Consider the following 55,155-nt stretch of genomic DNA (forward strand, 5'->3'; position numbering starts at 1 on the left):
CCGTGCTGCGCGAGGATGGCGGCATGGACCGCGGACCGGACGCATGGGTGACCCTCTTCGGCTACGAGAACCTGCCGGGCTGCCCCCGGCCCACCGACCTGACGGCGCGTTGACTGCGGGACCGGGGGATCGACTGGTGGCCGTTCGCCGGCCACGAGCTGCTGGTCGACCTCGCCTGCGGGATCGGGGAGGACGGGCACTGGCACGGCATCTACGGCGTACGAGTCGACGCGGGCGCCCTGCGCCGGCTCGGACTCCACCCGGACCAGCCGACGTCCGCCCCCGCTGATCCGCCGATCCCGGCGTGGTGGGGTCCGTGGGCGTACGGCCACGGGCGGCGGGGGTGACGGAGCGCCGTGGTCGCGGCCGGAGAACCGGCCGGGACCACGGCGCTCGCGTGTCCCTCCCCGCTACGGGTTGGTGTTGATGGTGAAGGTGGACGTGGTGTTCTTGATGTTCTGGTAGTTGTCGCTCATCGTGAGGTTGTTGAAGGTGACGGAGCCGACCGCCGGGCCCTGTCCCGCCTCCGGCATCTCGTTGGCCCACAGGCCGAATCCCGACTTGGCGTCGTAGGCGTCACCGCTGCGGTGGGCGCCGGTGATGGACACATCGGTGAAGACCGTGTCCTTGATCGGATTCTGCGGCTGACCGCCCACGTAGTTCGTCTGGAACATGATCCCGCTGTAGGTCGGGTCCACGATGTCCACGTCGCTGACGCGGATGCCCTGGAAGACCTTCGAGGCGGAGAAGAGCCAGATGCCCGGGAAGGTCTGGCTGCCCCAGAAGTGGCCGCCGCAGCGGACGACGGAGATGTTCTGGATGTTGGTCGGGTCGGTCCCGAAGCCGTTCATCGGGTAGCCGAAGTCCAGGGAACTGATCGTGACGCCCGAGTAGACCAGCGTGTCCGCGACGAGGATGTTGCGGAAGGTGTTGGCGTAGCCGCCATAGACGGCGATACCCGCGGCGCGCCAGGTCAGCAGGGACGTCAGGTTCTCGTAGACGTTGTTCTTCTCGTCCGCCCCGCCGGCGTCGATGGCCGAGAAGAGGGCGAAGCTGTCGTCACCCGTGGCACGGGCCTCGATGTTGTCGAGGTGGTTGTCCGTGCTGCCGTTGGTCATGTTGACGCCGTCGGCGAAGGTGTCGCGGATCCGGGAGTTCGTGATGGTGACGTTGTCGGTGTTGGCGCCCCAGTAGAGGCAGACCGTGTGCTCGTTCCAGACGTTGTCGATGGTCATGTCGGCGACGTTCGCGAAGTCGAAGACCTTGCCGGGACCGTCTATGCGGGAGGTGTAGTTGCCGAAGAAGGAGAAGCCCGAGAAGACCGAGCCGTTGGCGGTGGAGTCGGCGCGGAAGCCCGCGTCGGTGTTGGACTGGCCGGCCGGCGTGTGGAAGCGGGTGTACCAGGGGCCCGCGCCGATGATCTTGACGGCCTTGCCGTAGACCTGGAACTTGCTGCCCGTCTCGTAGTCGCCCGGCGGCAGGTAGACGCCCTTCAGCGTGCCCGTGGTGTCCATCCGCGCCTTGTCCAGGGCGTTCTGCACGTCCTGGTGGGTGAACCCGGTCGGCGCGGTGTAGGCGGCGGGGTCGGGGTTGGCGATCGGCGAGACCTGCTCGGTGTTGACGAAGTCGATCGCGTACTGGCTGCCGTTGGCCGCGTCCTTCTGCAGCTTGATCTTCGATCCGGCCGGCACGGTCGTGCCGAGCATCATGTTGGCCTCGTCGTAGATGTGGCGGGGGCTGCCCTCGCCCGGGTTGTTGCCGGGGGCGGTCTCGCTGCCGTACAGCCACGCGTACCTGGAGGTGAGGTGGATGGCCTTGAGGAAGCCGCCGTTGACGTAGACGTTCAGGGTGGAGTCGATCCCGCCACCGCCCGCGGCGTCGGGTATGGAGTAGCGCACGACCAGGGTGTTGGTGCTCGCCCTGGTGGTGAACTCCACGGAGCTGCCCGTGCTGTTCAGCGTGACGGCCTTGCGTCCGGACGCCTCGCCCGCGTGGTCGCCTACGGTGCGATTGGGGCCGACCACGGTGGCGCTCCCGCCGAGGACCCCGTCCTCGGCCTCGTACATGTCGTACGGCATGTTGGCGCCGCGACCGACGAAGAGCGACTGGGTGCCGGTGTTGTTCTGCTGTTTGACGGCCAGTTCGTTCGCGTCGGGCGCGATGACGGTCCTGACGGTGTACTTGCCGTTGGCGGCGGTCCAGGTGCCCAGCGAGACGGGGCTCGTGGTGCTGCCCGCGGCGATGGTGCCGCTGTAGGAGCCGGTCAGCGTCTTGACGACGGAGCCGGAGACGGTGTCGGTGACCGTGACGGTGATGCCGTGGGAGCCGCCCGCGGAGGCGACCGTGCCCTGGTTCTTGATCGCCACCGAGAAGGTGACGGTGTTGCCCCTGGCCGGGTTGCCGGGGGACCAGCCGGTGGGGGAGGCGATCAGATCGGAGCTGTCGACCGGCTTGACGACCAGCGGGGCCGGGCTGTCGTAGGCGTTGTTGGTATCGTTCTGCTCGATGACGTCGCCGGACTCGTCGACCTTGGCGCTCAGCGGGTAGCTGCCCGCGTCCCGTACGCCGATGTTCGCCGTCACCGTCGTGGAGGCGCCGGCTGCCAGCGCGCCGACCGCGGCGGTGCCGACCTTGGTGGTGCCCAGGTAGAAGGTGACGTTTGTGCCGCCCGAGGCCAGTTCGCCGATGTTGCGCACGGTCGCGGACAGGCTCACCGCGTCGGTCTCGACCGGTGCGCTCGGGGAGGCGGACATGCCGGTGACGGTCAGGTCCGGGTTCGGCGCCGGGGTGCCGATCACCTGGAACTCCGCCACCTGGCCCGCGCCCGAGCCGCTGTTGGCGGTGAACTGCAGCCGTACGTCGGCGACCCGGGCGCTGACCGGGATGGTCACCGTGTTCCCGGAGGACGGGTTGAAGGTGTAGTCCGCCGCCGCCTTGAGGCTGGTGAAGCCGCTCGCGCCCTGCTCCCGGCCGAGCACCTGGACGGTCTGGGTGCGGGTGCCCCAGGCGCTGTCGGGGTTGAGCTCGAGGACCAGCGAGGTGACGTCGGCGTTCGCCCCGAGGGAGACGGTCAGCGTGTTCGGGTAGCTGCCGCCGGCGCCCTCCCAGTAGGTGGTGACGCTGTTGTCGTTGGCGTTGGCCGCGACGAAGTCCTGGGTGATGGACGAGGCGGTTATCGGTTTGCCGACGGCCATGTTGGAACCGGTGCCGCCCGAGCCGTTGCGGGTGACCGTGGCGCTGGCGACGCTGCGGTTGCCCGCCGCGTCCTTGGCCCTCACGTAGTACGAGACGGTCGCGGTGTCGGGCTGGCTGTCGGTGTACGTGAGCGTGCTGCCCGACACCGTGGTGCGCAGCACCTCGTTGGCGTACACCTCGTAGCCGGTGACGCCGACGTTGTCGACGGCGGCGGTCCAGGTCAGCTTGACCTGCCCGGAGCCGGGCTGGGTGAGGGTGAGGTTGCCGGGCTGGCTGGGCGCCTGCGTGTCGCCGCCGGAGCCCGTCCGGGTGACGGTGTTGCTGTTGCCGGAGACGTTGCCGGCCGCGTCCTTGGCCCGCACGAAGTAGCTGACGGTGGTGCTGTCGGGCTGGTCGTCGGTGAAGGTGAGCGTGCCGCCGGAGACGCTGGTACGCAGCTCGCCGTTGGCGTACACGTCGTAGCCGGTGACGCCGACGTTGTCGGTGGCGGCGTCCCAGGTCAGCCGGATCTGGCCGGAGCCGGGCTCGGTGTAGGCCAGGCCGGTGGGCGCGTTCGGCGCGGTGGTGTCACCGGAGGCCGGGCCGTAGACCTCCAGCTCCGACAACTGCGCGGCCGCCCAGCCGGTGTTGCCGGTGACGTCGACGCGCAGGTAGCGGGTGGTCGTGCTGCTCAGGCTGATCGTGACGGTGTTGTTGTCGGCCGGCTTGAAGGCGTAGTCGCGGGACGCCACCAGGTCGCTGAAGGACGAGCCGTTGGTGCTGCCGCGCAGGGACAGCGTCTGCGTCCGGGCCTCCCAGGTGGGCGGCAGCTTCAGCACCACCTTGGTGACCGCGACGGAGGACCCGAGGTCGACCTGGATCCACTGCGGGAAGGTGTTGCTCGCGCTCTCCCAGTAGGTGGTCTGGTTGCCGTCGCCCGCGTTGGCGGCGACATAGGGCGCGTTGCCGCTGCTCGCGGTGAGGGTGCGGCCCTGGGCGAGGTTGTCGGTGGAGGTGGCGGAGCCGTGCACCTCGAGCTCGGAGACCTGGGCGGCGGGCCAGCCGGTGTTGGCGGTGATGTCCAGCCGTACGAACCGGGTGGGGGTGGCCGCGAAGTCGATGGTCACCGTGTTGCCCGAGCCGGGATCGAAGCTCCGCCCGGCCGATCCGGACAGCGTGGAGAAGGTGGTGCCGTCGGGGCTGCCCTGGACCGCGAAGGTCTCGGTCCTGGCCTCCCACGCGGCGGGGAGTTTGACGACGACCTGGTCGATGCCGGCGCTGCTGCCCAGGTCGACCTGGACCCACTGGGGGAAGGAGCTGCCCGCGCTCTGCCAGTAGGTGTTCTGGTTGCCGTCGGCGATGTTGGCGACCCCGTACTCGGCGTGGGAACTGCTCGCGGTGGCCGGCGCCCCCGCGGCGAGGTTGGGGCCGCCGGCGGCCGTGGCGGGCAGGGCCGACTGGCCGAGCAGCACCAGGCCCGCCGCGATCACCCCCGCCAGCAGCCGTCGGATGAACCGTTTCCTTGGCATGTCGTCCCTGTGCCTCTCGTCAGAGTTGTTGGTGCCATGACATTTCGCGCGTGGTGCGGCCGCCACGCAGAGGAAATTGCATTGGTTGTGTTAGTAATTGCGCAGCCCGAGCCGATAGTTGCAGAGGTGTTTCCAGGCGTCTATGCCCTTGACCAGGCTTTCACCGCACCTGGCACTCACCTGGCACGGGTTTGCGCTGGAGTGTCGTCCAGCCGACAGGGTGTTGCGGAAGCCCCGCAAAAACTTGCGCGTGCTACTCCGTGCTGCGCACCGCCTGGTACACCGACCACAGGACGGAGACGAGCGGGACCGCCACCACCGCGCCGAGCACCCCGGCGGCGATGGCGCCGCCGATCACGGTGAGCGCGACGACCACCGGATGCAGGCGCACGGCCCAGCTCATCACGAGCGGATGCAGTACATGGCCCTCGATCTGGCCGATGACGACGATCAGGCAGACGACGACCGCTGCCACCAGGGGACCCTTCGCGGCCAGAGCCACCACGGTGGCGACCGCCAGGGCGATGGGCGAGCCGATCAGGGGCACGAAGGCGGCGAAGAACTCCAGCAGTGCCAGCGGGAGCGCGAGCGGCACCCGTAGCAGGTACAGGGCCACCCCCACCAGGACCGCGTTGGTCGCCGCCACCAGCACGATTCCGCGCGTGTAGCCGGTGAACGTGCGCCATGCCGCGCGGCCCGCCACCGACACCCGGCCGCGGACCGTCCTCGGCAGCTGCCCGCAGAACCAGGACCACTGCCGGTCGCCCGAGTGCAGGAAGAACACCGAGCAGAACAGCGCCAGCGCGAAGACCGTCAGCACCTCGACCAGGCGTCCGGCCCCGCTCAGCGCGGTGCTGATCAGGGCTGACCGGTGGGTGGACAGCCACTGCCCGATCTTCGACTGGAGGTCGCTGAGCGCCTCGGGGTCGAGCCGGAAGGGCGGGGCCTCCAACCAGCGCTCGATCCGTGTCAGCCCCGCGCTGAACTCGCGTTCCAGCCCGCCGGTCTCGCCGGCGACCACCTCGCCGACCAGCGCCAGGATGCCGAACACGACCAGGATGCTGCCGATCAGCGACACGGCCACGGCCAGCGAGCGCGGAATCGCCCGGGCGAGCAGATCGGTCACCGGCCGGAGCATGGCGGTGACGACCAGTCCGAGGAAGACCGCCACCGCGATCTCGTGGAACCGTCCCAGGGCGGCGAACGCGGCGTAGACGACGGCCCCCACGACGAGCAGCCGCCAGGAGTAGGCGGCTGCCGCGTTCAGGGCGGGGAGCACCCGTACACCGGGCCGCCCGGCGGGCCCGCGCACCTCCCGGCGCCCCGCGCGGATCCGGATCCGCCGTCCTTGGGACACCGTCCGCACCTCCCCGTCGTGCCCGGCCGCATGCCCGCGTCCTGCGCGCCTGTCCCTGCTTGCTACCACTGGCGGTGTGCCGTCCAACGCGGCGCGCGCCGCATTCGCCCGAAGGCACCCCCGGGCCGGCGGTGGCTCTCCGGGGGGGCCCGGCTGCTAAATTGGTCTAAACCAGTAAGCGGTCTCTCTCACCAGATCGGCGGTCCCGAAGTGGAAGTCGTCATCGTTCCGGACGCCACCGCGGGCGGCGAACTCATCGCGGGTGCCATCGCGGACCTGCTGCGCCGCAAGCCCGACGCGCTGCTCGGTGTCGCCACCGGATCGTCCCCGCTCCCGGTCTACCGGGCGCTCGCCGGCCTGGTCGGGGAGGGCGGCGCCGACGTCTCGCGCGCCCGGATCTGCCAGCTGGACGAGTACGTCGGCCTGCCCGCCGGGCACCCGGAGTCCTACCGCTCCGTGGTGCTGCGCGAGGTCGTCGAGCCCCTCGGCCTCGCCGAGCGGTCGTTCATGGGACCCGACGGCACCGCCGAGGACATCGTCGAGGCGTGCGCGGCGTACGAGCGCACGCTCGCGGAGGCGGGCGGGGTCGACCTCCAGTTGCTCGGCATCGGCACCGACGGCCACATCGGCTTCAACGAGCCGTGCTCGTCGCTGGCCTCGCGCACCCGCATCAAGACGCTGACCGAGCAGACCCGCAAGGACAACGCCCGGTTCTTCGACCGCCCCGAGGATGTGCCGCACCACGTCATCACCCAGGGCATCGGCACCATCCTGGAGGCCCGGCACCTCGTGCTGCTCGCCACGGGCGAGGCGAAGGCGGAGGCGGTCGCCCTCGCCGTCGAGGGCCCGCTGGCGGCGGTCGTCCCGGCCTCCGCGCTCCAGGTGCACCCGCACGCCACCGTCGTCGTCGACGAGGCGGCCGCCTCCAAGCTGAAGCTGGCCGACTACTTCCGGGCCACCTACGCGGCCAAGCCGGCCTGGCAGGGACTGTGACCCCCCGCGTTCACGCATGGGACACCGGGGCGGGCGGCAGGAACAGCGTGCCGCCCGCCCCGGCGCGGACGGTCCGCACCGCGACGAGCGCCCACGCCGCCACCAGACCCGCGTAGAGGACCAGCGCCGCCCCCTGGAAGGCCGTCGAGTGCAGCCGCAGGGCGAGCGCGCTGGTGCCGGTCACGCAGGTGCCCAGCGGGAAGGTGAAGCTCCACCAGGTCAGGCCGAACGGCAGGCCGCGCCGGGCGGTGCGCAGGGTGAGCGCCGCGGCCAGGGCCAGCCACATCATGGCGAAACCCCAGGTGGGCACGCCGTAGAGGTAGCCGAAGACCTCGGCCCCGGTGGCGTAGGGACGGGGCAGGGCGGCGGGCGCCGCGTGCCCGAGGAGGTTGGCCGCCGTGACGGACTGCCCCAGCGGGCCGAGCACGATCCACAGGGTCGGCACCATGGCCGCCGGGCCGGTCTTGTGGCGCACCAGCCTGCCCCAGATCTGCGGGATGATCACCAGACTCGCGAGCAGGCTCATCCCGAACATCGCGTAGCACGCCAGCAGAAGCGTCAGCCGCGCCTGCCCTGCGGGGAGATGCGGGACCAGGGCGGCCCCGGTGGCGGCGGACACCATGGGCGGGACGACGGGCATCAGCCAGCCGCCGAACGCCGAGTCGTCGGCGACGCGGTGGTCGGTCATCGCCCGGTACGGGATCCACACCCAGGTCACCAGGCCCAGCAGGGTGCCCGCCGACCAGAGCACCGCGGCCACGGCCAGGGCCGCGTGCGGCCCGATCCAGTCCGAGCCCAGCGCCAGGGTGCCCGCGCCGACGGTCAGCAGAGCCATCGCCGGGGCGCCCCAGAAGTGCGCCATCACCGGATGTCCGGCGTGGGCCCGCGCGCGGTCGCGGTACCGGGTCCAGTGCACCGCCCAGGCCGCGGAGAGCACCACCAGCCAGGCCGCCGCCAGCGCCCACACGACCGTGCCGGCCGTCCGCAGCCCCGGTATGTGCGCGGGGAGCCCGGCCGCCGCCGTGGCGACGATGCCGGTGCCCATCACGGAGGCGAACCAGTTGGGGCCGAGGTCGCGGAAGAGCCGGGAGGGGAGGGCCGGCTCCCGCGGCGGCCCGGTGCGCGGGTGGGCACCGGGCCGGGAGGGAACAGCGAACGTCGAAGGCATGTCCGTAGCGTCGCCCCGGCCGGGCGCGACCGGTAGGGACCACTTCCGGATGGACTCATAGACTGGGCTTATGCCCCTGCCCGAGCGCGTGAGCGACCTGGCGGCGTTCGACCTGCTGCTGTCGGTCGCGAGCCTCGGCAGCGTCGGCGCCGCCGCGCGTGCCCACGGCGTCAGCCAGCCCGCCGCGAGCTCCCGTCTCCGGCACCTCGAACGCAGGCTCGGCCTGCAACTGCTGGAACGGTCACCGCGCGGCTCCCGGCTCACCGAGCACGGCGCGCTCGTCGCGGACTGGGCACGCACCGCCGTCGACGCGGCCGCCTCACTGGACGCCGGGCTCACCTCGCTGCGCGGCACCGCGGAGAGCCGGCTGCGGGTGGCGGCCAGCATGACCGTGGCCGAGTACCTCCTGCCGCAGTGGCTGCTGACCCTGCGGGCCGGCGCCCCGCGCACCACGGTCGCGCTCACCGCGGGCAACTCCGAGGACGTCGCCGCGGCCGTCCTGGCCGGCGAGGCCCACCTCGGCTTCGTCGAGGGCCCGGACGTGCCCCGAGGGCTGTTCGCCCAGCCGGTCGCGCATGACGAGCTGACGGTCGTGGTCGCCCCCTCCCACCCCTGGGCGCGCCGCCGGTCGGGCATCGGCGCCGCCGAACTCGCCGCCACACCACTGGTCAGCCGCGAGCGCGGCTCCGGCACGCGCCGCCACCTCGAGCGGGCCCTCGCCGAGGGGACGGGGCTCGCCCTCGCCGATCCGCTCCTCGAGCTCCCCTCCACCACCGCCATCAAGACCGCGGTGGCCGACGGCATCGCCCCGGCCGTCCTCAGCTCGCTCGCGCTCAGCGCGGAACTCGCGAGCGGCGGCGTCGTGGCCGTCCCCGTGAGCGGGCTCGAACTCAGGCGGACGTTGCGCGTGGTGCGCGCCCGCGGGCGCGACCTGACCGGGCCGGCGCGGGAGCTGGCCGGGATCGCGCGGCAGGGCCGGGTCAGCGGCGTCCGTCGGGCGGCGGGAAGCGTAGATTCAGCAGGTCAGGCGGGACGGGGCCGCTCGGCCGGTACAGCGGGGGAACCTCACCGTCGGCGGCCGCGGCCGGCGCGTCGCTGAGCCGGAAGCGGTCGCGCACCCGCCCGTAGAAGTCGGTCGGGCCCAGCCGGATCAGCCGCAGCCGGTGCCGGGCCTTGTACACCCCGACCCAGTCGCCCGGATCGAGGACGCCCCTCAACTGGCCGTCGATGCTGACCGCGACCCGGCCCGAGCGGGTCAGCACGCGAACCCCCACGGCCTCGTCCGGGGCCGCCACCAGGGTGCGGTCGAAGGCCATGTGGGGCGCGACCGGGGTGAACACGATCGCGTCCATGTGCGGGGAGACCACCGGGCCCCCGGCGGCGAAGCTGTACGCGGTGGAACCCGTCGGGGTGGCGACGACGACCGCGTCCGCGGAGTAGGAGGCGAACAGACGGCCCGCCAGGTACACCGCGAGACTGGCCTGCCGGTCCCGGGCGAGCTTCTCGAAGACCACGTCGTTGACGGCGTTGACGGCCATCGGCACGCCCCAGCCCACGTCCTCGGGGTCGCCGGGCCGCACCCGCGGCGGCGGCAGCGCGGGCCCGCGGCCGTACCGCAGCAGGGACTCGATGCCCTCGGGGATCTCCAGCGGCCGGGACGCCCGCAACGTGAGCGTCATACGGTCCTCGACGTTGGCCCGGCCCTCGTGCACGCAGTCCAGCGCCCGCTCCACGTCCTCGGTGCACACCTCGGTGAGGAAGCCGACGCGCCCCAGGTCCACGCCCAGCACGGCCGCCCCGCACGAGGCGGCCACCCGTGCGCCGCGCAGGAAGGTGCCGTCGCCGCCGAGGGTCACGATCAGGTCCGGGTAGCCCGCCGCGGCCGCCTCCTCCTGACCGCTGTGCCGGGGCTGGTTCTTGCGCCACACGTCGATCTCCACCATGGGGACACCGTGGTGCGCGCACCAGCGCTCGACCGCCGTCGCGGCCTCGCTCGCGTCCGCGCGCGCCCCGTGCACGACGATCCCGACCCGGCCCACTGGCATCACGGCCTCCCCGGCACCGTCCGCTGCGGCGTCATGCCCCCATGGTCCGCCTCCCCGGTGCGCGCGTCGCGTCGGCGCGTGGCCTGCGCCGTCCCTCGCCGCCGTGCGGCGGCGCGCGCGGCGGAGTACCGTTCCGCTGTTCCACAGGTGCAGGGAGGACGAACGTGGAAACCAAGCCCGCGCCGGGTGTCCTCGCCCAAGTGGCGGACCTGATCGGCCGTACGCCCGTCGGACAGCGCGGAGCGCTGTGGCGGCTCGGCGCCGACCGCCGCCAGCTCGACGCCAACGTCATCCGGCTTCCGGCGGGCACCGAGGTCCGGCCGCACGTCGAGGCCGCCCTGGACGTCCTGCTGTACGTCGTCGACGGCGGCGGATATCTCTCGGGCGACGACGGCGGCCGCCAGACGACCCTGGCACCCGGCGCCCTCGTATGGCTGCCCCGCGGCACCTGCCGCTCGCTGTCCGCAGGAGCCTCAGGACTGACCTACCTCACCGTGCACGCCCGCCGCCCCGGCCTCAGCATCGCCGGGCCGGCCCCCGCGCCGGAAGCGGGCGACGCGGCCTGCCTCCTGCACCGCGTCTGCGTGGAGTGCGGCCGCCTGTCCGGCGAGAGCGACGCCCTGTACTGCTCCCGCTGCGGCACCGAACTGCCGCCCCGCTGATCGGTCCGTCGTGCGGGCGGCGTTCGGCTTGGTCCGCCGCGTTGTCGTACGGGCGGAGGCCGACTGAGGCGGCCGCATCGTCTGGCCCGGACTGCCCTCGGGGCGTTTGTCGGACGGGCGGCCTGTTTCCGGCGCGGCCGTCGGCCGTATGACGATCGCGCCGCAGTCGTACGTACGCGGCACGGCACCGGGCGCCCGCCGGGCACGCGGGCCGGGGACCGGAGGCCGCCGGGGACCCCCCGGGGTGCTGCGGTGCGCACGTGGCGTGGCCGCTCAGAACGAGGACTGCAGGGGCTGTTCGGTCCAGATCGTCTTGCCCTCACGGGTGTAGCGGGTGCCCCAGCGTTCGCTGAGCTGCGCCACCAGGAACAGCCCGCGCCCGCCCTCGTCCGTCGTGCGCGCCCGGCGCAGGTGCGGGGAGGTGCTGCTGGTGTCGGAGACCTCGCAGATGAGGTGGCTGTCGCGGATCAGCCGCAGCGTGATGGGACCACCCGCGTAGCGGTACGCGTTGGTGACCAGCTCGCTGACGATCAGTTCGGTCACGACGGCGGACTCCTCCAGCCCCCACTCCGCGAGCCGGGACTCCACGAGCATGCGCGCCTGCCCGGCGGCGGTGGCGTCCGGCGGGAGGCCCCACGTGGCGACCTGTCCCGGCGCGAGGACGCGGGTCCGGGCGACGAGGAGGGCCACGTCGTCGGCGGCTTCGGTGGAACTGCGGCCCTTGATGAGGGCGTCCTCGACGGCGTCACAGGTCTCCTCCAGGGAGCCGGACGGCTCGGTGAGCGCTCCGCACAGCATCGCGAGGCTGTCGTCGAGATCGCGGCAGCGGGTGCAGAGCAGGCCGTCCGTGTACAGCGCGAGGGTGCTGTCCTCGGCCAGTTCGATCTCGGCGGTCTCGAAGGGCAGGCCGCCCAGGCCCAGTGGGGGACCCGGCGGGATGCCGACCAGGCTCGCCCGCCCGTCCGGGGTGACCACCACAGGGGGCGGATGGCCGGCCCGGGCGAGCGAGCAGCGCCGGGAGACCGGGTCGTAGACGGCGTAGAGGCAGGTCGCGCCGACGATCGGCGGGGCGTCCTCTTCGGTCGCGCCTTGTTCGGAGGCCAGCCGGTCCACGAGGTCGTCGAGGTGCGAGAGCACCTCGTCCGGGGTGGGGTCCAGATGGGCCAGGGTGTGCACGGCGGTGCGCAGCCGGCCCATGGTGGCCGCCGCGTGCAGACCGCGGCCGACGACGTCGCCGACCACCAGGGCGATGCGCAGCCCCGAGAGCGGGATGACGTCGAACCAGTCGCCGCCGACCCCGGTGGCGGTGTTGGCGGGCAGGTAGCGGTGGGCCACCTCGGCGGCGGGGTGCCGGGGCACGCTCCCGGGGAGCAGGCTGTGCTGCAAGGTGAGCGCCGCCTGGTGCTGCTGCGTGTAGCGGCGGGCGTTGTCGATGCTCAGGGCGGCGCGGGCGGCGAACTCCTCGGCGAGGGTGAGGTCGTCGGCCTCGAAGGGCTCCCGGTGGCGCGTCCGCCAGAGGCTGATCAGCCCGAGCACGAGCCCGCGCGCGAGCAGCGGCACCACCATCAGGGAGTGCGCGCCGGCCTCGCGGGCCGCCCTGGCCCGCCCGGGGTCCTCGTCGAGCCAGGCCAGGGCCTGGTCCATGTCCGACTCGAAGACCGGACGACCTTCGGCCAGGGAGCGCGCCTGCGTCGAACCCGGGGGGATGCCGATGGTGCGGCCCACCGGGTACGTGATCATCTCGGTGTCCGGGAAGACCGACCGGACCGCCGCGCGGCAGACCGTCCCGAAGGAGTCCTGGGCGGGATCCTCGCCCTGGGGCACGGCCTCCAGCAGGTCGACGGACGCGCTGTCGGCCAGTCCCGGCACGGCCACCTCGGCCAGTTCGCGGGCGGTGCGGCCGACGTCCAGCGTGGTGCCGATACGGGCCCCGGCCTCGCTGAGCAGGGCCAGCCTGCGGCGGGCCCGGTAGCTTTCGGTGACGTCCTCGACGGTCTGGGTCACGCCGAGAACATGCCCGTTGGCGTCCTGCATCCGGAACGCCGAGACGGACACGTACAGTTCGCGCTGCGGGTCGCGACGCAGCCGGCAGGGCAGCTCGGAGAAGATCGAGGACCGGCCCGTCTCGAGCACCCGCCGCAGCTGGTGGTCCACGGCGTCGGCGTCCGGCCCGAAGAGGAAGTCCCCCGTGCGCAGGCCCTGGTGCTTCTCCGCGGGGGCACCGCTGAACTTGGTGATCGCCCGGTTCACCCGCAGGAAGGTCAGGTCGGGTGTGTAGACCGCCAGGCCGATGGGGGAACGGCGGAACAGCCCGTCCAGCACCCACCGGTCCGTCTCCCACTGGACGACCTCCGCGGCCGGCGCCGCGACGATGTACCACTCGCGGCGTTCGTCCCGCGCGATGGCGCGAACCCGGCAACCGACCTCCATCCGGCGTCCGTCACGGTGCAGGACGGGCACGACCCCGAACCAGCCGGAGTCACGGACACAGGCCGCGGTGGCGGCGAGGACCAGTTCCAGGTCGCCCGGGTGGACCAGGAGTTCGGCGGCCGGCCGGCCCAGGATGTCCCGTGCCCGGTGGCCGAGCAGCGTCTCGGCGCGGGCGCTCCACCCTACGACGGACGCGTCGTCGTCCAGCACCGCCGAGGCCGCGCCGTGCACCGAGAACGGGTCCTCCGGCGACTCGCTGAACGTCTTGGCCGGGTTGTCCATCGCTACCACCGTCGCACGTGGGAGAGAACCGGGCGAGCTGCGTCGCCTGGGTCGGTTCCCCGCCCGGGCTCGGTAGGGGCACCCGTGGGGACGTGGTTCCAGTATCGGTCCGTGCGGCCCGTCCCGCGTGGCCCGCCGGGGGCGTTCCCGCCCCGGCCGGCCGCCGATGAAACAGCTTTTCGGGGCAGCCAGGGAGCGCCCGGGGAGGCGGTGAGCGGCTCCCGCGGGCGGTCCCCGCAGTCGCACCCACCCGATCTGGGTTAGCGTCGTATCCATGGGGACCGTCCGGCGGATCCTCCGCCTCGTGCCGGTACTCGCCGTGATCTGCGGCCTGCTCTGTCTCGTCGCCGCGACGGGTCCCGGCGCACGTGCCGCGGGCGGTCTCGACACGGCCGCGGCGGCGCTGCGCGAGGGTCCGGTGTACGTCGATCCGCGGGCACGGGACGTGCTGTCGGCGGCCGAGGCGGACGCCCTCGCCGGGCGCATCGAGAAGGCGGACCGGCCGGTCTTCGTCGCCGTCCTCCCGGACGCCCCGGAGTTCCCCGCGGCCACACTGCTCAAGGACCTGCGGACCAAGACCGGCATCACCGGGGTGTACGCCGTCGCCCTCGGCGACCGCTTCGACGCCGGCGCGGACTCCGCCGCGATGCCGCGCAACGCCGTCGAGAACCTGGCCGGCGCCGTACGGCGCTCCGACCCCGGCGACCCCGCGGCGATGGTCACCGGCTTCGTGGACCAGGCACTGCCGCAGGTGAGCGGCCACGCCCCGGCGTCCTGGGGCGACGGTTCCGTCGGCGTCGGCTCGAGCGGCGGGGCCGGACCGCTCGTCGCGCTCGGTGCCCTGGTCCTCGTCGTCGGCGGCGGGGCCGTCCTGCTGTCGCGACGCGCCAAGCGGCGCCGGGAGGAGCAGGACAGGGCACGGCTCGACGAGTTGCGCCCGGTGGTGGACGAGGACATCACCGCCTTCGGCGAGGAACTGAGCCGGATCGGCTTCGACCCGGGTGGCGCGGCGGCCGACGACACCATGCGCGAGGACTACACGCGCGCGCTGGACGCCTACGACACCGCGAAGGCCACGATGGACAGGGCGCACTCCCCCGACGACGTGCGGCAGGTCAGCCAGGCCCTGGAGGAGGGGCGCTTCGCCCTCGCCACCCTGGACGCACGCGTCGAGGGAAGGCCACTGCCCGAGCGCCGCCCGCCGTGCTTCTTCGACCCCCGGCACGGCCCCTCGGTCCAGGACGTGCCGTGGACCCCCGAGGGCGGCGGCGCCGAGCGGGCCGTGCCGGTGTGCGCGGCCGACGCCGCCCGGCTCGCGGACGGCCTCGAGCCCATGGCCCGCCAGGTCGGCACACCGCGCGGCCCCCGCCCGTACTGGGAGGCGGGCCCGGCCTACGCCCCCTGGGCCCAGGGCTACTACGGCGGCGGGATGCTGCCCGGCATCCTCGTGGGGACCCTGCTCGGCGGCCCGGGCCCGTACGCGTACGGCGACGACCACGCGGGCGGCTACGGCGGCGCCACGCCGGACCAGGGCGGCGACTACTCGGGTGCCGACTTCGACCCCGGTGACTTCGGCGGCGGCTTCAGCGGCGGGTTCGGTGACGGCGGCGGTTTTGGTGACGGCGGGGGCTTCGGGAGCGGCTGAGCGGGCGTGGGCCGCGGGCCACGGGCCGCGGCTCGCGGGGCCGCCGGGGCCTGTCCACACTGCCGCGCTCTGTCGCGTTCCGACGCGCCTCACGGAGGCGGCGCGGGCTGCCTGCCGGGCGGGCCGCCTGCCGGGCCGCGGCGCCGGTCCGCACTGATGGCCGCAGCGTTCCCCGGCGCCCGCCCCAGGTCGCGGTTCAGGCGGACAGGGCGCGATCGGCGGTCGCGTCGTCGGGCTCGGGGGCGCAGGCCGAGGCGAGCTCGTCCAAGGAGATGTCCAGTGCCGCGGCAAGGGCGGCGACGGTGAAGAAGGCGGGGGTCGGGGCACGGCCCGTCTCGATCTTGCGCAGGGTCTCGGCGGAGACGCCGGCCGCCGCGGCGACCTCGACCATGCTGCGGTCACCGCGGGCCCGGCGCAGCAGCGCACCGAAGTGCTCGCCGCGTTGCCGTTCCCAGGGGGTCAGGGGAGTTCGCACCATGCCCGTGATACTAATACCGGTATAAGAATTGGGTGCACCCAGGGAACGCCAAGAGGAGCGACGGACATGGTGGAGATCAAGACGGATGCCGCGCTGGCGGCCATGCGAGAGGCCGGCCGCGTCGTGGCCAACGCGCTCGCCGCCGCCCGTGAGGCGGCGCGCGTCGGCGTGTCGCTGCTGGAACTGGACGAGGCGGCCCGCGCCGTCCTGGACGAGGCGGGCGCGCGGTCGCCCTTCCTCGGCTACCGGCCGTCGTTCGCCCCCACCCCCTTCCCCGCGGTGATCTGCACCTCGGTCAACGACGCCCTCGTGCACGGCATCCCCACCGCCTACCGGCTGCGGGACGGCGACCTGGTGAGCGTCGACTGCGGCGCCGAGCTGGAGGGCTGGACCGGGGACGCCGCGATCAGCTTCACCGTCGGCACGCCCCGACCCGCCGACGTGCGGCTCATCGAGGCCACCCGGCAGGCCCTCGACGCCGGGATCGCCGCGGCCACCGTCGGCAACCGCGTCGGCGACATCTCGCACGCCATCGGCACTGTCGCCCGCGAGGCCCGGTGCGGCATGCCCGCGGACTTCGGCGGCCATGGCATCGGCCGCCGGATGCACGAGGACCCCCATGTGCCCAACCAGGGCCGGCCCGGTCGTGGTTACCCGCTGCGGCACGGGCTGGCCCTCGCCATCGAGCCGATGCTGATGGCCGGGGGCCGCGGCGGTTACCGCACGGCCGCCGACGGCTGGACGCTGCGCACCGAGGACGGCAGCCGCGCCGCCCATTTCGAGCACACCGTCGCCGTCACGGAGGAGGGCCCGCGCATCCTCACCGCGCCGTGACCTGGCTTTCGAGCGCGGAGCGCAGCCAGGTGTGGGCGGCCCCGGGGGTCGCCTCCGCCGGGCCCCGCACCTCCCCCACAAGCTGCCAGTAGCGGTCGATGCGGGGCTCCACGGCGAGCATGCCGCTCAGCCGACGGCGGAAGCCGGGGGTGTCGCGCGTGCGAAGCGACCGCGCGTGGGCGGTGACGAAGCAGTCCAGCGCCTCGCCCGCGCGGGGGGCGCGGCCGGCCAGGACGTCCGGCGCGGCCAGTTCATAGGCCTCGTAGAGGCCCTCGTACAGTACGGCCGGGCGCGGGCCCGCGTCGGGCCGGTGCGCCGCGAGCGCGTGCAGGGCACCGGGCGGACAGGATGCCGAGGTGAAGGCGTGCAGCCGGGCGAAGGCCAGCACCTGCGCCGGGCCCGGCTGGTCCGGCGGTTGTGGCACGGCGAGTTCGACGACCCGGGCCAGCACGGGGGCGGGCAGCCGCGCGGGCCGCAGCCAGCGGCGCCAGAAGCGGGCCATCGAGTCCGTGCTCGGCGGTACGGGGACGGCGCCGACGAGCTCCAGCCGTTCGACACGCTCCTCGGCCGTGCACTCCCGCAACAGCCGCAGGGCGGCCTCCCGCCAGCGCAGGGCGGCCAGTTGGGTGCCGAGGGCCCTCAAGTGGCCCGCTACGACGTCCTCCAGGGCGTCCTCCCGTTCCAGGACCCGCCCCACGTCCGGCACCGGCAGGTCCAGGGCGCGCAGCGAGCGGATCAGGCGCAGCCGGGCGAGCGCCTCGGGGGCGTAGCGGCGGTGGCCGCCCGCGCTGCGGGCGGACTCCGGCAGCAGCCCGCGATCCGAGTAGAAGCGGACGGTCTTGACGGAGACACCGGCCCGTTCGGCGAGCTCCCCGATGCTCAACGTGCTGTCGGCTTCCACCGCTTGAACCTCCCTCAGGGGGAGTTCCTACCGTACCGGCAAGCGCGGGCGGCCGGGACGGCCGCTTCGCGGACCGACGCGTGCGGGAGGCACACATGACCGTGTTCGTACTCGTTCCCGAGGCCCACACGGGCGGCTGGGTGTGGGAGGACGTCGCCGGCCGGCTGCGGGAGTCGGGCGCCGGCGCCCACCCGGTGACCCTCACCGGCATGGCCGGCTCCCGCCGCCCGGCCGGGCCCGGCACCGACCTGGAGACCCACGTCGAGGACGTCCTGCGCGTCGTCGACGGTGCCGGCTCCCGGGACGCCGCGGACGTGGTGCTCGTCGGCCACGGCTACGGCATCCACCCGGTGCTCGCCGCGGCCGACCGGCGGCCCGGACGCATCGCCCGCGTCGTCCACCTGGACGCGGGCCTTCCGCGGGACGGCGACCCGCCGCTGAAGCTGGTGCCCGACCAGGATCTGCGCGCCCGGCTCTCGGCCGAGACCGCCCGCGGCGACGACGAGTGGGGCATCGCCCCGCCGACGCCAGGGGCGTGGGACCGGTGGGGCAGTACGTCCGGAGTGCCCGCCGGGGCGCTCGCGCGGCTCGCCGCCGACGCCGCACCCCAACCGGCCGGGACGCTCACCGCGCCGCTGCGCCTGTCGGGGGCTGCCGCCGCACTGCCGACCACCGGTGTCCTGTGTACGGGCAACGGAACGAGCATCGCCGCGGTGGAGGGGCTGGTGGGCCTGGGGCACCCCGAGCTCCAGGCGCTGACCGACCCCCGCGTCACCTTCTTCGAACTCGCCACCGGCCACTGGCCGATGCTCTCCACCCCCGGCGAGCTCGCCGGGGTCCTGCTGAAGGCCGCCGCCGGGGAGGGCCACCGGATCACCGCCACGGGCGAACCGCCGGCGCACCTGCGGCCGTTCCTCCTCGACGTGCCCGAACGGCCCCGTGAGCGCTTCGGGCGCACCGACCTGTACCTGCCGGAACCCGCCGACGGCGGCGGAGCCCGGCCGGCCGTGGTGTTCGTCCACGGCGGCCCGGTGCCGGCCGGCGCGCGGCCGACCCCGCGCGACTGGCCGGCCTTCGCCGGCTACGGCCGCCTCGCGGCAGCACGCGGAGCAGTCGGTGCGACCGTCGACCACCGGCTGCACGAACTGGGCGACTTCCCGCGCGCGGCCGAGGACCTCGCCGAGGCGGTGGAGGTGGTCCGCGCCGATCCGCGGGTCGACGCCGACCGCGTCGCGCTGTGGTTCTTCTCCGCCGGCGGGCTGCTGTCCGCGGACTGGCTGGCGGCGCCCCCGAGGTGGCTGCGTTGCGTGGCGGCAACCTACCCCGTCCTCGCGCCACTGCCCAACTGGGGTCTGAACGCCTCCCGTTTCCGGCCCGCGGCCGCGGCCGCGGTGCACGGCGCGGGCGCGCTGCCGATCGTCCTGACCCGGGTGGGGCGGGAGCGGACGGAGATCGCGGCGACGGTCGAGGAGTTCCTGTCCGCCGCCAAGGACGCGGGGGCGGACGTGGAGGTCGTCGACCTCCCCGACGGCACCCACGGCTTCGAGACGACCGACCACGGCGGGGAGGCGCGCCGCGCCGTGGAGCGCGCGATGCGCACCGTCCTCGGGCACCTGCGGGGCTGAGGTTTCCACCCGGGCGGGCAGCCGCGACGGCGGTACGGCCGGCACGGGGCAGGCCGCGCGACCCCGTGCCGACGACCAGCAGGTCCTCGCTGCGGGCGGCCGCCTTCACAACCACGTACCCGGCGGGCCCGCGCCCGGTCCCGGCACGGAAGCCCGGCATCCCGGGTGGGGCCGTGATGCCATCGATCCGCTCACCAGCCGCCCCAGCACCTCGGCCCCCTCGCGGAGGTTGCCGGCGGTGGGGAAGCACCGCGCGCCCGCCTCCAGGCGGTGCCACAGCAGCGGATTCGCCTCCAGGACGCGGGGGTCGAGCTCCAGCCACCGGCCGTGCGCGTCCCACGGGACCAGATGCCGCGACACACCGGGGGATTGGCGGACGACGGTCAGCGCGTCGGTCCGCACCCGCCGCTCCCGCAGCGGGCCGCACACCGCCAGCCATCCGTCGCCCGCGGTCACCCGGGCCGGGTGGAGCAGCGCGAGCACGATCACGGCCAGGACCAGCCACAGTGCCGCGCGCCGCGGGGTGAGCGTGCCCGCGACCGCGTCCAGCGGCACCGCCAGGCACAGGAAAGCGAGCGCGCTACCCAGCGCGCGCCGCAGATCCGCACGCCAGTGGCGGTCACCGACCGTGCCCTGCTGTCCGGGCCGGGGAGCCGTTCGCCGTTCCGTGGGGCCGACCGTAGGCACGGCCGGGCCCGCAGGGCGCGGCTCTGACGACCCTTGACGAGGGCCGGTCCGGACTTTTGCGCCTCCCTGACGTGCCGGGGGGGCTCAGCCGACGTGGACGCGCGGCCTGCGGCCGCGGTCGGGCTCCGCCTCGCGCAGCACCTCCCGGGTGACCGGGGCGACCTCGCCCTGCCCGAAGAGGAAGAAGCGCAGGAAGTTGGCGAACGGGGTGCCCTCGGTCCACTCGAAGTAGATGTGCGGCCGCTGCCCGGTGCTGTCGCGGACGTGCAGGAGGAACGCCGCCAGCGCGTTCGGGATGGAGGAGCTCTCCAGGGTCAGGACGCGGTAGCGGTCGTGGAGGACCTCGCCGCGGACCACCAGGCCCGCCTCGAACTCGGACGGGTCGGAGACGGTGACCTCGACGAAGACGAAGTCCTCCTCGGCCGGCAGGTCGTTGTCGGACCGGATCTGCTTGATCTTGTCGCGGTACTCCGCGACGTCCCGCCGGTCGGGCTCGTTGGCGATGAAGCGGATCGTGCGGTGGGAGATGTCACGTACGAAGCGCTCGGCCATGGCGTCCATGCTGATGCCGGTGATGCGCAGTTCGAAGGCGCGGGCGAGCCGCGACAGCAGGGAGATCAGCATGATGCCGACGATGAAGCAGGCACCGATCTTCACGCCGTCCGGGCGCTCGAAGACGTTGACGACCGTGGTGTAGAGGAAGACCGCCGAGATCACCCCGAAGACGATCGTCCAGTTGCGCTGCCCCGCCTTGCGGGCGGCGATGGTCACGGCGATCGCCGCGGAGGAGATCAGCACCAGGACGCCGGTCGCGTACGCGCCGCCCTGGGCGTCGACGTTGGCGTCGAAGATCCACGTGACCAGGAACGCGACGAGGGTGAAGACCAGCACCATCGGCCGCACCGCGCGCGCCCAGTGCGGCGCCATGCCGTAGCGCGGCAGGTAGCGCGGCATGAGGTTGAGGAGCCCGGCCATCGCCGAGGCGCCGGCGAACCACAGGATGCAGATCGTCGACACGTCGTAGACGGTGCCGAAGGCATTGCCCAGGTACTCGTGCGCGAGGTAGGCCAGCGCGCGGCCGTTGGCCTTGCCGCCGGCCTCGAACTCGTTGGCCGGGATCAGCAGCGTGGTGATGAAGCTGGTCGTGATCAGGAAGCAGCTCATGATCACGGCGGCCGTGGTCAGCAGTTTCTTCGTGTCCCGGATCCGCCCGGCGGGACGCTCCTCGGTGTCGGAGGGGTCGCCCTTGACGTGCGGCATCACCGCCACACCGGTCTCGAATCCGGACAGGCCCAGCGCGAGCTTCGGGAAGACCAGCAGCGCCACCCCGACCATCACCAGGACGTTGCCGTGCTGCGTGGCCAGGGCGCTCGACCAGTCGGTGACCACGTGCCCGGCCGTGGCCACGTGCCACAGACCGACGACCACGACGACCGCGTTGAGCGCCAGGTAGATGCCCACGAGGGCGACCGCGACACCGATCGCCTCCAGGAAGCCCTTCATGAATACCGCGCCGAGCAGTGCGACCAGCAGCAGCGTGATGACCATCTGCTTCCCCTGCAGCGCGTTCGTCAGGTGCGGGTTCTCCACCAGGTGGGTCGAGGCGTCGGCCGCCGACAGCGTGATCGTGATGAGGAAGTCCGTCGCCGCGAAGCCCAGCAGCGTCAGGACGAAGAGCTTGCCCTTCCAGAACGACAGGAGCCGCTCCAGCATGGCGATCGAGCCCTCGCCGCGGGGGCTCTCCTCAGCCACCCGGCGGTACACGGGCAGTGCGCCGGCCAGCGTGACGATCACCAGCACGATCGTGGCCACCGGCGACAGCAGACCGGCCGCCAGCGCCGCGATGCCGGGCTGGTAGCCGAGGGTGGAGAAATAGTCGACACCCGTCAGGCACATCACGCGCCACCAGCGCTGGCCGTGGTCGTGCCGCTCCGGGACCGCCTGTCCGCCCTGCTGGTGCCGGGCCATGTCGGAGAGGCCCTCGAGCATCCACGCGCGCAGGCGACTCGTAGGGACGGGGGAGGTCATCGGTGCTCCTGACGTAACTGCCACTGGTTCCCGCCACCACGAGATGGCCTGGTCAGCGTACGCATCGGTCAGCGCCCGACTCTCCGTACCGCCGCTTCACGCCGTTAAGATTCCGTCAAGAGTCGCCGTTTTGTCCCGTAGGCGTCCTTTATGCCGACCGGTTCGGTCAGAACGTGGGCACCAGGGCGTCATGGTGCGGTCCGCCCAGGACGACTTTGAGCGCGCCGGTGTCGGCCGCCGCCGCGAAGACGTCGTAGGCCTCCGCCATTTCGTGCAGCTCGAAGGTGTGCGTGACGAACGCGCCGATGGGCAGTTTCCGGGCTTCCAGCAGGCGCAGCAGGGTGGGCGTGGAGTAGGTGTCGACCAGGCCCGTGGTGATGGTGACGTTGCGGTTCCACAGCTGCTCCAGGTGGAGCGTGACGGGCCCGCCGTGCACCCCCGCGTTCGCCACCCGGCCGCCGGGCCGGACCATCCGCGTGGACATCTCGAAGGTCTCCGGAAGCCCCACGGCCTCGATCACCACGTCCGCGCCGAGCCCGCCCGTGAGGTCGTCGACCAGCTGCTCGGGCTGCTCGGCCGCCGCGACCACGGCGTCCGCGCCCAGGTTCTTCGCCGCCTGCAGGCGGGCCGCCGCCACGTCGACGGCGATCACGGTGTGCGGGGAGCACAGCTGGGCCGTCGCGATGGCGGCCAGGCCGATCGGGCCGCAGCCGACCACGGCGACCGTGTCCCCGGGCCGGACGCCGCCGTTGAGGACGCCGACCTCGTAGGCGGTGGGGAAGATGTCGGAGAGCAGGACGGCGTCGTGCCCGGTCACGTTGTGCGGCAGCGCGTGCAGCGAGGTGTCGGCGTACGGCACGCGCACGTACTCCGCCTGCGTACCGTCGATCAGGTGCCCGAGCACCCAGCCGCCGCCGTCCAGGCACTGGCCGTAGACCTGCTCACGGCAGAACCGGCAGCGTCCGCAGCCGGAGACGCAACTGACCAGCACCCGGTCGCCGGGCTGGACGGTGTCCACGTCCGCTCCGGTCTCGACGACCTCGCCCACCGCCTCGTGACCGAGCACCGTACCGGGGGCGACGTCCGGCACGTCGCCCTTGAGGATGTGCAGATCGGTGCCGCAGATCGCGACAGTGTCGACGCGGACGATGGCGTCCCTCGTGTCCTGGAGGACCGGATCGGCCACCTCCTGCCAGGCGGCCCGTCCCGGACCCTGGAAGACCCATGCCTTCATGGCGTTCCGCTCCTTCGGACTGAGGCGTGTTCCCCCTCTCCAGAGTGGGCGCGGCCGGCGGCCCTCGCATCCGGCGCCCGGGCCGCCCTCCACGCGCGGTTCGGCGTCGAATCGAAGCGCGCGTCGACGACGCGCTCGACGGACCGCACCAGGGAGCGGTCCCCGAGCAGCCCGCTCAGGGTGACGCCCCCTCGTCGACCTCGACCGCCACGGACGGCCACGAACGCCACGCGCCGGGGAAGAGCCGGGCGGCCACATGCTCCCGGACGTCGCGGGCGATGTCCTCGTCGGACCGCAGGAAGCCCTTCGGCGACTCGTCCTGGCTGACCATGCCCTTGAGCATGCCCCGGGCGCCGACCACCGGCAGCCGCTTGACCTGGGACGCGCCATGGCACGGGCCGGCCGGCCGGGCGAGCGACGCGGCACCGCGCACCGTGACCGAGGGCGCGGTCATCAACCGCTCGTCGGTGAGCGCGGCGCCCACCGGGGGCGGCTCGCCCTCGCGGCGCTCCTCCTTGCGCAGCAGGCCGGCCTCCGAGACGACGCCCACGACGCGCGGCGGGTGACCGTGACGACTCCGCACGCCATCACGTCGCCCACCGTCATCGGCTGCCGGACGGCGCTCATCGCGGCCCGGACCCGGGACGAGCCCCCTGCTTCCGGTCCCTGCCGGTGCGGCGGCGGGCGCACGGCCCCGCCGGGCCCGCTCACCCCGCGAGCGTGAGCGGCACCGTGTCGAGGACGACCCGGCGGCCGTCCTCGGCGGACAGGACGTACGCGGTGAGGGTGCCCGGCCCGTCGGCCGCGCGGTAGGGCACGGTCACGTCGAACGTGCCCCGGGTGCCGCTGCCCGAGGTGGCCGCCACCCGTACGTCGGCGATCGTGCGGCCGGTGCTGTCGGAGATCCGCAGCCGGAACTCCGCCTCGAAGGTGTTCGCCGTGCCGCGCACGCGCAGCGGGGCGGTGACGGTGTCGCCGAGAAGCGGCGATTCCACGAGGACAGCGGGGGACAGATCCTCGAAGTCGGCGCGGCCGAGGGGACGGCCCGTGGCCGCCGTGCCGAGTGCGGCCGGCGGCCGGCCGTCCACGAGCAAGCGCACCTTGTCCACGCCGGGGAACCCCGTCGCGGTGAACACCACCTGGGCGAGCCGTGTTTCCACGAACGTGGCGGAGGCGTCGTCGTAGCGCCCCGAGACGTCGACGGTGGCGACGCGGTCACGTACGGCCAGCGACCGCAGCACCGTCCCCGACGGGACCGCGGTGGCCCGGCCCTGACCGCGCTCGAAGCCGTTCGGGCCCGCGAGCAGGGCCCGCAGCGCCGCGGCGACGGTCGCCGGGCCGGTGACCGTGCGCGGCGCCGCCGACAGCTTCCCCTCGTGCAGGAAGTAGACGGCCGCGCGGACCCGGCGGGGCGTCGCCGCGGCAGACGCCGACACAGGCGCGGACGCCGACACGGACGCCGACGCGGAGGCGGCCGGGTCCGGCGACCTGCCGTCCGGCGTGGCGACCGGTGCGCCGGTCCGGGACGGCGCACCGGAGGCCTCCCGGCCGGACCCGCCGCAGGCGGACAGCAGCACCAGGGACAACAGCGCGGCGGCGAGCGCCCGCGCCGGGCGTGCGGCGCAGAGCCGGGCACCATCCATGTGAATCCTCCCCTCCGGTATGCGCACAGAGTGCCCGCTTCCGCCCCCGCACGCCATCACCCGGGAGGGTCACCCGCGCGGCGCCCGGAACAACGCCGCCCAGAGGAAGTCCTCGCCGAAGCACGCCGATTCCACGGGCTCGTCGCGCATGCGGCGCAACTCGACCTCCGTCAGACCGGAGAAGATCCAGCGCAGCGCCTCCGGGGTGTAGGCCAGGCCGCCGTGCAGCCGGGACTCGCGGTAGAACTCCGCGTCGGAGAGCTCGGACCCCATCGCACCGGCCGCGAAGCACGTCAGCACCAGATGCCCGCCGGGCGCCAGGACCTCGTCCAGCAGCGCGAGGTAGCTGATCCGCCGGTGCGGCGGCAGATGGTGGAAGCAGCCCGAGTCGTGGACCAGGTCGTACGGGCCGCGCAGCGTGGTCGCGGCCAGGGTGAAGGCGTCACCGCGATGGAAGCGGATGCCCGCCCCCGTCCCGCGGGCCCGCTCCTGCGCCCAGGCGATCGCGGTGGGGGACAGGTCGACCGCGTCCACGGTGAACCCCCCCCGTGCGGCCAGGTACCGCGCGTTGCGCCCCGGACCGCACCCGAGGTCGAGGACCCGGCCACCCGGCGCGATCAGGCCCCGGTCGAGCCACTCCACAAGGTTCTCGTCGGGCTTGTCCACGAAGAACGGCACCGGCCGGGACCGGTCCGCGTAGAACGCGTCCCACCAGTCGGCCGCTCCTTCCGTCCAGCGGTCGGCTCCGGCAGCGAACAGGTCGTCCAGGAGCTTCAGCACGTCGTCGACGTCGCGGATACCACGGTCCATCAGGACCTAGCCAGGGGACGCCCCGTTTTAGCGGGGTGGGGAATGGCTTCTGGGCCCTGCTCTGGCCTCAACTGGGTGTACGGATCGGCACTGTTCACCTGAGTCCACCTTTCTGCTGCACTAGACCTGCGGCGCGTGTATAGTGATCGTGTGACCGTGGCCAGGAAGGTTCGCCGATTCTCCGGCGGCGTGTACGACCTCGGGCTCCACGTCGTGTGGTGCCCGAAGTACCGCCGTCCGGTCCTCGGCGGCCGGGTCGCGGAACGACTGGAGGAACTGATCCGGCAGAAGGCGGACGAACGCGGGTGGGAGATCATCGCCCTTGAGGTGATGCCCGACCAGGTGCACCTGTTCGTCAAGCACGACCCGAAGTCGTCGGCCTCGTACGTGGCGAACCAGTTCAAGGGCTTCACCTCTGGCGTGCTGCGCGAGGAGTTCGCGCACCTGAAGTCGCGGATGCCCACACTGTGGTCGTCGTCGTACTTCGCGGCCTCGGTCGGCGCCGTGTCGGCGGCCACGGTCGAGAAGTACATCAACACCCAGTGGGAGCGCCCTGGGAAGAAGGGGGACGGCTCGTGATCCGCGCGTACACGTTCCTCCTGCGCCCCACGGCCCGTCAGAGGGCAGCGCTCGGTGAGATGCTGCGGGACCACTGCTCCCTTTACAACGGTGCGCTGCAAGAGCGCCGGGACGCCTACCGGCACACCTCGAGGACCAGTGTCCGGTACGGTGACCAGTCCGCCCAGCTCAAGGAGATCCGCGCGTTCGACCCTGAGCGGCAGGGCCGCTGGTCGTTCTCCTCCCAGCAAGCCACCCTGCGCCGCCTGGACAAGGCGTTCCAGGCGTTCTTCCGCCGCGTCAAGGCCGGGCAGACGCCGGGCTACCCGCGTTTCAAGGGCGTCGGGCACTTCGACACCGTCACCTTCCCCAAGGACGGCGACGGCTGCCGCTGGGACTCCACCCCCCACGGCTCGCAGACCCGCGTCCGCCTGCAAGGCGTCGGGCATGTCCGTGTGCACCAGCACCGGCCCGTGCGCGGCCGGGTCAAGACCATCTCGGTGAAGCGGGAGGGCAACCGTTGGTACGTCGTCTTGTCCTGCGACGACGTGCCCGTCGAGGAACTGCCGCCGACCGGGGCGGTCGTCGGTATCGACATGGGTGTCGCCCACTTCCTGACCACCTCGGACGGCGAACACGTCACCAACCCGCGTTTCCTCCAGGCGATGGCCGGCGAACTGGCCGAAGCGCAGCGGCACCTGGCGACGTTCCCCAAGCGGTCCCGGCAGCGCGTCAAGCGCCACCGCGCCGCCGCCCGGAAGGTCGCCAAGCTGCACGGCAAGATCCGGCGGCAGCGCGCCGACTTCCACCACAAGACCGCCCGTACGCTGATCGCCGGCCACGACGTGATTGCGCACGAGCGGCTCAACACGGCGGGTATGACCAAGAGCCCCGCACCCAAGGCCGACCCTGAGCAGCCCGGCAGCTTCCTGCCGAACGGTGCTGCCGCGAAGGCCGGGCTCAACCGCAGTATCCTCGATGCGGGTTGGGCGCAGTTCCTCGGAATCCTGGCGAACAAGGCTGAGAGTGCCGGTCGCCTGGTGGTTGCGGTGGACGCGCGCAACACCTCCCGCACGTGCCCCGAGTGCGGGCATGTCGCGAAGGAGAACCGCGCCACCCAAGCGACGTTCGCATGCACGGCGTGCGGGTTCGCGGCGAACGCGGACCACGTCGGCGCGGCGAACGTCCTCAACCGGGCCGGGCTGGCCCTCTGCGCGGCGGCTTAGCCACCGACGCAGGAAGCCCGCGCGTTTACGCGTGGGTGGAGTCACCAGATCCCCTTTCCCGATGAGACGCTAGGGCCCGCAGCCCCGAAAGCCCAGCTCAGCAGCGTTGCCCCAACTCACATGTACGCCCGTCTCCCCCGCTCCCGCGCCACCCCCCGCCCGCCCCGTCCGCACCCCGCCCCCGAGCCCACCCCCACCCCCACCGGGCCCCACCGCGACCCCTTTCCCGGGCACGCCGGGCACGGTTTTCCGACGGATCTCCCGAACGCGCTCACACGGAGTTCTCGCGGATCAACTCGAGCCAGATCGAGGGACAGCACTCCGCCCCGCCCGGCCTCCGGGCCCCGGACCGCCTCGACCACACGATCGACGCACGCGTACATCCGGTCGCAGGGCCGGCCTGAGGGCCCGGGGTGAGGAGGGGGTGCCGCGGCAGGCCCCACTCGCGCGGGGCGGTCCTGTCGCGTTCCGGGATGGCGCAGCGCCCGGCGGCGTCGATGCGTTCGCGGGAACGCGGGGAGATGGAACGCGGGGAGATTCAAGATCGCTTGCCGGCGTTCGGGCGGCGGCCCGGAGCAGCCGGGGGCAGTCCCTGGTGCAGGGTCGCCGCGTGGTCGGGGACGTAGGTCTGGAGGTCGCGGGGTGGGCGCTGGTAGCCGGTCGACGCGGGGCGGGGCGGGAGTTCGATCGCCGGGAGCGGGACCTCCTCGTAGGGGATGCTCGACAAGAGGTGGGCGATCATGTTGATGCGGGCAGCGCGCTTGTCGTCACTGCCGACGACGTACCAGGGGGCCTCGGGGATGTCGGTGTGCACGAACATGTCGTCCTTGGCGCGCGAGTACGCCTCCCAGCGGGTGATGGACTCCAGGTCCATCCCCGACAGTTTCCAGCGGCGGGTCGGGTCCTCCAGGCGGGCCCGGAAACGCTGCTCCTGGACGGCGTCGCTGACGGAGAACCAGTACTTGCGCAGGATGATGCCGTCCTCGATCAGCAGCCGCTCGAAGATCGGGCACTGGTGCAGGAAGCGCACGTGCTCCTCGGGGGTGCAAAAGCCCATCACGTGCTCCACGCCGGCGCGGTTGTACCAGCTCCGGTCGAACAGCACGATCTCCCCGCCGGCCGGCAGATGATCGATGTAGCGCTGGAAGTACCACTGGGTGCGCTCGCGTTCGGTCGGCGCGGGGAGCGCCGCGATGCGCGCGATGCGCGGGTTGAGGTGCTCCGTCACCCGCTTGATCGTGCTGCCCTTGCCGGCCGCGTCGCGTCCCTCGAAGATGACGACGAGTCTGCGCCCGCCGGCCCGGACCCACTCCTGAAGCTTCACCAACTCGATCTGCAGCCGCAGCAGTTCCCGCTCGTACACGCCCCGCGGCAGGCGCTCCTGCCGCTTCCTGTGACCCATGCCCCGATGCCCTCGCCTCCGTAGGACGCCCACGGTACGGCGCCCGAGGCGGGCTCCGGGGGAGGCTCAGCCGAGCGGGCCGGTGCCGCCCGGGGCGCCGACGGCGTGACCGGGGGCGGCCGCCGGGAACGGGAGCCAGGGGCCGGGGCCGTGAGGGGGGTGCGGGACGGCCGCGAAGGGGGGCAGCACCTCGGCGTCCGCGCGCTCCGGGGCGGTCCGCGGGGGCTTGGCCGCCTCGGCGGCCGGGGACGCCGGCGTGTACGGGGCGCCGGTCGTGGGGGCCGCGGTCGGAGTAGGGGCGGTCGCCGGCGGTGTGGGTTCTGGTGTGTGCGTCGGGGTCGGGGTCGGCGTGGGTGTGGGCGTGGGTGTGGGCGTGGGCGTCGACGGCGGGGTGGAGGGCGCCGGGGCGCCGGTGTGGGTCGGCTTCGGCGTCGGCTTCGGGGTCGGCATGCTCGCGGGGGGCTTCGGGTGGACCGGCTTGGTGGGGGCCGGCTTCGCCGGGTTCGGCTTCTCCTTGGCCTTGGCCTTTGTCTCGGCCTTGGCTGGAGTCGACCGGTTCGAGGCCGTCGGGCTGGTGCTCTTCTTCTCCTTCGCCTCCGGGGCCGCGTCGCGGTGTCCGCGGTCGGCCTCGACCAGGCCACGCTCCGGCTGCTCGGACGCGCTCGGCACGATCGAGGTGACGTGGACCTTGGAGGAGCCGGACGAGCGGTCCGCCCCGGAGGCGTCCGAGCCGGACTGCTGGAGTGCCCATGCGGTTCCGCCGAAGGCCGCGGCGGAGGCGACAGCCGCGGCGGACAGCTTGAGCCGCAGGGAACGTCCGCGGCGGTGCTTGGCCTGGTTGCGCATGTGAGACGAGGACCCTTTCAGCTAGCCCCCGCCCGGAATGCCGGCTGCCGCGCTGCGCGGCCGGGGCCGGTTACGTCAGGGACTCTGCGCGAGCATTCCCGCCTGCGCAAGGGCCTGACCTGCGCAGTCGTCGGAAGCGGAGTACATGATTCCGAAAAGCCGCAGGTCAAAGCCATGATGAACCGCGCAAATCGGGGCATGTGACATCGCCCACGTCGCTCACGGGACGGAAGTCCCGCAGTGGTATACGGAGGTCGTTCGGCCTGATTACGTACAATGCGGATGGATCCCGCCGTGTGTCCGACCGGCGCCGTCGACGCGAAGATCCACTGGCTTGCATACTCGGGAGTGCCGTTCGGCAATCGAGGCCACCACATCAGCACGCGGAGGCATGGACGTGGAGTACACGAAACTCGGCAGCACCGGTCTTGACGTCTCCCGGATCTGCCTGGGCTGCATGAGCTACGGCGCACCAGACCGTGGCAACCATCCGTGGACCCTGGACGAGGACGCCGCCCGCCCCCTCATCCGCGGCGCCGTCGAGGCCGGCGTCACGTTCTTCGACACCGCCAACGTCTACTCCGACGGCACCAGCGAGGAGATCGTCGGCCGGGCCCTGGCCGAGTACGCGCCCCGCGAGGAGATCGTGCTGGCCACGAAGGTGCACGGCCGCATGCGGCCCGGACCGAACGGGGCGGGCCTGTCCCGCAAGGCCGTGCTCACCGAGATCGACGCGAGCCTGCGCCGCCTCGGGACGGACTACGTGGACCTGTACATCGTGCACCGCTGGGACCCGCACACCCCGGTCGAGGAGACGATGGAGGCCCTGCACGACGTGGTGAAGTCGGGCAAGGCGCGGTACATCGGGGCGTCCTCCATGTACGCCTGGCAGTTCTCCAAGGCCCAGTACACGGCGGAGCGCCACGGCTGGACGAAGTTCGTCAGCATGCAGAACCACTACAACCTCCTCCACCGCGAGGAGGAGCGCGAGATGCTGCCGCTCTGCGCGGACCAGGGCGTCGGCGTCACCCCGTGGAGCCCGCTCGCCCGGGGGCGGCTGACCCGTGACTGGGACGCCGGCAGTGCCCGTCAGGCCACCGACGAGTTCGGCGGCACCCTCTACCTCGAGGAGGACCGCGTGATCGTCGAGGCCGTCGCGGCCATCGCGGCCCGGCGCGGTCTGTCGCGGGCGCAGATCGCCCTGGCGTGGCTGCTGGGCAGGCCCGGGGTCACGGCGCCGATCGTCGGCGTCGGCAAGGAGGCACATCTGGAGGACGCCGTCGCCGCGCTGGACGTGCGCCTCACCGAGGAGGAGCTGAAGGAGCTGGAGAGCCCGTACCGGCCGCACTCCGTCGTCGGCTTCTCCTGAGCCGCCGGGTCCGGGTCCGGGTCCGTGGCTGCGCGGCGGCCACGGACCCGGCCGCCGTCACGGCGCGACGTTCTGGTTGAGGTGGAACAGGTTCCCGGGGTCGTACGTCCGCCTGACCTCGACCAGCCGGTCGTATGGCCAGCCACACGGACTGCTTCGCTCGATCCATGGCGAGCGTGCAGGCGCGAAAGAATCGCGTGGGACCAATCCGCCACCGATGATCCCGCACCCCCCACGCCCACCCGCGCCCCTCCCGATGCCGTGACCCTGACGCTGTCCGGCCAGGGACCCCGCAGCGGCCCCACAGGGCAAATCCCTCCCATCAGGCGGTAGGACACACGGCGGGGACAAGTGAGTGCTTGGGTTGAGAAGTGCAGGACAAGGCAGCCATGGAGCCGGTTGGAGAGTGTGCCGGGGAGGCTGCGGGAGCCTGGGCAGAGGCAGTTGACAAGATCGTGGCTATGAATGGCACTCCTGTCACCCCGCCACGGCCACTCGATGTTGCCGCGGTTTTTCCTCAACTGGCCCCGCTGGCACGCACGGCGACCCGATTGCATCCCCGACCCGGGGGCACCGACGTGGTGGGACAGCTCGGTCGGCGGGCCACTCCTGTGGCTCGCCGACGAGCCGTGGCCCCACTGCGAGGGCCCGCATGTCGTGGACGGGGTGAACCCGGCCCTGTCCCCAGCGGATGTACGGCTGGAACGCGGCTACAGGCAGCAGCTGTACGTCTGCCCGGCGGCACCCGAGCATCCCCACATCGAACTGATGACGTAGCCCGTCGCCCTCTTCTGGGTTGAGAAGCGCGGCTTGTTGTCGGCCACCGGGAGCGTGCGGACATGCTGATGCGCGGTGGACTCCGCCTCTGGCGGCTCCACCGCCGGCGCGTCACACGTTGTAGGCGGCGATGTGGACCAGGGCCGTGTCGTCCCGCTGGTAGGTCACCGTGACCTCCATGTGGGACGACAGTTCGCCGTTCCACCGCTCCTCCGGCCGGTTGCCGAGGCAGAGGTCCGCCTTGCATGACTGGGAGACGGTCAGCCGGGGGAACGCCGCGGTCAGCCGGTCCGCGAGGCGCTCGCGCGGCATGCGGAAATCGGCGACGTATGCCTTGTCCATGAACCCGCGTGTGTTGGTGCAGACGACCTCGGTTGCCCCGGGGGGAATCGAACCGCCGAAGAACGACTCGGTTTCCGTGCAGTCCACGGAACGCGGATCCAGGGCGCGTGAGGAGATCCTGCCGTAGGCGAGAAGAGCGAAGAAGGCAAGGGCCGCGACGGTGGGGATTGCCGCGATGACATAGGGCCAGTTCGTCGTGCTGCCAACGGGTTTGCGGGGTCTCCATGGGCTGGTCAACCGTGCCTCACGGTCCGGTGAGCGCCAAGATCGGTCGATGGAGAGCGTGGCAGCATCCTTGAACATGTTCAACAGTGTTGGCGTGAAGGGCGGCGGCTCACGTGCCGGCCGCCCAGCACGCGACTCTCACTCGGGCTTCCGTCACCGGCTGCGCGTCGGTCAGTGACAGCTCATTGGATCAGGTCGGTGTGCGGATGCTCGGGGGAGGTCGGGCAGGCGTAGAGCTGCATGTTGTCGGCGCTGCCGACTTCCACCTTGGTCGGCTGCGCAGGGTCCTGGCCGGCGTGATGGCTTTCGGCACAGGCGGCAGCTTGGTCCTCGTACGGCGCCCAGCCGCGCTTGCCGTAGTCCCATTCGAGGGAGGCAATGGTCAGCAGCGGGACCATCTGTACCGCGCAGACGCTGCAGTATCGGGGATCGGGGTCGGTGCGGCCCCATGGGGGCCAGCCGCCGACCTTCCAGCCGGGAGCGTTTGCCAGATTGCCGTCGTAGAACTCCGCCGGACAGCTCGCGTACGAACTGTCCACGCCGGCGCCGGCGGCCTGCCATCTGCTCCAGTCCTCCACCATCAGCCGCATCTCGGGGCTGAGATCGAGGCTGTGGGGATACTCGGTGATCGCTTCCGGTGCCAGTCGACAGGGCTCCGGCACGTAGCCGTCCCAGTCCGCCTCGTAAGGGTCCGGCGGTAGAGCCAGGACGTCATCGACATCGGCCGCGGATCGCCAGAACAGCGCAGTCGCGGGCTTGGCATACGGTGCGTGGTCGTAGGGACACCAGAGCACTTGGAGCACGTCGGCCTTGCCGGGCGCCCGCAGGAGAGGGACATCGCGCACGTATAGCTGGGCGACGGGCAGCATGGGGACCGGACTCTCCGCGGGCCAGGGCGGGCCGGCTTCGAGTCGCTCCATGAACCTGGCGTCGTTGCGGTGCTGGATCGCCGTCTCCTCCGGCGTGGAGTGAGGACCTTGGGGATCACGGTGGAGTCGGGCTCGCCGGCGCCTGTCGAGGCGTATGTCCGCCGGCGACTTGCTTCGTCCGGTGCCGGGATGCACGGCTTCGCAGTGCGGCCAGGGCTCCTCGGCCGGCCACAACAGCGGGCCGCCGACGGAGCTGTCCCGGACCGAGGGCGACCCGGCACGTGGATGCAGCCGAATCGCCGCACGCGCCAACGGAGTCAACTCGGGAAAGACGGCGGTGACGTCGATTGGCCGCGGCGGAGTAGTACGTACGAACACCATGCCGGCGATCTTGCCACCGGCCACTGACAGGCCGCTGCCGCCTTGAACGGCGTCGGTCCTCAGTTGGTTGTGACGTTTACCAACTCGGCCACGGTGACGGCAAGCCTGCCTTTGTGGCAACTGTCGCGCTTCGGTTCGGGAGGCCGGGGGCTGAGCAGGTTCGGTGAGCCTGCGCCGGTGACGTGGGCGTGGCGAGGCAGGTGACCTCGGCGTGGGTGATGACGGCGAGTCCACGACGCCCGCCCAGGTGCAGCCGAGAGCGCACCGCGCCTGGCGCGGTCGACCGCCGTGGCCACCGGTCGTGAGTCGGCGCCCGGAGGTGACCTCCTCCGCGCCTGCCGAACAACTGGACCAACAACACCTGGACGTCGCCCAGGAGTACGTGAGGCAGCGCCAGTACGCCGACGCCGTGGGGGTCCGGCGCTCGCGTCAGGCCTGAACATCCGCCACGTCGCGCCTGCCGGGGTCTTCATTCGCGACGGATCGGACACCGCCTGGCCCCGATCCGCGGAGGGGATGGTAACTCCCCACCGAAGGGGAAGGACCACCACCTTGTCCATCGTCAAGGAGTTCATGGACCATTCTCAGCGGCGCCCGCAGTCAGGGATGAAATTGCCGCACGGCGAGAAGAGGGCCGCTGGTGACGCACTTGTGCCGGCCGCTTACGAGGTGGCGGGTGGGATGTTCTGGTTGGCGTGGAAGAAGTTGTGAGGGTCGTAGGTGTGTTTGATCGCGGCCAATCGGCCATAGTGATCGCGGTAGGTGCCATGGACCCGGTCGGGGCCTTCCTGTTCGCCGAGGAAGTTGATGTAGGCGCCACCCATGGAGTGGGGATGCAGGTCGGTCCAGTAGTCGACGCACCACTGGCGGATCAGTTCGGCATTGGCGGGTTCGGGGTCGATGCCGGCGATGACGCCGGACCACACGGCGTGCCGGTAGGCCCAGGCTGTGTCGTCGGTGCCGACTTGGCGGGTCGCCGCGTCGATGGGGTACAGGTGCATTGTGGACAGCCCGGTGGGGAGATTGTGGCCGTGCTGCTCGTGCACGCCTATGGCCTCGTCGGGGATGCTGTCGAAGAAGTCGCCGCGCCAGTACCACTGGAGCCCTTTTGGCATCAGTCCGTCGAACAGGCTTTGCAGGGCGGGGTAGGGCATGGGGCTGGTGAAGTGGAATGCCGGTGGTCCGGGCTCGTTGACGACGGTCAGCGCCTTCTCCAGGCCATCCCCTTCGAGGTCGCCTGTGTAGCACCACACCACGCCGCACACCTTCTGCCCGTGGATGGGTTCGGGGAAGGGCGGCCCGGGCGGCACTGTCAGCAAGGCGAAGAAGCCACTGAGTTCATCCGGTGCGGCGGGGAGGAAATCCCTGTACCACTGGAGTACTTCGCGGGCATGGTCGATGGGCCAAACGGTCAACCCGACACCGACGGTGTCCACGGGGTGCAGTCGGAAGGTGAACGAGGTGACGACACCGAAGTTGCCGCCGCCGCCCCGCAGAGCCCAGAACAGGTCCGGGTGGTCGCTCTCTGACGCGGTGACGAATGTGCCGTCGGCAAGGACGACGTCGGCGGACACCAGGTTGTCGATGGTCAGCCCGTACCTGCGGGTCAGGTGCCCGTGGCCGCCGCCGAGGGTGAGACCGCCGATCCCGGTGGTCGATATGGTTCCGGTCGGAGTCGCCAGTCCGAAGGCGTGCGCTGCGTGGTCGAGGTCGCCCTGCAGGCTTCCGCCGCCCACGCGCGCGGTTCTCGTTTGTGGGTCGACGTGCACCCAGCGCATAGGTGTCAGGTCGAGTGTCAGTCCGTCATCGATCAGGCAAAGCCCCGGACCACTGTGTCCGCCGCCGCGGACCGCCAGGTCCAGCCCGATGTCCTGGGCGAAGGAGAGCACGGCCCTGACGTCCGCTACGTCGACGCAGCCGGCAATCGCCGCCGGGCGCCGGTCGATCATGGCGTTGTAGATGCTGCGGTCCTCGTCGTAGCCTGCGTCTCCCGCAGCGACGACAGGTCCCCGCAGTGACTCGCGCAGGCCGTCCAGGGCCTGTTGGTTGATGCCGTCCATAGTCGAAAACCCCTGCTTATGCGCGACGCGGGGAGGGCGTCCGAGCGGGCTGCGCGAGCGTGAGACGCGCATCCGAATGCGTCTGTGTCGAGGACTGGCAAGGTGCCGCACCACTGTCAATTGTCCGCCTGCGCATTACCCCTCGCACGTCGGCTCTCCGCTCGGGCCCGGACAGGGTGAGCAGCCCACCCCGGGAGGACTTGGCCGTTGGGGACGGACCTCTTCGCGCCGGACGGTGGTGTTCGCGGGGGAGGGGGGGCGACTCGAACGCGCCTTGCTTGGCGAGGCATCGGGCCGCAGTGCCGATGGCGCGGTAGATGTCGTCGTGGGTCTGCGCCCCTCGGCGAAGGCGTCGCCCACAATCGATCACGTATTCGAGGTGGGTGTGGGGGCCGTGCCGGCCGTCACGTCGATCCTGCGGCACGACGGGCGGCCTTAGAACGCGACCGCCGAGTTCTCCCCGCGCAACGACGGTGGTTCCGAGGTGGCCTGGGCCGCGTGGGTCCGGGCGGGTGGGCCCGCAGTTCAATTCCCGCGTTCGGGGAAAGTTGGGGCGGACGCTTCCGGGAGGCGACCCCGGTACGGCGCGGCGGCGAACATCCGACGGGGAAGGGTGCGCGGGGTGGCGTCACCTGTAGCATGGGCATGCAGTTACCGACTGGTAGGTACGTCGGTGAGGGAGCGGGACCACCCAAGGAGCAGCCATGCCCACGCTCGACCGCCAGGACGACGTCTTCATCCTCGACCTCGGGGACACCGAGAACCGCTTCCATCCCGACTGGCTCGCGTCCGTCGACGCCCTCCTCGACGAGGTGGAGAAGGCGGAGGGGCCGCGGGCCCTGGTCACCGCGGCCACGGGGAAGTTCTGGTCCAACGGGCTCGACCTGGAGTGGCTCTTCGCGCACGCGGACCAGGCGGGCGCGTACGTCAGCGGCGTGCAGGCGCTGCTCGCCCGTGTCCTGACCCTGCCGGTGGCCACCGTCGCGGCGCTGCAGGGCCACACCTTCGCCGCGGGCGCGATGCTCTCGCTGGCCCACGACGTCCGGGTGATGCGCGCCGACCGCGGCTACTGGTGTCTGCCGGAGGCGGACATCAACATCCCCTTCACCCCGGGCATGTCGGCTCTCATCCAGGCCCGCCTGCACCCGCAGACGGCCCACGAGGCCATGACCACCGCGCGCCGTTACGGCGGTCTCGACGCGCTGGCCGAGCGCATCGTCGACGGTACGGCGGGGGAGGGTGAGGTCCGTGAGGCGGCGGTCGCCCTCGCCCGCCCTCTGGCCGGGAAGGCGGGAGCCACCCTCGGAACGATCAAGACCCGGATGTACGGCCCCGTGCTGGAGGCCCTCCGCCAGGAGGTCCCCCTCGGCTGAACCCGTGGCCCTTACACCGAGGGGGCGGGGCCGGAGGGGTCAGCGGGGGTCGTTGAGCCAGTAGCCGGGGAGGTCGTCGCGCACCCGGTCGAGCGCCTCCTCGGTGCGCGCCCGCGCCCACAGGAACGTCCGGTCGTCCTCGCGGAGTATGACGTCGGGGCCGGCGTACCAGCGCGCGCCCAGGTCCTCGCCGGGCGGGTACGCGGGGAACGGCAGCGGGGTGAACCGCCCGCTCAGGGCCTCGAACTGGGCGTCGTCGAGGTCGTCACGGAAGTCGCCGAGCTCGGACGGCTCGTGCAGCGACTCCGACAGGACGATCTCGACGCAGGCCCACGAGAAGCGGTCCAGCCACGCCGACCACCTCTCGGCCTCCTTGTCCGCGAGGTCCGGCTTCATGACGACCGGCGGATCGGGCTTGTGCAGGTCGCGCAGGAGGATGCCCCACGACGCGGCGCCCTGGTTCTCGTACCGGAAGACCAGCGCCTCCGCGCGGGAGTCCACGTGGAGTTCCGCCGGCGCGAGCAGCCTGTCGTGATTGCTGGTCAGGTCCGGGCGCCGCCCGAAGAGCCGGTAGGCGTCGCGCAGTACGGAGGGGAGGGCGAAGCCCAGGCGTTCCTCCGCGGCGGCCAGTTCGGGCTCACCGTACCCGTCGCCGTCCTGCAGGGGCGCGAGCCAGTGTCCGGCGAAGCCGCGTACGAACCGCAGGGCCCCGGCCGGGTCGGTCATGCCCGCGGCCAGCTCCCGGCGCACGTCGAAGTCGTCTGTCATGCCGGGCACGTTATCGCGCTGCCGGACCGTGCTCGCCGCCGCAGACCGCGCGCAGCGCGGCGACCGCCTCGTCGACCGCCTCCGGGCCGTGGACGCGCGCGGGTGCGGCCCGGTGAGGTGCGAGGACCACGTAGCCGGCCGCGAGATGGGACAGTCCGCCCCAGGGCTCCCGGCGGTGCGCGCGGGCGAGCACCGCCTCGCAGCGCGCGCAGCCGATCCAGGGGACGAGGTGGAGCTCCGCCAGGAGCGGGCCGTCGGCGACGGCCGACCCGGGGAGGGCGTCCGCGTCCGAGTCACCGATCACCGTGAGCGAGGTACCGCCGCCGCACAGGTCGAGGCACCGGGTCAGGCCCGGGCCGAGGGCCGGCCATGTGTCCCAGGCCTCGGCGGTCGCCGCGATCGTGGCCCACTCGGCCTCGCTGATCGCGGGCCGGTGTTCGAGGAGCCCCGCGACGAGGCGGCCGAGAGCGGCCTCCTGTTCGCCGATGCTCACGCAGTCCTCGACGTACTCGGCGTCAGCCGGCGGCAGGAGGGCGGCGAAGCCCCGCCACCGGTCCGTGTCCGGGATCATGCCGCCGAGGCTACCGCGACGAGGGGCCGGTCAGCCGGTGTGCGGGATGGAGTGGTGCTCGTGCGCGACCACCCACCGGCCGCCCTGCTTGCGCAGCCCGGGCGTGAGGCGGAGCCGGAGTTCGGGGTGCCCGGCGGGGTCCTGCGGGCTTCCGCAGCGGAGCGGGGCGTGCGCGAACGCCACCTCGTCGCCGGCGGTGACCGGCAGGGACACGATCGCGAACGAGGCTCCCCGGGCCTGCCGGTCGAAGAACGGCGGCCACACCTTCCGCCAGGCGGCGAGGCCGCGGACGCCGTCGTGGCGTGGTGGCACGTCGGACATCACGATGTCCTCGGCGTGGTCCGCGACCACGGCGTCGAGGTCGCCCTGGTGCACCGCGTCAGCCCAGCGCTTGATCAGCGCACGGATCCGCGCCGCGTCGTCCCGCAGGGTGCCCGCCCTCCCCTGCCGCCGACACCGCGCCCACCGTCCGTCGTCATCCTGTCACACGAGGGTGATGGGGCCGATGGGGCCGGTGGGCGGGAATCGGCGAGTTGGTGCGGGCGCGTGCCCGCCCGATTAGCGTGCGGATATGGCAGTACGCTTCCCCGCTTCGGTCACCGTCGACGGCCGGTACGCGCGGCTGGTCCCGTTGTCGCCGCTGCACGTGCCGGCGCTGTTCGCGGCGGCACGCGCCGACGAGGCGATGTGGCGCTGGCTCTCCACGACGCCGCCCGGTTCACCGGGGGAGATGGCGGCGCTGGTGGAGCAGCGGCTGGCGCAGGCCGCGGCGGGGGAGTCCGTGGTGTTCGCCGTCGTCCCGCACGCCACGCAGCGCCCGTCGGGCTGGGCCGCGTACGTCGACATCTCCGTCGTCGACGAGCGCGTGGACATCGGGTGGAGCTGGCTGGACCCGGCCCTGTGGGGCAGCCCGGTCCACCTGGAGACCCACTTCATGCTGGTGTACTACGCCTTCGAGGATTTGGGGTTCGGGCGCGTCCAGTGGCGCCTGGACGACCTCGACCTGCCGACCCAGGACGCGGTGTCCCGTATCGGCGGCATCCGCGAGGGAGTGCTGCGCCGGCACTGCCGCCGGGTCGACGGATCGTGGCGCGACACCGTGTACTACTCCCTGGTCGCCGCGGAGTGGCCCGCCGTGCGGGAGCGCTGGATGGCGGGCTGGATCCTCGAATGACGACGGGCGTCAGTGCCCCTTACGAGTGCGGCGCCAGGAGAACGGCCCCGGGAGATCGACGGATTCGGTGCGCTCACCGCGGGTGTTGACCGTGTGGTGGACGCCCTTGCCGCCCGTGGTGAGGGACAGCGAGCGCTTGTTGATGTTCAGGCGGACGCCGGGAAGGATCCGGAACGACTTGCGGAAGCGAAGAGGCACGTCGTGCTCCTTTCCGAGGGTTCGGTCCTGAATACGTCTGCCCTGCTGACGGCCTTTCATCGGGGACGCCCCCACCGGTGTGGAGGACCTCCCGCGTCAGCCCGGGGCGCCGCCTTCCGGCAGGCGCGTGGCGATGCCGTCGACGAGGAACGCCAGGCTGAGCGCGAACCGCTCGTCGAGGTCCGGCCCGGAGGGCGCCGCGTCCACCGCGCCGGCAGCGGGTGCCGCCTCACCGCCGCGGCCGGCTCGCGGGCGGCGGTGACGGTCGCGCCGCTGCTCCGGGGTACCGGGCCCACCGCGCCCGGCACAGATGCGTCGTCCACGAACGCCTGCAGGACCTCGTGCAGCTGCGGCTTCACCGATCCAGCCTTCCCTCGTGTGCCGTCACGGAGAGGACCTCCGCCACGGCGCGGACTCATTCGGTCCGCCCGTGCCGTGCGCCCGTTCGGCGGTGTGTTGCGGGGGGTCGCCCCGGGCACCCGCGTAGCGTACGGAAAGCCGGCCCGTATCGGGGTGTACACGGAGGAAAGGGCACCGGAACCATGCAGCAGGAGCGCGGTGGCCGCTGTGACGTGGTCGTGGTCGGGGCGGGCGCCGCCGGGCTGGCGTGCGCGGCCGACCTCGCCGTGGCGGGCCTGGCGGTGCGGGTACTGGAGGCCTCGGACGGCGTCGGCGGGCGGATGCGCACCGACCGGCATCGCGGTTTCCTCCTCGACCGCGGCTTCCAGGTCTTCAACACCTCCTACCCCCAGGTGAAGCGGCGTCTGGAGCTGGAGCCCCTGCGGCTGCGGCCGTTCACCCCCGGCGTGCTGGTGCACACCCCCCGCGGGCGGCTGCGTTTCGCCGACCCGACCCGTCCGCCGTACGCGACCTCCGACCTGCTGCCCGGACGGCTCGCCTCGGGGCGCGACCTGGTGGCGCTGGGCGTCCTCAGCGCCCGTGACATGCTGCTGCCCCCGGGACGGCTGCGCACGGGCGCGGACACCACGACGCTCACCGCGCTGGCCGCCGCGGGCATCTCGCCCGAGCTGGTGGAGACCCTGTTCCGGCCCTTCCTCTCCGGGGTCTTCCTGGAGGACGAACTGGAGACCTCCAGCCGCTTCTTCCACTTCGTGTGGCGCAGCATGCTGCGCGGCACCCTCGCCCTGCCCGCCGGGGGGATCGGCGCCGTGCCCGGGCAGCTGGCCGGGCGACTGCCCGAGGGCACCGTCCGCACCGAGGCCCCGGTGCGCGAACTGACCGGCGACGGGGTGCTGCTGGAGGACGGCACGGAGGTCACCGCGCCCGTCGTGGTGGTCGCCACAGGGCCGGGGGCGGCAGCGCGGCTGCTGCCCGGCCTGACGACCCCGCCGACGCGGACCGTGACGACCTACTACCACGCCGCGGACCGGTCGCCGCTCGCCGAACCGACGCTGCTGGTGGACGAACGCCGCCGCTTCCTCAACACCGTGGTCCTCACCGAAGTGCAGCCCAGACTGTCCCCGGACGGCCGCGCCCTGGTCGCCAGCTCCGTGCTCGGCGCGCCGGGCCCCGCCGACGAACCCGCCCTGACCGCGGCACTGTCGGACGCGTACGGCACGGACGCCTCCGTCTGGGAGCCGCTGCACCGCTGTACCGTGCGCGAGGCGCTGCCCGCGATGCCGGCGCCGCACCCGATGACCCGCACCACCCGCTTCGGGCCGGGGCGTCACGTGTGCGGCGACCACCGGGCGACCGGATCGCTCCAGGGCGCCCTCGCCTCCGGCGCACGGGCCGCCCGCGAGGTGCTGTCGGACCGCCGCCGGACGGCGACGCGGCTGCGCTGAGGAGCCGCGGAGACCCGTCGATCGCGGCGTCGACGAGGGCGGTGGCCATGGCACGGGCGCGGACGCCCGACCTGTGGCGTTCAGCGCGGTGCTGCGGGCGACGGCGCCGTCGTACAGGAGGGCGAGCCGTTCCCCGAGCTCCTCCGTGTCGCGGGTACCGGCCGGCCGTGCGAGGGCCGTCAGCCTGCGGGCGAACGCGGTCTTGCAGACGGCCACCAGCGCGTGGACCGGGTGGTCGGGGTCGGGGACCTCGAAGGCGGCGTTCAGTAAGGGGCAGCCGCGCAGCGGTCCGTCCGTCGTCCGCGGTCGCCGGTCGAAGACGGCCAGGAGTTGCTCCCGCGCATCCGGGCAGGGCTCCCCGGGGATCACCTCGGCGGGGAGCAGGCCCTCCTCGAGTTCGCTCAGACAGGCGTGACGAGCTCGTCCTTGCCGGTGAAGTGCGTGTACAGGGTGCGCTTCGAGGCGTTGGCGACCGTGGCCGGCTGGTCCATCCCGGTCGCGTTGACCCCCTGGGCGACGTACAGTTCGGTCGCCGCCACGAGGGTCCGCTCCCGGGCGACTCGGCCACCGAGCCGGCGCACGGGGGAGGAGGGCGCGTCGCTCATGCCTTGAGGATCCCGATCGTTCTCCTTCACTGTGAGCGACGGCCGCGGTGGGCCACGTAAGGGAACCGATCGGTTCACTCAAGGCTCGGCGGTCCACGCCGCGGCGGGCTCCGGTGGACCGGATCCCCCCGGTCCGCGATGCTGGTGTTCCGCACCACGGGCGAGCCGGGGCGGCGAGCAGAGGAAGGAAGGCGCGGCATGCCCATCATCTCGCGCGGATTCCACGGGCGGCGCCCCACGTCGGGCAACAAGCTTCCGCCGGGACAGTACGAGACCTTCGATTTCCCCGTCCTGTCCGCCGGTCCCACCCCGCGCATCACCCACGACGACTGGGAGTTCACCGTCACCACCGAGGACGGGACCGGCCACCGGTGGAACTGGGCGGAACTCATGGCGTTGCCCTCGGAGACGCCCACTGTCGACCTGCACTGCGTGACGAAATGGTCGAAGTTCGGCACCCACTGGCGGGGCGTCTCCCTGGACGTGCTGCTCGCCGACGTCGAGACCGCCGCCGAGTACGCGCTCGTTCACTCCTACGGCGGCTACACCACCAACCTTCCCCTGGAGGACCTCCTCGACGGGAAGGCGTGGATCGCCCACGAGTACGACGGGGACGAGCTCGCCCCCGAGCACGGCGGCCCCGCCCGGCTGCTGGTCCCGCACCTGTACCTGTGGAAGTCGGCGAAGTGGGTCCGCGGCATCCAACTGCTCCCGGAGGACGAACCGGGCTTCTGGGAGAGCGTCGGCTACCACGACTACGGAGACCCATGGCGCGAGCAGCGGTACCAAGGCGACTAGGCGACCGCCTGCGCTGGCAGGCCGCCGAACTGGTGGAACGGCGCGGCGAGTCCGTGGCGGCGACGACCCTCGTGTTCGACGTACCCGGCTGGCCCGGTCATCTGCCCGGCCAGCACCTCGACGTCCGGCTCACCGCGGAGGACGGCTACAGCACCCAGCGCAGCTACTCCCTGGCGTCCGCGGCCGACGGCGACCGGATCGAACTGACCGTCCAGCGCGTCGAGGACGGCGAGGTCTCGCCGTATCTGGCCGACGGCCTCGCCGTCGGGGACGCCGTCGAGATCCGCGGCCCCGTCGGCGGCTGGTTCGTCTGGCGCCCCGAGCAGACCGAACCGGTCCTGCTGGTCGCCGGCGGCTCCGGCGTCGTCCCGCTCATGGCGATGGTCCGCGGCCGTGCCGCGGCGGGTAGCCGCGCCCCGTTCCGGCTGCTGTACTCCGTGCGCACGCCGGAGGACCGGTTCTACGCGGCCGAGCTGGACCAGGGCGCCCCCGGCCTCGACACGACGCATGTCTACACCCGCTCGGCGCCGGACGGCGCGCCGCGCCCGGTGGGCCGGCTGCAGGCGCGCGACCTGGCCGAATGGGGCTGGCCGGCGGACTTCGAGCCCACCTGTTATGTGTGCGGCCCCACCGGATTCGTCGAGACGGCCGCGGGCCTGCTGGTGGCCCTGGGCCACTCCCCGGAGCGGATCCGCACCGAGCGCTTCGGTCCCAGTGGGGGATGACCCCGCGTCACCGCACCGGAAGGAAACCACCCCGCCCATGAGCGAGCGCTACGCCGCCCGCGTGATCGAGGTGCCCGACGAGGGCATTCGCCTCCACCCTGTGAAGGGCTCGGCACCGCCCGGGCAGCCGACCGAGGTCAACCTGCTCGGCATGGCGGTCGCCCTGGCCCTCGGCGCGGCCGGCTACGAGCACCACCCCGCCCTGCGCGACCCCCGGCTACAGACCCTTGAGGCACTGCTCGCGGGCGAGGCCGTCATGCCCTGGCGCCCGCCCGCCGCGGGGGCGGGGACCGCCGCGTACGTCGAGTGCGAGCGGTCCGGCTCCGGCGTCTTCACCTGCTCGGTACGGCACCGGCCCGCCGACGAGGGCTGAGCGCCGCTCCAGAACCGGGGTGGTACCACCGTTCCCAGGTACACCGGTGCCTCCCCGACCTGCGATGGAGGGCGGCCGGCCTGCCGTTGCAACGGATCGAGAGTGGTGGTCCGTGAGGCGGCCGCCACGGAGACCGCGAACGAGGAGAGCCGTGCCGATGCTTGCCACCGTCGCCCCCGAGGACCGCTGGTTCGTGGGATTGCGGTTCAGTACGCCCCAGGGGGCCGTGCGCAGCCACTACTACGTGGTCGAGGAGGCCGCCGACGCGCAGGACGCCGTGCGGACCGCGATGCGCCGCGCCGCGGACACGTACGAGTGCGCGGCGCGGGGGAACGCCGTGATCGACGGCGTCGAGGTGCGCCGCCTGCGGTGGAACCCCCTGGGCTGGGCCTACCTGGCCGCGTCGCACAAGGACGCCGGTGCGTCCCTGTGCCTCGCACACGGCGGCACGGCGGACCGCTGACACGTTGACGCCGGTCCACCCCCCGACCGGGCCCACCGCTTCCCGCCGCCCCGTCCCCGGTGGCGCTGCCGGCCCGTCGGTGGGCCGACTGGGCTGGGTCCTGTCGACGAAGCAGTTCCCTCGCCCGGGCACATCGACACCGATCGCGTCAAGGAACTCGCCGCCCTGACCGGTGGCGGGCGCCCGGAGGACGCCCTGCGCCGCCGGGACGGCCCCGCAGTCGACGGCCGCGGCCCTCCTCTCGACGGCCGCGTTGCCTCACCGGCGTCATGCCGCCCGTCGACGGCGGGGAGCGGGCGCTGTGACGGACCGGCGAACCGCGGCGCGGACCCCGCCCTCGCCATGGTCGCCCCTGCCCTTGGCGCGCTGGTCCCGCGCCTCACCGGCGGGGAGCACGCGGCACACCTGCCCGGCGGCCTGGCCGGACCCGGCCGCTGAACGGTTCTTCGGGGCGGCTGGTAGGGTGGCACGCATCTCCGAATCGGGAACCAAGGAGTCCGAACGTGGTGGGTGACGACGACATCTCCGGGTGATACCGGGTGTCCTCGGCCATGGGCGGGTGCGCACGACGCACCGACGCCGTGGCAGCTCCGTCCTGCCTTCCACACGTTCCTTTCCCGCGCGGCGGCCCCCTTGCCACGCGCGGCGACCTCCCGAGGGCCTACTCATGTCCGACGCGTACGTCATCTGTTCCCACCTGTCCTTCTCCTGGCCTGACGACACCCCCGTCTTCGAGGACCTGTCCTTCACCGTCGGCGGCGGCCGCACCGGGCTCGTCGCGCCGAACGGCGCCGGAAAGAGCACCCTCCTCAAGCTGATCGCGGGGGAGTACCGGCCACGCGGCGGCACCGTCACCGTCAACGGAACGCTCGGCTACCTGCCGCAGAGCCTGCCGCTGGCCGGCGACCTCACCGTGGCCGAGGTCATGGGCGTCGCCGACGTGATCCGCGCGATCGACGCCATCGAGTCCGGGGACACCGCCGAGGAGCACTTCACCACCATCGGTGACGACTGGGACATCGAGGAACGCACCCGCGTCGAACTCGACCGGCTCGGCCTCGGGGACGTCTCCCTCGCCCGGCCGTTGCGGACCCTGAACGGCGGCCGGATCGTCTCGCTCGGCCTGGCGGCCCAGCTCCTCAGGCGCCCCGACGTCCTGCTGCTCGACGAGCCCACCAACAACCTGGACAGCGACGCACGCCGCGCGCTGTACACGGTCCTGGACGAGTGGCGCGGATGCCTGCTGCTCGTCAGTCACGACCGCGAACTGCTCGACCGGGTGGACCGGGTGGCAGAACTCGACCGTGGCGCGCTCCAGTTCCACGGCGGCAACTACACCCGGTACGAGGAGGCCGTGCGGGCAGCCCAGGAGGCCGCCGAGCGGAACGTCCGCAGCGCCGAGCAGGAACTCAGACGTGAGAAGCGCGAGTTGCAGCAGGCCCGCGAACGGGCGGCTCGCCGGGCCGGCAACGCGGCGCGCACCCTCGACAGTGCGGGACTGCCCAAGATCTTCGCCGGGACGCTGAAGCGCCGCGCCCAGGAGTCGGCCGGGCGGTCGAACGAGACCCACTCCGCCCGGGTCGGCGAGGCCAAGGCGCGTCTGGACGAGGCGGGCCGGGCCCTGCGCGACGACCAGCGGATCGTGGTGGAGCTGCCCGACACGCGTGTCCCCGCCGGACGCACGCTGTTCGCGGGCGACGGGATGCGGATCCACTACGACGGGCGCGAGGTCTTCGCGGGCGAGGGCGTCGCCCTGACGATCCGAGGGCCGGAGCGGATCGCCCTGACCGGCTCCAACGGCGCGGGAAAGTCCACCCTGCTGCGTCTGCTCCACGGCGACCTCGAACCCGTGGACGGTGGCCGGGTCAGGCGGGCCGACGGCCGCGTCGCGTACCTCTCGCAGCGCCTCGACCTGCTGGAAGCGGACCGCACGGTGGCGGAGAACCTCGCGCGGTTCGCCCCGGCGACGCCGGAGGCCGAGCGGATGAACCTGCTCGCCCGCTTCCTGTTCCGGGGCCCGCGCGCCCACCTCCCGGTCCGGGTGCTGTCCGGGGGCGAACGGCTGCGCGCCACCTTGGCCTGCGTCCTGTGTGCCGAGCCCGCCCCGCACCTGTTGCTGCTGGACGAGCCGACGAACAACCTCGACCTGGTCAGCGTCGGGCAGCTGGAGAGCGCCCTGGCCGCCTACGAGGGCGCCTTCGTCGTGGTCAGCCACGACGTGCGGTTCCTGGAGCGGATCGGCGTCGACCGTCGGCTGCACCTGTCCGAGGGGCGGCTGCTGGAGACCGGCTCCGCCACCGCGGGGCCCGAGGTCCGCGCCTGACCACGCGCGGGGACGGGACACCCGGCGACCTCCAGAAGCTGCTCAGCGAGGTCGCCCGGGTGCCGCGGGTGACCGCGTACGGCATCGACCGGGTGCTGGAGGCCCCCGCCGGCCGCATTCCGGCCGGTCCGGGCCGTCACGGACTGGCGCGCGCTCCAGGAGGGCAGGTCCGGACGCCTGCGGCCCCGCACCAGCGACGAGTGCCGGCTGTTCCCGCTCGACCGCAGCAAGGCCGGCACCGCCCGCTGGTGCTCCATGGCGGCCCGTGGCAACCGGATGAAGGCCACGCGACACCACCGGCGGGCCCGCGCCACGGCCGCCGGCTGACGTACGACGGCGGCCCGGGGCCGCGAGGGCCCCGGGCCGCCGGGGGCCGCCACGCCGCCCGAGCCCGTCACCAGGGCGGCGCGACGGGGTCTTTCAGCCCTTCGCGCGGGCGGGCAGCCGCCAGTTCGGCCGCGGGAAGTGGCAGGTGTACCCCTCGGGGTAGCGCTCCAGGTAGTCCTGGTGCTCCGGCTCGGCCTCCCAGAACGGCCCGACGGGCTCGACCTCGGTGACGACCTTGCCGGGCCACAGGCCCGAGGCGTCGACGTCGGCGATGGTGTCCTCCGCGACGCGCTTCTGCTCGTCGTCCACGTAGTAGATCGCCGAGCGGTAGCTCATGCCGATGTCGTTGCCCTGGCGGTTCCGCGTCGACGGGTCGTGGATCTGGAAGAAGAACTCCAGCAGCGCACGGTAGTCCGTCTTCTCGGGGTCGAAGAGGATCTCGATCGCCTCGGCGTGGGTGCCGTGGTTGCGGTAGGTGGCATTGGGCACGTCGCCGCCCGTGTAGCCAACGCGGGTCCCGACGACGCCGGGCTGCTTGCGGATCAGGTCCTGCATGCCCCAGAAGCACCCGCCCGCGAGTACGGCCCTCTGTGTCTGTCCTGCCATGTCAATCCTCCGAATCGGTCCTGTCACCATTGTCGAACAACCCGAGGTAGGCCCCGTAACCTTCCCGCTCCAGGTCATCGGCGTGGACGAAGCGCAGCGAGGCGGAATTGATGCAGTACCGCAGGCCGCCCGTCTGCCGGGGGCCGTCGGGGAAGACGTGCCCCAGGTGACTGTCGCCCGCCGCCGAGCGGACCTCGGTGGCCAGCAGCCCGTAGCCCGGGTCCGGCCGCTCCACCACGTGTGTCCGGTCCAGCGGCCTGGTGAAGCTCGGCCACCCGCTGTGGCTGTCGTACTTGTCCACCGAGGCGAACAGCGGCTCGCCGGAGACCACGTCGACGTAGATCCCGGGTTCCTTGTTGTCCAGGTAGTCGCCCGTGAAGGGGCGCTCGGTGCCGTTCTCCTGTGTCACGCGGTACTGCTCCGGTGACAGTCGCGAGACGGCCTCCGGGTTCCTGCTGTAGCCGGTCACGGTCCCTCCTTGCTCGCGGCTCTCTCTTTTCCGTACGCCCATTGGTGACGGGAGACGACCGGGTCTTACCTGCCGGGAGCGACCGGTTTCCGGGCCGCGCGGCGGCCATCGCCGTGGAGGTGCGGGTGGGCGGCCGCGTCTAGGATCACTGCATGGATTCCGCACAGAACGACGGCCTGGCCGGTGACGGGGGCCGGGGCGGCCGGTCCATGGACGCGGAGTCCGCGCAGTGGGTGCGGGCGCTGTCGGCGGACGGCGGGGCGTACGAGGAGGCGAGCGCCAGGCTGCACGGGCTGCTGCTGCGGATCGCGTACGCGGAGGTGAACCGGCGCGGCTCCCGGCACGGCATCACCGGGCCGGAACTGGACGACATCGCCCACCAGGCCGCGGCCGACGCGCTGCTGTCGATCACCCGGAAGATCGGCGGGTTCCGCGGTGACAGCCGCTTCACGACCTGGGCGTACAAGTTCGTCATGAACGAGGTGTCCACCAAACTCGGCCGCCACTTCTGGCGGACCGCCGGCGTGCAGCTCGACCCCGAGGCGTGGGAACGGCTCCCCGACCGGCTCGGGGCCGACCCCGCCCGGCAGAGTGAGGCCCGTGAGCTCGTCGACGCCCTGCGCGAGGCCGTGGAGGAGGAGCTCACCGAACGCCAGCGCCAGGTGTTCACCGCGCTCGCGGTGAACGGCGTGGACGCCGACACGCTCGCCGCGGAGCTCGGGACGAACCGCAACGCGCTCTACAAGACGATGTTCGACGCGCGACGTAAGCTCCGTGCCCGGCTCGCAGCCAATGGACATCTGCCCCTGACGACAGCGAGGCGCTCATGAACGAATGGCAGGGCCTTGACGACCTCCTGCGCACCGACGCCCTGGACCCCGGCTGCGACGCGGCGCTCGACCTGATGGACGTCTACCTGGAGCTCTTCCTGGCGGACGCGGCACCCGAGCGGCGCTACCCCGGTGTCGCGGTCCACCTGCGCGGCTGCCCGGCCTGCGAGGAGGACTTCCGCGGGCTGCTGGCCGCGGTGACCGGCGGCTGACCCCGCTCAGGCGGTGAGCGGCGGGTTGAGCCGGTGGGGGAGGACGGCGTCCGCCCGGACCGGGACCCGCCCGGTGGCCACATGTCGCGGGGTGAAGCGGGCCCGGCGGCCGGTCCCTCCGCCGTCGCCGGGGGCCCCGGGCGCGGTCCAGTCGACGGCCGCGCCGCCGGACAGCTGCAGGGGTCAGTCTCGTCGGGGCGGGAAGTGACGGCGGTCCCGTGGTGTTGTGGAAGGCGCAGGCTTCGGGCGCCCGCCGGACGTACGGCCGGCGGAGCCCGCGACAGGGACGGAAGACGCAGATGACTGGAACGGCCGCGGCGCAGCGCGCGAAGGGCAACGAGGAAACCCGGATCGTCACCCCCCGGCTCGTCCTGAGGCCGTGGCGCACCGACGACGCGGAGGCGGCGCTGGCCGTCTACGGGACGGACGACGTGACGCGATGGCTGGCTCCGGCCATGACCCGGCAGCCCGACGTCGCCGCCATGCGGGAACTGCTGCGCTCCTGGGAGGAGGACGGGGCCGCCCTGGAACGGCCCGCCGGACGCTGGGCGATCGAACTGCGCGAGACCGGCGAACTCATCGGCGGAGCCGCCGTCCTGCCGCTCCCGCCGTACGGCGTGGACCTCGAGATCGGCTGGCAGCTCGCCCAGCCGTTCTGGGGCAGGGGCCTGGCCAGTGAGGCCGGACGCGCCCTGGCGGGGTACGCCTTCGCGTCGGGCGTCGACGAACTCTTCGCCGTGGTCCGGCCGCGCAACGACCGTGGCGCCGCCACCGCCCGCAGCGTGGGCATGGAATGGGTCGGGGAGACCGAGAAGTACTACGACCTGCGGCTGCAGGTGTACCGGCTGCGCAAGGGGGAGTTCGAGGCCTCCGCCGCGCCGGGGCCCGTGGGCTGACGCGGAGCGCGCGCCCGGCGGAGCGCAACATGCCGGGTGCCGGACCGTACGGAGCATGGTCCGGCACCCTTGTGTCATGCACGGCGCGTCACCACGCCGCCGTCGGCGACCTGGGTCAGTGACGGGCTGCGGCGCGACGCTTGCGGTTCGCGAGGAGCAGACCGCCGCCGGCGAGCAGCGCGACGGCCGCACCGCCCGCGAGCAGCGGGGTGGAGCTGGAGGCACCGGTCTCGGCGAGGTCGCCGGCCGGGGACTCGTCAGTGGAGGGGGTCGAGGGCGCAGCGGAGGGGGCCGTGCTGGCCGACTCGCTGGGCGTCTCGCTCGGCTTCGGGGACTCGGTGGTCTTCGTCTCCGTCGGGGTGGGGGTCGGGGTGGGCGTGGGCGTGGACTGACCCTCGCACACCGGGGCGATCTTCTTCTCGTCAACCGAGTACCTGTCGCCGTCAGCCGCCTTGACGACGAGGCGCACCTGCACCTCGGTCGTGTGGGCCGGCAGCGGCAGTTCCTTGTGGAACTGGTCGTGGAAGGTCTCGGTGGGCAGCAGGTCCTTGCCGTCCACCGTGATCGTCACGGTGTTGTCACCACGACCGTACTTGGTCAGGTCGACCTTCACGTTGGAGCACGTCACGTCCCACACGGGCGTGTGGGCGGACGCCGGGGTGGCGCACAGGCCGAGACCGATGACGCCGGTCGCGGCGGCTGCTATCAGGGTGCCGGGGCGGGCCCAGGCACGGCGGGGGGATGCGGTCACAAGTTCTCCAGGCTGTCGTCAAATCCGATGCCAATGGCAGCCGCAATTTACTCCCCCTCCTCACACCGCTCACTTCCGCCCCACAGCTAACGCGGAAACACGGGTGGAAGCGCCGGATTCGCGTGATGCGCACGGCCGTTGTCAGACCCCTGCTGAAGACTGCACCCATGTCCGCGAACGACGCCACCGCCGCCCTGCCCGACCCCGCCGCCCTGTTGCCGGCGACCGACTGGGCCGCCCTCTCGCATGCCTACGGGCCCGCCGACGGCACCCCGTACGACCTGCTCGGCCTCCTGCACGACGACCCGGAGGTGCAGGCGGAGTCGTTCGGCCGACTGGAGATGTCCGTACTGCACCAGGGGTCGTTGTACTCCGCGACCGCGCCGGCCGCGCTGTTCGTCGCGGCCATCCTGAACGACCCGCGCACGCTCGCCGTTCACGAGAGCTTCTTCCCCTGGGACGACCGGGTCCGGCCGTTGCGTGCCGCGCTCCTGGAATGGCTGGGCGAACTCGCCGACTCCGCGGCGTACGAGGACGACGAGGACGACGAGGACGACGGGGACGACGGGGACGACGGGGACGACGAGGAGTCGGCCGAGGAGATCGCGGCGATCGAGGCGTGCCGTGCCGTCCGGCCGCAACTGTTCGACGCGGTCGCGCCCTGGCTGGACGACGCGGACGCCACCGTCAGGGAAGCGGCCCTCGGCGCGGTGACGCATCTGCTCCGGGCGCCCGAACTCGCCGATCGCGTACCGGCCGCGGCCGGGCGATTGGAGCGGATCGCCAAGGGCGGCGGCGACCGCCGCGAACGGGCGGGCGCCCTCCTGTCGCTGGGCGCCTGGGGCCATGACACCGGCGGGTTCCTGACCGACCCCGACCCCGCGGTACGCGCGTGCGCCGCCCTGGGCACCACCGGCCCTGGCGCCGTGCCGGCCCTGCTCGACGCGCTCGCGGACCCCGGGGCCGCCGACGCGTGGTTCGACGAGCCGCTGCCCCAGTTCGACGGCTGGTTCCGCTTCACCCTGCTGCGCGGACTGCTCGGCCGCGCCCGGCACTTCGACGAGGTCCTCCCGGCCGCGCTCGCGCTGGCGCCGATGTACAACCAGCACACCGTCGACAGCGAGTGGGGCCCGCTCCTCGCGCTCGCCTTCCCGACGCCGTACGTCCCCGGCCATCCGCTGACGGACGCGCAGCGCGCCTTCCTGCGGGTCCTGGTCGACCAGGACGCCTGCTGGGGCAACATAGCCAACCGCGTCTCGTGGCTGCGGGCCGCGGGGCTCCCCTCGGACCGCGAGCCGTTGCGGGATCTCCTCGCGGCCGCGCCGCCCGGCACGAGCTGAGCGCGCGGCCCGGTCCGCAGGGCGGCTGCCGCGAGGCCTCGCCGCCCCCTCATCAACCGCCATCCCGGAGGTAGCTCGCGCGTCCGTCGTCGTCGAGCTCGAACGGCCCCTCGGGGACGACGCAGAACTCGTTCCCCTCGGGGTCGGCCATGACCAGGAACCCGCCCTCCGCGTACTCCTCGAGCACCCGCCCGCCCAGCGCCTGGATCCGCGCCCGCTCCGCCGCCGGATCGGCCGAGGCCACGTCGAAGTGGACCCGGTTCTTCCCGGACTTGGGCTCGCCGGTCCGTTGGAAGCCCAGACCCGTCCCCTCGCCCCGCGCGAGCCAGACGTACGGCCCGATCCGCGCCACGACTGCCCGTCCCAGCAACTCGCCCCAGAACGCGGCCAGCCGCTCCGGATCCGTACAGTCGACGACGAGGTCCCTGATGCCCACATGCGTGCCGCTCATGACGCGATGCTCCCAGACAGCGCCGCGCAGGCGCCCGGCGGATCGTTGCCGGACCGGTTGCTGCCTCAGCTCTCGTCGAGGGGCAGTGACGCCACGAACTCCGCCAGGCCAGCGGCCTGCGGCGGCACCTCCTGGGTGAGGAAACGCCGGTAGTGGTCGGCGACAAGGCGGCGTGGTTCCGCCTCGGCCGGTGCCGCGCCGGTGAGTTTGAGGGCGACCCGATGGGGTTCGCCCGTCATGCGCAGGGGGCGGGCGTGCGCGTCGAACCCACAAGTGAACTCCTCCGGCAGTTCCCAGTAGGCCTCGGCGTGCGCGACGTCCTTCAGGACGTACATATGGAGGTCGTCGTCGAAGAGGATCACAGGGCCTGCCGGTGCGTTCACCCGGGCAGTATGGCGGAGTCCGGCGGCCTCCGCCGTGCCGTTCGGCGGGAAGAGGTCAGTCGGTGGCCACGGGCTGCCAGGGGACTCCGGGGACGACCAAGGGGCTGCCAGTCACCGGGTCCGGGACGATGACCGAGGTGAGGCCGAAGACCTCGTGGACGAGTTCCGCGGTGACGATGTCGCGGGGCGGGCCCTGGGCGACGATCCGGCCGGCCTTCATGGCGATGAGGTGGTCGGCGTAGCGGGCCGCCTGGTTGAGGTCGTGGAGCACGGCGACGACCGTGCGCCCGCGCCAGTGGTTGAGACGGCGTACCAGGTCCAGCACCTCCACCTGGTGGGCGATGTCGAGGTAGGTGGTCGGCTCGTCCAGCAACAGCAGGTCCGTCTCCTGCGCGAGGGCCATGGCGATCCACACCCGCTGGCGCTGCCCGCCGGACAGTTCGTCCACCGGCCGGTCCGCGAGGTCGGCGGTACCGGTGTGCTCCAGGGCCTCCGCGACGGCGCGTTCGTCGGCCTCCGACCACTGCTGCCACCACTTCTGGTGCGGCTGGCGGCCCCGCGCCACGAGGTCGGCGACGGTGATGCCGTCCGGCGGCGTGGGGCTCTGCGGCAGCACGCCGACGGCGCGGGCGATCTGCCGGCCGGGGATGCGGGCGAGTTCGGTGCCGTCCAGCAGGACCGTGCCCGAGCGCGGCTTGAGGAGCCGGCCGAGCGCGCGCAGCAGCGTGGACTTGCCGCAGGCGTTGGGGCCCACGATGACGGTGACCCGGCCGTCGGGGATCTCCAGGTCCAGGCCGTCGACGACGGTGCGGTCCTCGTACGCCAGGGTCAGTTCCCGGGCGCTGAGTCTGCTGGTACGGCTCATGAGGTGGTGCCTCCGGAACGGCTGCGGGTGCGGGCGATCAGCCACATCAGGTACGGGGCGCCCACCGCGGCGGTGAGGACGCCGACGGGGAGTTCGACGGGGGAGAAGAGACGCCGGGCCAGCAGGTCGGCGACGACGACCACGAGCGCGCCGGTCAGCGCCGAGGACAGCAGCGGGATCTGCGCCGTACGGGTCAGCCGCCGGGCGATCTGCGGGGCGAGGAGGGCCACGAAGTCGACCGGCCCGGTGGCGCCGGTCGCCACGGAGGCCAGGACGATGCCGAGAGCGGTGAGTCCGAGCCGTACCCGGGCCATCCGGATGCCGAGGGCCACGGCGGTGTCGTCGTCGAAGGACGCCCCACGCTGGGCCCTGGCGGCCCAGAGCACCGCGGGGACCGCCAGAAGCAGCACGGTCGCCAGGGGCGCGGCCTGGTCGTAGCCGCGGCTGTTGAGCGACCCCGTCAGCCAGACCTTGGCCTGCTGAGCGACGAGGAAGTCGCCCTTGGTGAGGAAGAGCTGCGTCAGCGAGCCCAGGGCGACCGATACGCCGATACCGACGAGGACGAAGCGCGAGGCGTGCAGTCCGCGGCGCCAGGCGAAGACGTAGACCAGTAGTGCCGCCGCGAGCCCGCCCGCGATCGACACGTACGGGAGCGCGGTGTACGAGACGAGCCCGAAGCTCATCGCGGCGACCGTCGCGGCGCCCGCGCCGTGCGTCACGCCGATGACGTCTGGGCTGGCCAGTGGATTGCGCGCGACGGTCTGGACCAGGGCCCCCGCGATGCCGAAGGCGACCCCGGCGAGCAGGCCCACGACCAGCCGCGGCAGCCGCAGCGTGCCGACGACGAGCTGGTCGGGACTCGGCCGGCCGAACAGGACGTCGACGACCTCCGCCGGGGAGACGAAGGACTCGCCGACGCAGAGGTAGACCACGACGGCCGCCGCCAGCAGCACGGCCAGGACGAGGGCGACGAGGACGGCCCTGCGGTGGACCAGGAAACTGCCGCGCCCGCGGCGCAGGACGGCGTGGCCGGCGGGACGCACGGAGCGGGCGGCGGCCGCGGTCTGCGCGCGGCTCATGCGGCGACCACCGTCCGGCGCCGGACCAGCGCGATGAGGAACGGCACGCCGAGCAGAGCGGTCATGACGGCCACCGGTACCTCCGAGGGCGGGAAGACGATACGGCCGAGCACGTCGGAGGCGAGGATCATCACCGGTCCCAGGAGGGCGGCCACCGGCAGCACCCAGCGGTGCGCGGCGCCGACCAGGG

The 55,155-nt window shown here is 72.8% G+C and carries 55 protein-coding genes and 1 pseudogene (1 of these 56 only partly in view); 24 read left to right on the plus strand and 32 right to left on the minus strand.

All coding sequences use genetic code 11. The annotated features are described in order from the left end of the window. Positions 1 to 410: 410 nt before the first annotated feature. Both AC3EUJ_RS29540 and AC3EUJ_RS29545 read right to left on the minus strand, forming a co-directional pair. Entirely contained in the window at positions 411 to 4,703 is a 4,293-nt protein-coding gene (locus tag AC3EUJ_RS29540) for a discoidin domain-containing protein (protein ID WP_431966675.1), read from the minus strand. A gap of 253 nt (positions 4,704 to 4,956) precedes the next feature. Then, the gene (locus tag AC3EUJ_RS29545) at positions 4,957 to 6,015 is read right to left on the minus strand and encodes an AI-2E family transporter (RefSeq protein WP_431966774.1); all 1,059 of its coding nucleotides are present in this window, start codon (positions 6,013 to 6,015) and stop codon (positions 4,957 to 4,959) included. A 255-nt stretch (positions 6,016 to 6,270) separates the two neighbouring features. On the opposite strand from AC3EUJ_RS29545, the gene AC3EUJ_RS29550 reads away from it, so the two are divergent. Beyond that, a complete protein-coding gene (locus AC3EUJ_RS29550; RefSeq protein ID WP_431966677.1) occupies positions 6,271 to 7,053 on the plus strand; it encodes a glucosamine-6-phosphate deaminase in 783 nt (260 codons plus the stop codon). Positions 7,054 to 7,063: 10 nt separating this feature from the next. Here AC3EUJ_RS29550 and AC3EUJ_RS29555 read toward each other — a convergent pair whose 3' ends face one another. Beyond that, a complete protein-coding gene (locus AC3EUJ_RS29555) occupies positions 7,064 to 8,221 on the minus strand; it encodes a TDT family transporter (RefSeq protein ID WP_431966679.1) in 1,158 nt (385 codons plus the stop codon). A 70-nt stretch (positions 8,222 to 8,291) separates the two neighbouring features. Here AC3EUJ_RS29555 and AC3EUJ_RS29560 point away from each other — a divergent pair, with 70 nt between their 5' ends. After that, entirely contained in the window at positions 8,292 to 9,320 is a 1,029-nt protein-coding gene (locus tag AC3EUJ_RS29560) for a LysR family transcriptional regulator (protein WP_431966681.1), read from the plus strand. Here the strand turns inward: AC3EUJ_RS29560 and AC3EUJ_RS29565 are convergent. Next, entirely contained in the window at positions 9,202 to 10,266 is a 1,065-nt protein-coding gene (locus tag AC3EUJ_RS29565; RefSeq protein WP_431966683.1) for an NAD(+)/NADH kinase, read from the minus strand. The two genes, AC3EUJ_RS29560 and AC3EUJ_RS29565, sit on opposite strands and share 119 nt — an antisense overlap. Positions 10,267 to 10,430: 164 nt before the next feature. Between AC3EUJ_RS29565 and AC3EUJ_RS29570 the strand changes: the two genes are divergently transcribed. After that, positions 10,431 to 10,928, plus strand: coding sequence for a cupin domain-containing protein (locus AC3EUJ_RS29570; RefSeq protein WP_431966685.1), 498 nt, complete (start codon positions 10,431 to 10,433; stop codon positions 10,926 to 10,928). Between the two features lie 273 nt (positions 10,929 to 11,201). Here the strand turns inward: AC3EUJ_RS29570 and AC3EUJ_RS29575 are convergent, their stop codons facing one another. Then, positions 11,202 to 13,640: a SpoIIE family protein phosphatase gene (locus AC3EUJ_RS29575; protein ID WP_431966687.1), complete on the minus strand. Its 2,439-nt coding sequence runs from the start codon at positions 13,638 to 13,640 to the stop codon at positions 11,202 to 11,204. A 274-nt stretch (positions 13,641 to 13,914) separates the two neighbouring features. Between AC3EUJ_RS29575 and AC3EUJ_RS29580 the strand changes: the two genes are divergently transcribed. Beyond that, positions 13,915 to 15,285, plus strand: coding sequence for a hypothetical protein (locus AC3EUJ_RS29580; protein ID WP_431966689.1), 1,371 nt, complete (start codon positions 13,915 to 13,917; stop codon positions 15,283 to 15,285). A gap of 196 nt (positions 15,286 to 15,481) precedes the next feature. On the opposite strand, the gene AC3EUJ_RS29585 is transcribed toward AC3EUJ_RS29580, so the two are convergent. Beyond that, a complete protein-coding gene (locus AC3EUJ_RS29585; RefSeq protein ID WP_431966691.1) occupies positions 15,482 to 15,763 on the minus strand; it encodes a helix-turn-helix domain-containing protein in 282 nt (93 codons plus the stop codon). A 66-nt stretch (positions 15,764 to 15,829) separates the two neighbouring features. Between AC3EUJ_RS29585 and map the strand changes: the two genes are divergently transcribed. Further along, positions 15,830 to 16,597 (plus strand): type I methionyl aminopeptidase, encoded by a 768-nt coding sequence (gene map, locus AC3EUJ_RS29590; protein WP_431966693.1) that lies wholly within the window; start codon positions 15,830 to 15,832, stop codon positions 16,595 to 16,597. Here map and AC3EUJ_RS29595 read toward each other — a convergent pair. Further along, entirely contained in the window at positions 16,584 to 17,498 is a 915-nt protein-coding gene (locus tag AC3EUJ_RS29595; protein ID WP_431966695.1) for a helix-turn-helix domain-containing protein, read from the minus strand. The two genes, map and AC3EUJ_RS29595, sit on opposite strands and share 14 nt — an antisense overlap. A gap of 95 nt (positions 17,499 to 17,593) precedes the next feature. Between AC3EUJ_RS29595 and AC3EUJ_RS29600 the strand changes: the two genes are divergently transcribed. After that, entirely contained in the window at positions 17,594 to 19,123 is a 1,530-nt protein-coding gene (locus tag AC3EUJ_RS29600; protein ID WP_431966697.1) for a dienelactone hydrolase family protein, read from the plus strand. Between the two features lie 105 nt (positions 19,124 to 19,228). Here the strand turns inward: AC3EUJ_RS29600 and AC3EUJ_RS29605 are convergent, their stop codons facing one another. From AC3EUJ_RS29605 to AC3EUJ_RS29630, 6 genes are all read right to left on the minus strand, one after another. Next, on the minus strand, positions 19,229 to 19,810 hold the full coding sequence (locus AC3EUJ_RS29605; protein WP_431966699.1) for a hypothetical protein: 582 nt from the start codon (positions 19,808 to 19,810) through the stop codon (positions 19,229 to 19,231). Positions 19,811 to 19,894: 84 nt separating this feature from the next. Further along, positions 19,895 to 21,838, minus strand: coding sequence for an APC family permease (locus AC3EUJ_RS29610; protein WP_431966701.1), 1,944 nt, complete (start codon positions 21,836 to 21,838; stop codon positions 19,895 to 19,897). Between the two features lie 166 nt (positions 21,839 to 22,004). Beyond that, positions 22,005 to 23,072, minus strand: a complete 1,068-nt coding sequence (locus AC3EUJ_RS29615) for a zinc-binding dehydrogenase (protein WP_431966703.1) — start codon at positions 23,070 to 23,072, stop codon at positions 22,005 to 22,007. A gap of 175 nt (positions 23,073 to 23,247) precedes the next feature. Further along, positions 23,248 to 23,655, minus strand: a complete 408-nt coding sequence (locus AC3EUJ_RS29620) for a CBS domain-containing protein (protein WP_431966705.1) — start codon at positions 23,653 to 23,655, stop codon at positions 23,248 to 23,250. A 124-nt stretch (positions 23,656 to 23,779) separates the two neighbouring features. After that, positions 23,780 to 24,715 carry a GerMN domain-containing protein gene (locus AC3EUJ_RS29625; RefSeq protein ID WP_431966707.1) on the minus strand — a complete coding sequence of 312 codons (936 nt, stop codon included), beginning with the start codon at positions 24,713 to 24,715 and terminating at the stop codon, positions 23,780 to 23,782. 69 nt (positions 24,716 to 24,784) lie between these two features. Continuing rightward, on the minus strand, positions 24,785 to 25,525 hold the full coding sequence (locus tag AC3EUJ_RS29630; protein ID WP_431966709.1) for a class I SAM-dependent methyltransferase: 741 nt from the start codon (positions 25,523 to 25,525) through the stop codon (positions 24,785 to 24,787). Positions 25,526 to 25,681: 156 nt separating this feature from the next. Here AC3EUJ_RS29630 and tnpA point away from each other — a divergent pair, with 156 nt between their 5' ends. After that, positions 25,682 to 26,104 (plus strand): IS200/IS605 family transposase, encoded by a 423-nt coding sequence (tnpA, locus tag AC3EUJ_RS29635; protein WP_431966776.1) that lies wholly within the window; start codon positions 25,682 to 25,684, stop codon positions 26,102 to 26,104. Beyond that, the gene (locus tag AC3EUJ_RS29640) at positions 26,101 to 27,309 is read left to right on the plus strand and encodes an RNA-guided endonuclease InsQ/TnpB family protein (protein ID WP_431966711.1); all 1,209 of its coding nucleotides are present in this window, start codon (positions 26,101 to 26,103) and stop codon (positions 27,307 to 27,309) included. Before tnpA ends, AC3EUJ_RS29640 begins: the two co-directional genes overlap by 4 nt. 538 nt (positions 27,310 to 27,847) lie before the next feature. Here the strand turns inward: AC3EUJ_RS29640 and ppk2 are convergent. Next, positions 27,848 to 28,711, minus strand: coding sequence for a polyphosphate kinase 2 (gene ppk2 / locus AC3EUJ_RS29645; protein ID WP_431966713.1), 864 nt, complete (start codon positions 28,709 to 28,711; stop codon positions 27,848 to 27,850). Between the two features lie 66 nt (positions 28,712 to 28,777). Then, complete coding sequence (locus AC3EUJ_RS29650; RefSeq protein ID WP_431966715.1) at positions 28,778 to 29,557, minus strand: hypothetical protein; 780 nt, start codon at positions 29,555 to 29,557, stop codon at positions 28,778 to 28,780. A gap of 397 nt (positions 29,558 to 29,954) precedes the next feature. Here AC3EUJ_RS29650 and AC3EUJ_RS29655 point away from each other — a divergent pair, with 397 nt between their 5' ends. Further along, on the plus strand, positions 29,955 to 30,926 hold the full coding sequence (locus tag AC3EUJ_RS29655) for an aldo/keto reductase (protein ID WP_431966717.1): 972 nt from the start codon (positions 29,955 to 29,957) through the stop codon (positions 30,924 to 30,926). Positions 30,927 to 30,983: 57 nt separating this feature from the next. Here AC3EUJ_RS29655 and AC3EUJ_RS29660 read toward each other — a convergent pair whose 3' ends face one another. Then, positions 30,984 to 31,277, minus strand: coding sequence for a BBE domain-containing protein (locus AC3EUJ_RS29660; RefSeq protein ID WP_431966719.1), 294 nt, complete (start codon positions 31,275 to 31,277; stop codon positions 30,984 to 30,986). A 110-nt stretch (positions 31,278 to 31,387) separates the two neighbouring features. On the opposite strand from AC3EUJ_RS29660, the pseudogene AC3EUJ_RS29665 reads away from it, so the two are divergent. Then, positions 31,388 to 31,580 (plus strand): annotated as a pseudogene (locus AC3EUJ_RS29665) (hypothetical protein); the annotation flags it as partial. Positions 31,581 to 31,814: 234 nt separating this feature from the next. On the opposite strand, the gene AC3EUJ_RS29670 reads toward AC3EUJ_RS29665, so the two are convergent. Both AC3EUJ_RS29670 and AC3EUJ_RS29675 read right to left on the minus strand, forming a co-directional pair. Continuing rightward, positions 31,815 to 32,348 carry a hypothetical protein gene (locus AC3EUJ_RS29670; RefSeq protein WP_431966721.1) on the minus strand — a complete coding sequence of 178 codons (534 nt, stop codon included), beginning with the start codon at positions 32,346 to 32,348 and terminating at the stop codon, positions 31,815 to 31,817. Between the two features lie 104 nt (positions 32,349 to 32,452). After that, on the minus strand, positions 32,453 to 33,520 hold the full coding sequence (locus tag AC3EUJ_RS29675; RefSeq protein ID WP_431966778.1) for a hypothetical protein: 1,068 nt from the start codon (positions 33,518 to 33,520) through the stop codon (positions 32,453 to 32,455). 301 nt (positions 33,521 to 33,821) lie between these two features. Here AC3EUJ_RS29675 and AC3EUJ_RS29680 point away from each other — a divergent pair, with 301 nt between their 5' ends. Further along, on the plus strand, positions 33,822 to 33,959 hold the full coding sequence (locus AC3EUJ_RS29680) for a hypothetical protein (protein WP_431966723.1): 138 nt from the start codon (positions 33,822 to 33,824) through the stop codon (positions 33,957 to 33,959). Positions 33,960 to 34,182: 223 nt separating this feature from the next. On the opposite strand, the gene AC3EUJ_RS29685 is transcribed toward AC3EUJ_RS29680, so the two are convergent. Continuing rightward, the gene (locus tag AC3EUJ_RS29685; RefSeq protein ID WP_431966725.1) at positions 34,183 to 35,580 is read right to left on the minus strand and encodes an FAD-binding oxidoreductase; all 1,398 of its coding nucleotides are present in this window, start codon (positions 35,578 to 35,580) and stop codon (positions 34,183 to 34,185) included. Between the two features lie 704 nt (positions 35,581 to 36,284). On the opposite strand from AC3EUJ_RS29685, the gene AC3EUJ_RS29690 reads away from it, so the two are divergent. Further along, complete coding sequence (locus AC3EUJ_RS29690) at positions 36,285 to 36,953, plus strand: enoyl-CoA hydratase-related protein (protein ID WP_431966727.1); 669 nt, start codon at positions 36,285 to 36,287, stop codon at positions 36,951 to 36,953. A 39-nt stretch (positions 36,954 to 36,992) separates the two neighbouring features. Here the strand turns inward: AC3EUJ_RS29690 and AC3EUJ_RS29695 are convergent, their stop codons facing one another. From AC3EUJ_RS29695 to AC3EUJ_RS29705, 3 genes are read right to left on the minus strand one after another with little or no spacing between them, the layout of a single operon-like run. After that, complete coding sequence (locus tag AC3EUJ_RS29695) at positions 36,993 to 37,721, minus strand: SMI1/KNR4 family protein (RefSeq protein ID WP_431966729.1); 729 nt, start codon at positions 37,719 to 37,721, stop codon at positions 36,993 to 36,995. 10 nt (positions 37,722 to 37,731) lie between these two features. Beyond that, positions 37,732 to 38,292 carry a hypothetical protein gene (locus AC3EUJ_RS29700; RefSeq protein WP_431966731.1) on the minus strand — a complete coding sequence of 187 codons (561 nt, stop codon included), beginning with the start codon at positions 38,290 to 38,292 and terminating at the stop codon, positions 37,732 to 37,734. A gap of 30 nt (positions 38,293 to 38,322) precedes the next feature. Next, positions 38,323 to 38,721 (minus strand): YybH family protein, encoded by a 399-nt coding sequence (locus tag AC3EUJ_RS29705; protein WP_431966780.1) that lies wholly within the window; start codon positions 38,719 to 38,721, stop codon positions 38,323 to 38,325. Between the two features lie 142 nt (positions 38,722 to 38,863). Between AC3EUJ_RS29705 and AC3EUJ_RS29710 the strand changes: the two genes are divergently transcribed. Further along, entirely contained in the window at positions 38,864 to 39,466 is a 603-nt protein-coding gene (locus AC3EUJ_RS29710) for a GNAT family N-acetyltransferase (RefSeq protein WP_431966733.1), read from the plus strand. 9 nt (positions 39,467 to 39,475) lie between these two features. On the opposite strand, the gene AC3EUJ_RS29715 is transcribed toward AC3EUJ_RS29710, so the two are convergent. Further along, positions 39,476 to 39,664: a DUF4236 domain-containing protein gene (locus AC3EUJ_RS29715; protein ID WP_431966735.1), complete on the minus strand. Its 189-nt coding sequence runs from the start codon at positions 39,662 to 39,664 to the stop codon at positions 39,476 to 39,478. Positions 39,665 to 40,206: 542 nt separating this feature from the next. Here AC3EUJ_RS29715 and AC3EUJ_RS29720 point away from each other — a divergent pair. Continuing rightward, positions 40,207 to 41,469: an FAD-dependent oxidoreductase gene (locus AC3EUJ_RS29720; protein WP_431966737.1), complete on the plus strand. Its 1,263-nt coding sequence runs from the start codon at positions 40,207 to 40,209 to the stop codon at positions 41,467 to 41,469. Between the two features lie 401 nt (positions 41,470 to 41,870). Here AC3EUJ_RS29720 and AC3EUJ_RS29725 read toward each other — a convergent pair whose 3' ends face one another. Beyond that, entirely contained in the window at positions 41,871 to 42,074 is a 204-nt protein-coding gene (locus AC3EUJ_RS29725; RefSeq protein ID WP_431966739.1) for a helix-turn-helix domain-containing protein, read from the minus strand. A gap of 198 nt (positions 42,075 to 42,272) precedes the next feature. Between AC3EUJ_RS29725 and AC3EUJ_RS29730 the strand changes: the two genes are divergently transcribed. From AC3EUJ_RS29730 to AC3EUJ_RS29755, 6 genes are all read left to right on the plus strand, one after another. Beyond that, positions 42,273 to 42,872, plus strand: a complete 600-nt coding sequence (locus tag AC3EUJ_RS29730; protein ID WP_431966741.1) for a sulfite oxidase-like oxidoreductase — start codon at positions 42,273 to 42,275, stop codon at positions 42,870 to 42,872. Then, positions 42,842 to 43,597 (plus strand): ferredoxin reductase, encoded by a 756-nt coding sequence (locus AC3EUJ_RS29735; RefSeq protein ID WP_431966743.1) that lies wholly within the window; start codon positions 42,842 to 42,844, stop codon positions 43,595 to 43,597. The genes AC3EUJ_RS29730 and AC3EUJ_RS29735 overlap by 31 nt, the downstream gene beginning before the upstream one ends. Before the next feature lie 37 nt (positions 43,598 to 43,634). Further along, the gene (locus AC3EUJ_RS29740) at positions 43,635 to 43,970 is read left to right on the plus strand and encodes a hypothetical protein (RefSeq protein WP_431966745.1); all 336 of its coding nucleotides are present in this window, start codon (positions 43,635 to 43,637) and stop codon (positions 43,968 to 43,970) included. 151 nt (positions 43,971 to 44,121) lie between these two features. Continuing rightward, positions 44,122 to 44,433, plus strand: coding sequence for a hypothetical protein (locus AC3EUJ_RS29745; RefSeq protein WP_431966746.1), 312 nt, complete (start codon positions 44,122 to 44,124; stop codon positions 44,431 to 44,433). Between the two features lie 667 nt (positions 44,434 to 45,100). Next, positions 45,101 to 46,756 (plus strand): ABC-F family ATP-binding cassette domain-containing protein, encoded by a 1,656-nt coding sequence (locus AC3EUJ_RS29750; protein ID WP_431966748.1) that lies wholly within the window; start codon positions 45,101 to 45,103, stop codon positions 46,754 to 46,756. A gap of 207 nt (positions 46,757 to 46,963) precedes the next feature. Beyond that, complete coding sequence (locus tag AC3EUJ_RS29755) at positions 46,964 to 47,083, plus strand: CGNR zinc finger domain-containing protein (protein WP_431966782.1); 120 nt, start codon at positions 46,964 to 46,966, stop codon at positions 47,081 to 47,083. Positions 47,084 to 47,176: 93 nt separating this feature from the next. On the opposite strand, the gene msrA is transcribed toward AC3EUJ_RS29755, so the two are convergent. Together msrA and msrB are read right to left on the minus strand one after the other, a co-directional pair. After that, on the minus strand, positions 47,177 to 47,689 hold the full coding sequence (gene msrA / locus AC3EUJ_RS29760; RefSeq protein ID WP_431966750.1) for a peptide-methionine (S)-S-oxide reductase MsrA: 513 nt from the start codon (positions 47,687 to 47,689) through the stop codon (positions 47,177 to 47,179). 1 nt (position 47,690) lies between these two features. Beyond that, entirely contained in the window at positions 47,691 to 48,158 is a 468-nt protein-coding gene (gene msrB / locus AC3EUJ_RS29765) for a peptide-methionine (R)-S-oxide reductase MsrB (RefSeq protein ID WP_431966752.1), read from the minus strand. A 152-nt stretch (positions 48,159 to 48,310) separates the two neighbouring features. Between msrB and AC3EUJ_RS29770 the strand changes: the two genes are divergently transcribed. The 3 genes from AC3EUJ_RS29770 to AC3EUJ_RS29780 all read left to right on the plus strand — a co-directional run bounded on the left by AC3EUJ_RS29770 (position 48,311) and on the right by AC3EUJ_RS29780 (position 50,096). Then, positions 48,311 to 48,988: an RNA polymerase sigma factor gene (locus tag AC3EUJ_RS29770; RefSeq protein ID WP_431966754.1), complete on the plus strand. Its 678-nt coding sequence runs from the start codon at positions 48,311 to 48,313 to the stop codon at positions 48,986 to 48,988. Beyond that, positions 48,985 to 49,200: a hypothetical protein gene (locus AC3EUJ_RS29775; protein WP_431966756.1), complete on the plus strand. Its 216-nt coding sequence runs from the start codon at positions 48,985 to 48,987 to the stop codon at positions 49,198 to 49,200. The genes AC3EUJ_RS29770 and AC3EUJ_RS29775 overlap by 4 nt, the downstream gene beginning before the upstream one ends. Positions 49,201 to 49,499: 299 nt before the next feature. Next, the gene (locus tag AC3EUJ_RS29780) at positions 49,500 to 50,096 is read left to right on the plus strand and encodes a GNAT family N-acetyltransferase (protein WP_431966758.1); all 597 of its coding nucleotides are present in this window, start codon (positions 49,500 to 49,502) and stop codon (positions 50,094 to 50,096) included. Between the two features lie 115 nt (positions 50,097 to 50,211). Here AC3EUJ_RS29780 and AC3EUJ_RS29785 read toward each other — a convergent pair whose 3' ends face one another. Beyond that, positions 50,212 to 50,847: an LAETG motif-containing sortase-dependent surface protein gene (locus AC3EUJ_RS29785; RefSeq protein ID WP_431966760.1), complete on the minus strand. Its 636-nt coding sequence runs from the start codon at positions 50,845 to 50,847 to the stop codon at positions 50,212 to 50,214. A 167-nt stretch (positions 50,848 to 51,014) separates the two neighbouring features. On the opposite strand from AC3EUJ_RS29785, the gene AC3EUJ_RS29790 reads away from it, so the two are divergent. Further along, positions 51,015 to 52,187 (plus strand): HEAT repeat domain-containing protein, encoded by a 1,173-nt coding sequence (locus tag AC3EUJ_RS29790; RefSeq protein ID WP_431966762.1) that lies wholly within the window; start codon positions 51,015 to 51,017, stop codon positions 52,185 to 52,187. A gap of 52 nt (positions 52,188 to 52,239) precedes the next feature. On the opposite strand, the gene AC3EUJ_RS29795 is transcribed toward AC3EUJ_RS29790, so the two are convergent. From AC3EUJ_RS29795 to AC3EUJ_RS29815, 5 genes are all read right to left on the minus strand, one after another. After that, positions 52,240 to 52,638: a VOC family protein gene (locus AC3EUJ_RS29795; RefSeq protein WP_431966764.1), complete on the minus strand. Its 399-nt coding sequence runs from the start codon at positions 52,636 to 52,638 to the stop codon at positions 52,240 to 52,242. Between the two features lie 65 nt (positions 52,639 to 52,703). Then, the gene (locus AC3EUJ_RS29800) at positions 52,704 to 53,021 is read right to left on the minus strand and encodes a hypothetical protein (RefSeq protein ID WP_431966766.1); all 318 of its coding nucleotides are present in this window, start codon (positions 53,019 to 53,021) and stop codon (positions 52,704 to 52,706) included. A 55-nt stretch (positions 53,022 to 53,076) separates the two neighbouring features. Continuing rightward, positions 53,077 to 53,886, minus strand: coding sequence for an ABC transporter ATP-binding protein (locus AC3EUJ_RS29805; protein ID WP_431966768.1), 810 nt, complete (start codon positions 53,884 to 53,886; stop codon positions 53,077 to 53,079). After that, entirely contained in the window at positions 53,883 to 54,965 is a 1,083-nt protein-coding gene (locus AC3EUJ_RS29810) for a FecCD family ABC transporter permease (protein WP_431966770.1), read from the minus strand. Before AC3EUJ_RS29810 ends, AC3EUJ_RS29805 begins: the two co-directional genes overlap by 4 nt. After that, positions 54,962 to 55,155: the 3' end of a FecCD family ABC transporter permease gene (locus AC3EUJ_RS29815; protein WP_431966772.1), read on the minus strand. Its footprint extends 811 nt past the window's final position; the window shows 194 of its 1,005 coding nt (coding positions 812-1,005); the start codon falls outside the window, past its right edge; its stop codon occupies positions 54,962 to 54,964. The genes AC3EUJ_RS29810 and AC3EUJ_RS29815 overlap by 4 nt, the downstream gene beginning before the upstream one ends.

Source organism: Actinacidiphila sp. bgisy160 (assembly GCF_057707815.1).

Coding starts and splice junctions, on each gene's coding strand:
- map (WP_431966693.1), top strand. CDS start 15,830: ATGGTGGAGATCAAGACGGATGCCGCGCTGGCGGCCATGCGAGAGGCC.
- AC3EUJ_RS29585 (WP_431966691.1), bottom strand. CDS start 15,763: ATGGTGCGAACTCCCCTGACCCCCTGGGAACGGCAACGCGGCGAGCAC.
- AC3EUJ_RS29720 (WP_431966737.1), top strand. CDS start 40,207: ATGCAGCAGGAGCGCGGTGGCCGCTGTGACGTGGTCGTGGTCGGGGCG.
- AC3EUJ_RS29565 (WP_431966683.1), bottom strand. CDS start 10,266: ATGCCAGTGGGCCGGGTCGGGATCGTCGTGCACGGGGCGCGCGCGGAC.
- AC3EUJ_RS29615 (WP_431966703.1), bottom strand. CDS start 23,072: ATGAAGGCATGGGTCTTCCAGGGTCCGGGACGGGCCGCCTGGCAGGAG.
- AC3EUJ_RS29650 (WP_431966715.1), bottom strand. CDS start 29,557: ATGCGCAACCAGGCCAAGCACCGCCGCGGACGTTCCCTGCGGCTCAAG.
- AC3EUJ_RS29625 (WP_431966707.1), bottom strand. CDS start 24,715: ATGGATGGTGCCCGGCTCTGCGCCGCACGCCCGGCGCGGGCGCTCGCC.
- AC3EUJ_RS29710 (WP_431966733.1), top strand. CDS start 38,864: ATGGCAGTACGCTTCCCCGCTTCGGTCACCGTCGACGGCCGGTACGCG.
- AC3EUJ_RS29730 (WP_431966741.1), top strand. CDS start 42,273: ATGCCCATCATCTCGCGCGGATTCCACGGGCGGCGCCCCACGTCGGGC.
- AC3EUJ_RS29575 (WP_431966687.1), bottom strand. CDS start 13,640: ATGGACAACCCGGCCAAGACGTTCAGCGAGTCGCCGGAGGACCCGTTC.
- AC3EUJ_RS29810 (WP_431966770.1), bottom strand. CDS start 54,965: ATGAGCCGCGCGCAGACCGCGGCCGCCGCCCGCTCCGTGCGTCCCGCC.
- msrA (WP_431966750.1), bottom strand. CDS start 47,689: ATGGCAGGACAGACACAGAGGGCCGTACTCGCGGGCGGGTGCTTCTGG.
- AC3EUJ_RS29685 (WP_431966725.1), bottom strand. CDS start 35,580: ATGGACGGCATCAACCAACAGGCCCTGGACGGCCTGCGCGAGTCACTG.
- ppk2 (WP_431966713.1), bottom strand. CDS start 28,711: ATGGGTCACAGGAAGCGGCAGGAGCGCCTGCCGCGGGGCGTGTACGAG.
- AC3EUJ_RS29700 (WP_431966731.1), bottom strand. CDS start 38,292: ATGATCCCGGACACGGACCGGTGGCGGGGCTTCGCCGCCCTCCTGCCG.
- AC3EUJ_RS29790 (WP_431966762.1), top strand. CDS start 51,015: ATGTCCGCGAACGACGCCACCGCCGCCCTGCCCGACCCCGCCGCCCTG.
- AC3EUJ_RS29690 (WP_431966727.1), top strand. CDS start 36,285: ATGCCCACGCTCGACCGCCAGGACGACGTCTTCATCCTCGACCTCGGG.
- AC3EUJ_RS29805 (WP_431966768.1), bottom strand. CDS start 53,886: ATGAGCCGTACCAGCAGACTCAGCGCCCGGGAACTGACCCTGGCGTAC.
- AC3EUJ_RS29630 (WP_431966709.1), bottom strand. CDS start 25,525: ATGGACCGTGGTATCCGCGACGTCGACGACGTGCTGAAGCTCCTGGAC.
- AC3EUJ_RS29610 (WP_431966701.1), bottom strand. CDS start 21,838: ATGACCTCCCCCGTCCCTACGAGTCGCCTGCGCGCGTGGATGCTCGAG.
- AC3EUJ_RS29580 (WP_431966689.1), top strand. CDS start 13,915: ATGGGGACCGTCCGGCGGATCCTCCGCCTCGTGCCGGTACTCGCCGTG.
- AC3EUJ_RS29795 (WP_431966764.1), bottom strand. CDS start 52,638: ATGAGCGGCACGCATGTGGGCATCAGGGACCTCGTCGTCGACTGTACG.
- AC3EUJ_RS29695 (WP_431966729.1), bottom strand. CDS start 37,721: ATGACAGACGACTTCGACGTGCGCCGGGAGCTGGCCGCGGGCATGACC.
- AC3EUJ_RS29560 (WP_431966681.1), top strand. CDS start 8,292: ATGCCCCTGCCCGAGCGCGTGAGCGACCTGGCGGCGTTCGACCTGCTG.
- AC3EUJ_RS29750 (WP_431966748.1), top strand. CDS start 45,101: ATGTCCGACGCGTACGTCATCTGTTCCCACCTGTCCTTCTCCTGGCCT.
- AC3EUJ_RS29725 (WP_431966739.1), bottom strand. CDS start 42,074: ATGAGCGACGCGCCCTCCTCCCCCGTGCGCCGGCTCGGTGGCCGAGTC.
- AC3EUJ_RS29540 (WP_431966675.1), bottom strand. CDS start 4,703: ATGCCAAGGAAACGGTTCATCCGACGGCTGCTGGCGGGGGTGATCGCG.
- AC3EUJ_RS29775 (WP_431966756.1), top strand. CDS start 48,985: ATGAACGAATGGCAGGGCCTTGACGACCTCCTGCGCACCGACGCCCTG.
- AC3EUJ_RS29740 (WP_431966745.1), top strand. CDS start 43,635: ATGAGCGAGCGCTACGCCGCCCGCGTGATCGAGGTGCCCGACGAGGGC.
- AC3EUJ_RS29675 (WP_431966778.1), bottom strand. CDS start 33,520: ATGGTGTTCGTACGTACTACTCCGCCGCGGCCAATCGACGTCACCGCC.
- AC3EUJ_RS29555 (WP_431966679.1), bottom strand. CDS start 8,221: ATGCCTTCGACGTTCGCTGTTCCCTCCCGGCCCGGTGCCCACCCGCGC.
- AC3EUJ_RS29735 (WP_431966743.1), top strand. CDS start 42,842: ATGGCGCGAGCAGCGGTACCAAGGCGACTAGGCGACCGCCTGCGCTGG.
- AC3EUJ_RS29670 (WP_431966721.1), bottom strand. CDS start 32,348: ATGTTCAAGGATGCTGCCACGCTCTCCATCGACCGATCTTGGCGCTCA.
- AC3EUJ_RS29770 (WP_431966754.1), top strand. CDS start 48,311: ATGGATTCCGCACAGAACGACGGCCTGGCCGGTGACGGGGGCCGGGGC.
- AC3EUJ_RS29780 (WP_431966758.1), top strand. CDS start 49,500: ATGACTGGAACGGCCGCGGCGCAGCGCGCGAAGGGCAACGAGGAAACC.
- AC3EUJ_RS29600 (WP_431966697.1), top strand. CDS start 17,594: ATGACCGTGTTCGTACTCGTTCCCGAGGCCCACACGGGCGGCTGGGTG.